This is a genomic window from Robertmurraya sp. FSL R5-0851, from assembly GCF_038002965.1.
Taxonomy (GTDB): domain Bacteria; phylum Bacillota; class Bacilli; order Bacillales; family Cytobacillaceae; genus Robertmurraya_A; species Robertmurraya_A beringensis.
Genome location: NZ_JBBOOE010000001.1, coordinates 4,203,814 through 4,261,484, shown reverse-complemented (window position 1 = coordinate 4,261,484; position 57,671 = coordinate 4,203,814). Strand labels below are relative to the sequence as shown.

At 40.0% G+C, this 57,671-nt stretch carries 50 protein-coding genes (1 of these 50 running past the window's edge); 43 read left to right on the top strand and 7 right to left on the bottom strand.

The window, feature by feature from the left end; all coding sequences use genetic code 11:
* Window positions 1–299 precede the first annotated feature (299 nt).
* The 6 genes from flaG (at window position 300) to MKX65_RS21810 (ending at window position 5,610) form a co-directional block, all read left to right on the top strand.
* Window positions 300–659 (top strand): flagellar protein FlaG, encoded by a 360-nt coding sequence (flaG, locus tag MKX65_RS21835; protein WP_340905568.1) that lies wholly within the window; start codon window positions 300–302, stop codon window positions 657–659.
* 12 nt (window positions 660–671) lie between these two features.
* Window positions 672–2,756, top strand: a complete 2,085-nt coding sequence (fliD, locus tag MKX65_RS21830; protein WP_340905567.1) for a flagellar filament capping protein FliD — start codon at window positions 672–674, stop codon at window positions 2,754–2,756.
* 18 nt (window positions 2,757–2,774) lie between these two features.
* The gene (gene fliS, locus MKX65_RS21825; protein ID WP_340905566.1) at window positions 2,775–3,176 is read left to right on the top strand and encodes a flagellar export chaperone FliS; all 402 of its coding nucleotides are present in this window, start codon (window positions 2,775–2,777) and stop codon (window positions 3,174–3,176) included.
* The gene (locus MKX65_RS21820; RefSeq protein WP_340905564.1) at window positions 3,176–3,517 is read left to right on the top strand and encodes a flagellar protein FliT; all 342 of its coding nucleotides are present in this window, start codon (window positions 3,176–3,178) and stop codon (window positions 3,515–3,517) included. The genes fliS and MKX65_RS21820 overlap by 1 nt, the downstream gene beginning before the upstream one ends.
* Window positions 3,518–3,785: 268 nt before the next feature.
* Window positions 3,786–4,346: a ribosome hibernation-promoting factor, HPF/YfiA family gene (gene hpf / locus MKX65_RS21815; protein WP_119710101.1), complete on the top strand. Its 561-nt coding sequence runs from the start codon at window positions 3,786–3,788 to the stop codon at window positions 4,344–4,346.
* Between the two features lie 184 nt (window positions 4,347–4,530).
* The gene (locus MKX65_RS21810; protein ID WP_340905563.1) at window positions 4,531–5,610 is read left to right on the top strand and encodes a Gfo/Idh/MocA family protein; all 1,080 of its coding nucleotides are present in this window, start codon (window positions 4,531–4,533) and stop codon (window positions 5,608–5,610) included.
* A gap of 43 nt (window positions 5,611–5,653) precedes the next feature.
* On the opposite strand, the gene MKX65_RS21805 is transcribed toward MKX65_RS21810, so the two are convergent.
* Window positions 5,654–7,309 carry a methyl-accepting chemotaxis protein gene (locus MKX65_RS21805; protein WP_340905562.1) on the bottom strand — a complete coding sequence of 552 codons (1,656 nt, stop codon included), beginning with the start codon at window positions 7,307–7,309 and terminating at the stop codon, window positions 5,654–5,656.
* A gap of 12 nt (window positions 7,310–7,321) precedes the next feature.
* A complete protein-coding gene (locus MKX65_RS21800; RefSeq protein WP_340905561.1) occupies window positions 7,322–8,296 on the bottom strand; it encodes a BMP family lipoprotein in 975 nt (324 codons plus the stop codon).
* Between the two features lie 176 nt (window positions 8,297–8,472).
* Here MKX65_RS21800 and MKX65_RS21795 point away from each other — a divergent pair, with 176 nt between their 5' ends.
* From MKX65_RS21795 to prfB, 6 genes are all read left to right on the top strand, one after another.
* Entirely contained in the window at window positions 8,473–9,042 is a 570-nt protein-coding gene (locus MKX65_RS21795; protein WP_340905560.1) for a chromate transporter, read from the top strand.
* Complete coding sequence (locus MKX65_RS21790; protein WP_160549595.1) at window positions 9,039–9,569, top strand: chromate transporter; 531 nt, start codon at window positions 9,039–9,041, stop codon at window positions 9,567–9,569. The genes MKX65_RS21795 and MKX65_RS21790 overlap by 4 nt, the downstream gene beginning before the upstream one ends.
* A gap of 101 nt (window positions 9,570–9,670) precedes the next feature.
* Window positions 9,671–10,507, top strand: a complete 837-nt coding sequence (locus MKX65_RS21785) for a DUF1028 domain-containing protein (RefSeq protein ID WP_340905559.1) — start codon at window positions 9,671–9,673, stop codon at window positions 10,505–10,507.
* A gap of 537 nt (window positions 10,508–11,044) precedes the next feature.
* Window positions 11,045–12,133 (top strand): SEC-C metal-binding domain-containing protein, encoded by a 1,089-nt coding sequence (locus MKX65_RS21780; protein WP_340905558.1) that lies wholly within the window; start codon window positions 11,045–11,047, stop codon window positions 12,131–12,133.
* A 189-nt stretch (window positions 12,134–12,322) separates the two neighbouring features.
* Window positions 12,323–14,839, top strand: coding sequence for a preprotein translocase subunit SecA (gene secA, locus MKX65_RS21775; RefSeq protein WP_340905557.1), 2,517 nt, complete (start codon window positions 12,323–12,325; stop codon window positions 14,837–14,839).
* A 486-nt stretch (window positions 14,840–15,325) separates the two neighbouring features.
* A protein-coding gene (prfB, locus tag MKX65_RS21770; protein WP_119710085.1) for a peptide chain release factor 2 occupies window positions 15,326–16,430 on the top strand; the annotation gives its coding sequence in 2 pieces (ribosomal slippage) (window positions 15,326–15,397 and window positions 15,399–16,430; 1,104 coding nt in all).
* A 44-nt stretch (window positions 16,431–16,474) separates the two neighbouring features.
* Here the strand turns inward: prfB and MKX65_RS21765 are convergent.
* Complete coding sequence (locus tag MKX65_RS21765; RefSeq protein ID WP_340905556.1) at window positions 16,475–18,028, bottom strand: glycine betaine uptake BCCT transporter; 1,554 nt, start codon at window positions 18,026–18,028, stop codon at window positions 16,475–16,477.
* 207 nt (window positions 18,029–18,235) lie between these two features.
* Here MKX65_RS21765 and MKX65_RS21760 point away from each other — a divergent pair, with 207 nt between their 5' ends.
* From MKX65_RS21760 to MKX65_RS21680, 17 genes are all read left to right on the top strand, one after another.
* Complete coding sequence (locus MKX65_RS21760; protein ID WP_340905555.1) at window positions 18,236–18,577, top strand: hypothetical protein; 342 nt, start codon at window positions 18,236–18,238, stop codon at window positions 18,575–18,577.
* A 361-nt stretch (window positions 18,578–18,938) separates the two neighbouring features.
* The gene (locus tag MKX65_RS21755; protein ID WP_340905554.1) at window positions 18,939–19,802 is read left to right on the top strand and encodes a YitT family protein; all 864 of its coding nucleotides are present in this window, start codon (window positions 18,939–18,941) and stop codon (window positions 19,800–19,802) included.
* A gap of 51 nt (window positions 19,803–19,853) precedes the next feature.
* Complete coding sequence (gene cccB, locus MKX65_RS21750; protein ID WP_160549588.1) at window positions 19,854–20,171, top strand: cytochrome c551; 318 nt, start codon at window positions 19,854–19,856, stop codon at window positions 20,169–20,171.
* A 516-nt stretch (window positions 20,172–20,687) separates the two neighbouring features.
* Complete coding sequence (gene ftsE, locus MKX65_RS21745; protein WP_160549587.1) at window positions 20,688–21,374, top strand: cell division ATP-binding protein FtsE; 687 nt, start codon at window positions 20,688–20,690, stop codon at window positions 21,372–21,374.
* Window positions 21,364–22,257 (top strand): permease-like cell division protein FtsX, encoded by an 894-nt coding sequence (gene ftsX, locus MKX65_RS21740; RefSeq protein ID WP_160549586.1) that lies wholly within the window; start codon window positions 21,364–21,366, stop codon window positions 22,255–22,257. Before ftsE ends, ftsX begins: the two co-directional genes overlap by 11 nt.
* 111 nt (window positions 22,258–22,368) lie before the next feature.
* Complete coding sequence (locus MKX65_RS21735) at window positions 22,369–23,673, top strand: murein hydrolase activator EnvC family protein (protein WP_340905553.1); 1,305 nt, start codon at window positions 22,369–22,371, stop codon at window positions 23,671–23,673.
* A gap of 155 nt (window positions 23,674–23,828) precedes the next feature.
* A complete protein-coding gene (locus tag MKX65_RS21730) occupies window positions 23,829–24,593 on the top strand; it encodes an alpha/beta hydrolase (protein ID WP_340905552.1) in 765 nt (254 codons plus the stop codon).
* 386 nt (window positions 24,594–24,979) lie between these two features.
* Window positions 24,980–25,990: a sodium-dependent bicarbonate transport family permease gene (locus tag MKX65_RS21725; protein ID WP_340905551.1), complete on the top strand. Its 1,011-nt coding sequence runs from the start codon at window positions 24,980–24,982 to the stop codon at window positions 25,988–25,990.
* A gap of 12 nt (window positions 25,991–26,002) precedes the next feature.
* The gene (locus tag MKX65_RS21720; RefSeq protein WP_160549803.1) at window positions 26,003–26,470 is read left to right on the top strand and encodes a hypothetical protein; all 468 of its coding nucleotides are present in this window, start codon (window positions 26,003–26,005) and stop codon (window positions 26,468–26,470) included.
* A gap of 166 nt (window positions 26,471–26,636) precedes the next feature.
* On the top strand, window positions 26,637–27,701 hold the full coding sequence (locus MKX65_RS21715; RefSeq protein WP_340905550.1) for an HD-GYP domain-containing protein: 1,065 nt from the start codon (window positions 26,637–26,639) through the stop codon (window positions 27,699–27,701).
* A 17-nt stretch (window positions 27,702–27,718) separates the two neighbouring features.
* Complete coding sequence (locus MKX65_RS21710; protein WP_340905549.1) at window positions 27,719–29,194, top strand: methyl-accepting chemotaxis protein; 1,476 nt, start codon at window positions 27,719–27,721, stop codon at window positions 29,192–29,194.
* A gap of 220 nt (window positions 29,195–29,414) precedes the next feature.
* Complete coding sequence (locus MKX65_RS21705) at window positions 29,415–30,869, top strand: S41 family peptidase (protein ID WP_340905548.1); 1,455 nt, start codon at window positions 29,415–29,417, stop codon at window positions 30,867–30,869.
* Window positions 30,870–31,526: 657 nt separating this feature from the next.
* Window positions 31,527–32,243 (top strand): PDZ domain-containing protein, encoded by a 717-nt coding sequence (locus MKX65_RS21700; protein WP_340905547.1) that lies wholly within the window; start codon window positions 31,527–31,529, stop codon window positions 32,241–32,243.
* A gap of 373 nt (window positions 32,244–32,616) precedes the next feature.
* Window positions 32,617–34,332 carry a methyl-accepting chemotaxis protein gene (locus MKX65_RS21695; RefSeq protein ID WP_340905546.1) on the top strand — a complete coding sequence of 572 codons (1,716 nt, stop codon included), beginning with the start codon at window positions 32,617–32,619 and terminating at the stop codon, window positions 34,330–34,332.
* A 193-nt stretch (window positions 34,333–34,525) separates the two neighbouring features.
* Window positions 34,526–36,928 (top strand): EAL domain-containing protein, encoded by a 2,403-nt coding sequence (locus MKX65_RS21690; protein WP_340905545.1) that lies wholly within the window; start codon window positions 34,526–34,528, stop codon window positions 36,926–36,928.
* A 105-nt stretch (window positions 36,929–37,033) separates the two neighbouring features.
* Complete coding sequence (locus MKX65_RS21685; protein ID WP_340905544.1) at window positions 37,034–37,291, top strand: hypothetical protein; 258 nt, start codon at window positions 37,034–37,036, stop codon at window positions 37,289–37,291.
* Window positions 37,288–37,461: a hypothetical protein gene (locus MKX65_RS21680; RefSeq protein WP_340905543.1), complete on the top strand. Its 174-nt coding sequence runs from the start codon at window positions 37,288–37,290 to the stop codon at window positions 37,459–37,461. Before MKX65_RS21685 ends, MKX65_RS21680 begins: the two co-directional genes overlap by 4 nt.
* A 193-nt stretch (window positions 37,462–37,654) precedes the next feature.
* On the opposite strand, the gene MKX65_RS21675 is transcribed toward MKX65_RS21680, so the two are convergent.
* The 3 genes from MKX65_RS21675 to MKX65_RS21665 all read right to left on the bottom strand — a co-directional run bounded on the left by MKX65_RS21675 (window position 37,655) and on the right by MKX65_RS21665 (window position 40,464).
* The gene (locus MKX65_RS21675; protein ID WP_340905542.1) at window positions 37,655–37,867 is read right to left on the bottom strand and encodes an alpha/beta-type small acid-soluble spore protein; all 213 of its coding nucleotides are present in this window, start codon (window positions 37,865–37,867) and stop codon (window positions 37,655–37,657) included.
* Between the two features lie 565 nt (window positions 37,868–38,432).
* Entirely contained in the window at window positions 38,433–39,629 is a 1,197-nt protein-coding gene (locus MKX65_RS21670) for an NAD(P)-dependent malic enzyme (protein WP_340905540.1), read from the bottom strand.
* 121 nt (window positions 39,630–39,750) lie between these two features.
* A complete protein-coding gene (locus tag MKX65_RS21665) occupies window positions 39,751–40,464 on the bottom strand; it encodes a response regulator (RefSeq protein ID WP_340905539.1) in 714 nt (237 codons plus the stop codon).
* Window positions 40,465–40,629: 165 nt separating this feature from the next.
* On the opposite strand from MKX65_RS21665, the gene MKX65_RS21660 reads away from it, so the two are divergent.
* Window positions 40,630–42,069, top strand: coding sequence for a DDE-type integrase/transposase/recombinase (locus MKX65_RS21660; protein WP_160549950.1), 1,440 nt, complete (start codon window positions 40,630–40,632; stop codon window positions 42,067–42,069).
* 53 nt (window positions 42,070–42,122) lie between these two features.
* Window positions 42,123–42,287 (top strand): hypothetical protein, encoded by a 165-nt coding sequence (locus MKX65_RS21655; RefSeq protein ID WP_340903365.1) that lies wholly within the window; start codon window positions 42,123–42,125, stop codon window positions 42,285–42,287.
* A 15-nt stretch (window positions 42,288–42,302) separates the two neighbouring features.
* On the opposite strand, the gene dcuS is transcribed toward MKX65_RS21655, so the two are convergent.
* Complete coding sequence (gene dcuS / locus MKX65_RS21650; protein ID WP_445677958.1) at window positions 42,303–43,907, bottom strand: DcuS/MalK family sensor histidine kinase; 1,605 nt, start codon at window positions 43,905–43,907, stop codon at window positions 42,303–42,305.
* Window positions 43,908–44,157: 250 nt separating this feature from the next.
* Here dcuS and MKX65_RS21645 point away from each other — a divergent pair, with 250 nt between their 5' ends.
* The 12 genes from MKX65_RS21645 to MKX65_RS21590 form a co-directional block, all read left to right on the top strand.
* On the top strand, window positions 44,158–45,420 hold the full coding sequence (locus tag MKX65_RS21645; protein ID WP_340905537.1) for a dicarboxylate/amino acid:cation symporter: 1,263 nt from the start codon (window positions 44,158–44,160) through the stop codon (window positions 45,418–45,420).
* Window positions 45,421–46,030: 610 nt separating this feature from the next.
* Window positions 46,031–46,693: a DNA-binding response regulator gene (locus tag MKX65_RS21640; RefSeq protein WP_340905536.1), complete on the top strand. Its 663-nt coding sequence runs from the start codon at window positions 46,031–46,033 to the stop codon at window positions 46,691–46,693.
* Between the two features lie 346 nt (window positions 46,694–47,039).
* Window positions 47,040–47,300 carry a hypothetical protein gene (locus tag MKX65_RS21635; RefSeq protein WP_340905535.1) on the top strand — a complete coding sequence of 87 codons (261 nt, stop codon included), beginning with the start codon at window positions 47,040–47,042 and terminating at the stop codon, window positions 47,298–47,300.
* A gap of 182 nt (window positions 47,301–47,482) precedes the next feature.
* Window positions 47,483–48,793 carry an MFS transporter gene (locus MKX65_RS21630; RefSeq protein ID WP_340905534.1) on the top strand — a complete coding sequence of 437 codons (1,311 nt, stop codon included), beginning with the start codon at window positions 47,483–47,485 and terminating at the stop codon, window positions 48,791–48,793.
* Window positions 48,794–49,118: 325 nt separating this feature from the next.
* Window positions 49,119–50,291, top strand: a complete 1,173-nt coding sequence (locus MKX65_RS21625) for a hypothetical protein (protein ID WP_340905533.1) — start codon at window positions 49,119–49,121, stop codon at window positions 50,289–50,291.
* A gap of 138 nt (window positions 50,292–50,429) precedes the next feature.
* On the top strand, window positions 50,430–51,377 hold the full coding sequence (locus MKX65_RS21620) for an NAD-dependent epimerase/dehydratase family protein (RefSeq protein WP_340905532.1): 948 nt from the start codon (window positions 50,430–50,432) through the stop codon (window positions 51,375–51,377).
* The gene (locus MKX65_RS21615) at window positions 51,361–52,302 is read left to right on the top strand and encodes a lysylphosphatidylglycerol synthase transmembrane domain-containing protein (protein ID WP_340905531.1); all 942 of its coding nucleotides are present in this window, start codon (window positions 51,361–51,363) and stop codon (window positions 52,300–52,302) included. Before MKX65_RS21620 ends, MKX65_RS21615 begins: the two co-directional genes overlap by 17 nt.
* Complete coding sequence (locus MKX65_RS21610; protein ID WP_340905530.1) at window positions 52,299–53,762, top strand: alkaline phosphatase family protein; 1,464 nt, start codon at window positions 52,299–52,301, stop codon at window positions 53,760–53,762. Before MKX65_RS21615 ends, MKX65_RS21610 begins: the two co-directional genes overlap by 4 nt.
* Entirely contained in the window at window positions 53,759–54,559 is an 801-nt protein-coding gene (locus MKX65_RS21605) for a glycosyltransferase family 2 protein (RefSeq protein WP_340905529.1), read from the top strand. Before MKX65_RS21610 ends, MKX65_RS21605 begins: the two co-directional genes overlap by 4 nt.
* A 63-nt stretch (window positions 54,560–54,622) precedes the next feature.
* Window positions 54,623–55,384 (top strand): hypothetical protein, encoded by a 762-nt coding sequence (locus MKX65_RS21600; protein ID WP_340905528.1) that lies wholly within the window; start codon window positions 54,623–54,625, stop codon window positions 55,382–55,384.
* A gap of 27 nt (window positions 55,385–55,411) precedes the next feature.
* Complete coding sequence (locus MKX65_RS21595) at window positions 55,412–56,323, top strand: FTR1 family iron permease (RefSeq protein WP_340905527.1); 912 nt, start codon at window positions 55,412–55,414, stop codon at window positions 56,321–56,323.
* A 73-nt stretch (window positions 56,324–56,396) separates the two neighbouring features.
* Window positions 56,397–57,671: the 5' portion of a hypothetical protein gene (locus MKX65_RS21590; protein ID WP_340905526.1), read on the top strand. The gene runs 213 nt beyond the window's last position; only the first 1,275 of its 1,488 coding nucleotides appear in the window; its start codon is at window positions 56,397–56,399; the stop codon falls past the right edge of the window.

Below are 57,671 nucleotides of genomic sequence, written 5' to 3'. Positions count from 1 at the left end.
TCAAACTCTCTAACTCCAAAATGCTCTATAACTATTGTTTTTTCGACGTGAGTTCTTGTAAATCTTTGTGATTTCTCCATCAGCTATTATACTAGCTAGAAGTACACATTGTTGCTCCATAGATAAAAGATTTGTTAATAGCATGAGTACCCTCCTTATTCTTCAATGGAAAGAACATACGTTCTGTATAATTACAACTCTTTAATAACAAATTGTCTCTTATAAATGCTTGAATTAACTAAAGAGATATTATTATTATCCGATATAAATAAAAAGAACATATCCGGGGGGAAGTATGCATGTTAGACGGCATAGCAACGATAAAAAATAATTCTCAGCATATTGGTTCTTCTAATAATTTAGGAAATGAAGTTAAAGGGGATAACGCTAAGACAAATCGTGAAGTGGAAGAGGTAATACCTCTAAACTCAAATGAAAAAGAGAAGGTAGCAAAAGTAGTTGATGGATTAAATGAATTTCTGACACCATCACAGACATCTCTTAAATTTGAGTATCATGAGAAATTAAATGAATACTATGTAACTCTGGTAAATGATCAAACAAAAGAAGTGGTTAAAGAAATTCCTTCAAAAAAGATGCTGGATTTCTATGCGACGATGACCGAAGCAATTGGTTTAATGATTGATAAAAAGATTTAGTGAGGTGGAAGCATGAGTATGCGTATTGGTGGATTAGCCAGTGGAATGGACATTGATACAATGGTAAAAGACCTTATGAAAGCAGAACGAATGCCTTTAGACAAATTGAAGCAAAGAAAGCAAGTGCTAGAGTGGCAGCGAGATGAATATCGTTCTATGAATACACTACTATTAAACTTTCGATCAGAACTGACAAATATGAGGCTATCTTCTTCTTATCGCTCAAGAGCAACTACATCTACTGATGATACGAGAGTTACAGCAACTGCTTCAAGTGCCGCTTCTTTGTCCTCTTATTCTATTTCAGAAGTTAAAAAGCTAGCAACTGCAGCAACAAAGGTAAACACGGGTAAATTATCAGGAGAAACTGCTTTGAAGGTGGATCCTTCAAAATCTTTAACTGATATAGAGGCCAATTTCAAGAATTCATTCACTTGGGGGAAAGGAACAGTTGAATCGCAAACTCTTGTAGCGCCTGAAGTTGGAGAGCCAATTAAGCTTTCTTTAAAGTCTGGAGTAGAAGTTAAAACCTCAGAAAAAATAAATGTAAAAGTAAATGGAATTTCATACGATGTAATTACTGAAGCAGATGCTATTCTAGATTCATCTAAGAATCAGGTGAAAATTGATAAGTCTGGCAACCTTGTATTTAGTAGTGAAGTAGCAAAATCAAGCACAATAAAAGTAGATTTTATTGCTAACCAACGTATGCAAGAGACTACTATGATTGAGTCCGGGAAAATAGTTAAGTTGTCTGATGATGCAAAGCACTCAGCTAGCTCTGTTACTTCAATTACTATTCAAAACGGAACTGAAGAACCTGTAACGTATACTTTTCCTAGGGATATAGATGGTAATCTGGCTACTGAAATTAAAGATACTGATGGTAATTTAATAGTAAAAGTGAATAAAACAACTGGAGAAGTAGAGTTTGGTTCAGATATTCCTAAGGATGCAAAAGTAGGGATCAATTATGAACAAAAGTATAGTATTTTTAATCTAGCGACTACGGGAACAGATGGACTGGAAAAGAAAGAAGATTTTTATGTATCTGGTACAGATTCATTAAACTCTGTAATAAGTAAGGTTAACTCTTCAATCCTTGGAGTTACAATGTTTTATGATTCAGTATCTGACCAAATGACGTTAACTCGAAAGGAAACAGGTAACTTTAATATAGATGGGGACGAAATCCGTTTTGAAGGGGCTTTTATTGAGAATGTACTCCAATTTAAGGATGCTACTGAAAAGGGCGGAGATAATGCAGTATTTACGATTAATGGTCTAGAAACTCAAAGAACATCAAATACGTTTGAAATAAGTGGTGTGACGTTTACTCTTAAGAAGGAATTTGCTCTTGAGACAAGTCCTACTCCTGTCAATATAAATATTACAAATAACTCAAATCAGACTTTTGATAACATCAAAGGCTTTGTGACTAAATATAACGAGCTTATTGCAAAAATTCAAGGTGAGGTTCAAGAGGAACGCTACAAAAGCTACACACCTTTAACGGATGAGCAGCGTGAAACACTTTCTGACAAGCAACAAGAACAGTGGGAAGAAAGAGCTAAGAGTGGTATGTTGAGACGTGACCCAACATTGTCTGCGTTACTTACTAAGATGCGTTCAAATTTCTCAACCCCAGTATCAAATACAGACATTAATCCACTTTATAAACAATTAGCAAGCATCGGAATTAAAACATCAGCTAATTATCTTGAAGGTGGGAAACTTGAAATCGATGAAGCTGCATTAAAAAAAGCAATTGAAACGGATCCAACGTCTGTTGAAAAGTTGTTTAGTGCAAGTGGAACAATTGATGGGGAAAAAGGAATTGCGCAACGTTTAACTGATACGGTAAATGCAAGTTTGGATAAATTACGTTCCAAGGCTGGGAATTCTTTTTCAACAAATAGTCAGTTTGAGATAGGAAAGTTATTAAATGATGTTGATACAAAGATCAATCGATTCGAAGATCGTCTGATTAAAGTAGAAGATCGTTACTGGGCACGCTTCACAGCAATGGAAAAAGCAATCCAACGATCAAATGAACAAATGAGCCAACTATTAAACTATACAGGTAGTTCGTACTAATTAAGGAGGGCTTAGATAATGGCAGTAAACAATCCTTACCAAGCTTATCAACAAAATTCTTTAAATACAGCATCACCCGGTGAGTTGACCCTAATGCTATACAATGGTTGCTTAAAATTTATTCATCTGGCTAAAGTAGCAATGCAAGCAAAAAATATTGAAGAAAAAAATACAAATTTAATTAAGGCTCAAAAAATTATTCAAGAGTTTATGGTGACACTAAATATGGACATTCCGGTGTCAAAAGACTTAATGGCTATGTATGATTATCTTAATCGTCGTTTAATGGAAGCCAATTTAAAGAATGATGTAGCTATTCTAGATGAAGTTTCTGGCTTTGTAACAGAATACCGTGACACTTGGAAGCAAGTGATCAAAATCAACCGTCAAAAGCAATTTGCACAAGGTGGCCAAGCATAGTGAATGGACTACAGCTGTTTTTTGACCTTACTGTTCAAATGATTAAGCTCTATCAGGCTAATGGTGACCGTGATGAGCGAATACAAGAAACAGAGAGGTTACTTGCTCTTCGTGATGAGGCAATGAGAAACGCAGTTCCTCCTTCTTCCAATGTGGAGCGAGAATTATTACAAAAAGCCAAGCAATTAAACGATCATTTGAATGGGTTAATGCTACGAGAAAAGCAAAATATACAAAAGGATATGAAAGAACTTAAAGTGAAAAAAGAATCAACAAACAAATACGCAAACCCGTATGAGAACATTAATCCAGATGGTATGTTTTACGACAAAAAGAAGTAAGGAGACTGGCACAAGCTAGTCTCTCTTCTTTTCGTAGAAATATGTCTAAATGGTTAACGTCACCAATTCGACACAATCTTCAAACCTTTTTAAAGTTTCAGCAGGAGTTTCCAAGGGTAAAATAGAAGTATAAATACATAGTCTTAATTCTCATATTAAGACGGTGGTTATTTTTAAGATATGCTTGGAAAAAGTGGCGTAGGACAAGCTGAACTAAGCATAACAGTAAGGTAACCAAATTTGTATAATGTGAAGGAGGAGTTCACTTATGAATTACAACGTTCGTGGTGAAAACATTGAGGTAACTCCAGCAATTAGAGAGTACGTGGAAAAGAAGATTGCCAAGTTGGAAAGATATTTTACTGAGACTCCTAATGCAAATGTTCATGTGAATTTGAAGTTGTACAATGACAAGCGATCCAAAGTAGAGGTAACGATTCCAATGGCGAATTTGGTGCTTCGTGCAGAGGAAGTTCATGATGATATGTATGCGGCGATTGATCTAATTACAGACAAGTTAGAGCGTCAAATCCGTAAGCATAAAACAAAAGTGAACCGCAAATTCCGTGAAAAAGGAAACCTAAATGAATTGTTTGCTTCTCCAGTCGAAAATCAAGGTGGCGGTGTAGCGGTAGAAGAGGATGAGACCGATTTAGAACTTGTTCGTCAAAAGAGCTTTGATCTAAAGCCGATGGACAGCGAAGAAGCGATCCTTCAAATGAACCTACTTGGTCACAGCTTCTACGTGTTTACCAATGCGGAAACAAATCGTACAAATGTTGTTTACAAACGTAAAGATGGCCGTTATGGTCTAATTGAAGCTCAATAAAAGTGAGGCCTTCTGGATATTCTAGAGGGCCTTTTGTTATCTTTTTAGTCAGAAAGTATGTACTTATGAATAAAAGATTGATGAAATAAAATAATAAGTTTATTATATGAATGGTGAAGGTATTACGCTTTCAAGAATTTTTTACATAGTTTACAACAAAAAACATTAAGAACAGGTGGTACTTATGAGTTTAAAATTTGCGTTAATCGGTTGTGGAAGAATTTCTCCAAATCATATTGCGGCTGCCATAGAAAATGAATTAGAAATTGTAGGATTATGCGATGTGAAGCAGGAGAATATGGAAGGAATCATTTCCACATTTAATCTCCCGACCTCTACTCCTCAATATACGGACTATAAGGAAATGATTAAAGTTGAAAAGCCTGATTTAGTAGCAATCTGTACGGAAAGTGGAAAACACGGTCAAATGGCATTGGATTGCATTGAAGAAGGTGTAAACTTAATTATTGAAAAGCCCATTACTCTTTCTCTTGAAGAAGCGGATCAGATTATCGCCTTAGCTAAGGAAAAGAATGTTAAAGTAAGTGCTTGTCACCAAAACCGTTTCAATAAGTCAATCCAAAAAATTAGAGAGTCTGTAGAGAAAGAACGTTTTGGCAGACTTCTTTATGGTACAGCTCATATACGTTGGAACCGTGGCGAAGATTACTACACGCAAGCTCCATGGCGTGGTACATGGGAGCAAGATGGTGGTGCATTAATGAACCAATGTATCCATAATATTGACCTTCTTCGTTGGATGATGGGTGATGAGATCACAGAAGTTGTTGGAATGACAGACAACCTAAAGCATGGTTTCATAGAGGCGGAAGACCTTGGTATTGCCCTTGTAAGGTTTGGTAATGGTAGTTATGGTGTGATCGAAGGTACTACAAATATCTATCCAAAGAACCTAGAAGAAACTCTTTATATTTTTGGTGATAAAGGAACGGTTAAAGCTGGAGGGAAATCAGTTAATCTGATTGAAGAATGGCATTTTGCTGATGGATTAGATGATCCAGAGCAAGTAAAAGAAGAGTACCAAGAAAACCCGCCGAATGTATATGGATTTGGTCACAAACCATTGTATACAGACGTAATCGATGCAATCAAAAATGATAGAGAGCCGTATGTAACTGCTGAGGATGGAAGAAGAGCGCTAGAACTAGTACTAGCTATCTATAAGTCAGCTGCAGAAGGGACAAGTGTTAAGTTACCTTTAACCAATGTAAGTAGCACGGACTTTACAGGTAGATTTAAATAATATATTAAAGGAGCGAGCAAACTAAGAGTTGCTCGCTTTTTTATTACAACCGAAACTTCGCCAATTCCTTCTTCATCTCAACAGTAAGTTCCTGCAGTTGCCCCATCTTCTCATTCACCTGCTCAAACGCCTGAAGCTGAGCATCCGTAGAAGCACTAATCTCCTCTGTCCCAGCCGCTGTTTCCTCCGTAACGGCCGAAATATTCTCAATCGCAGAAATAACCGAAGCACTCATGCTACTAGAAGTTTTCATCCCCTTAACCAACGCATCCAACTGCTCATTGATCGCCAGCACATTCAAAGAAATCACTTCAAACGAAGATTCTGTTTCCTTCATAGAAGATTGCTGTTGATGGGATAACTCATACCCAAGCTCCGTTGCTTCCACAATCGTCGCAATGCCTTTTTTCATATGGCTAACCATCGTTGTGATATGTTCCGTTGCCTTTGTGGAATCGTCCGCTAGCTTACGAACTTCGTCTGCGACAACAGCAAAGCCTTTTCCAGCCTCACCAGCTCGTGCTGCTTCAATCGCCGCATTTAAGGCTAATAAATTCGTTTGATCCGCGATTTCACGAACGGAACGTGCTGCTTCCTCGATTTGTCCTGCGAATTGCGTAAAGCCTTCAACTGAAGTTTTAATATGATCGGTTGACTCCGATAACTGTGAAGCCAGTTCAACTTGTTTTTCCAACGACACTCGACCGGTTTGAACCGAATCCAACGCTGCCGTACCAGCTTGTGAAGATTGCTCGGTTTTATCCTGAACATGAGAAAATTCCTCGTTCATCGCACCCATAGAGCCAGCTGTAGATTGAATGTCTTCTGAAACCGATTGACTTCCGCGAGCGAGCTCTTCTGTTGAAACAGCCACCTGGTTGCTGATTTCACGCAAATTCACCATATGTCCAGATACTTCAGCAGTAAAGCCCGTCACTCGTTCTCCGACTTGTTCAATCGATTGAACGGTTTGTTTTACATTCGAAATCATTAACGCAAAAGCAGATTTTAGCTGATCTAGCTCGTACGAACTATCTTCCTTCACTGCTTCCACTTCTACCGTGAGGTCTCCGTCCGCCACTTTAACCGCATGCTCCACAACTTCACGTAATGGTTTCGCAATACGTCTGGCCAAAAACCAAGTCGAAAGACTAGATAACACAATCAATAAAACTATCGCAATAATCGAGAATAAAACAACAAACTGAATCTTTTTCTCTGTTTGTTGAAGCATTTCGTCGTACCATTCTCCGGTCAGTTTATCCAACAGGTATACATCATTTAAGACACCAGAAATACGAATCGATTGTCTTTTAATCGCCGATGGGTCGTTACTTCCAAACCCCGCATCCACCTCAGAAGATAGGGCATTAAACTTCTCCTGAACTTTCCCTAGCGTTTCTTTCTGCTCATCCACTCTAATTACTTTTGTAAGTGCCGCTATTTGCTCATCAATGTTCTGTAATTGTGTCACAGCTTCTGATTTGTTTGCTTCACTTTGGTTGAATGTATAATTTGAGAGTGCTTGCTTGGCAACTACCAGTTCTCCTTGAATACCTTCCACCAATAATAAAACCTGTACATCATCCTTAGCTGAGCTTTGCATGCTCACTAGCTGAGAAATCATAAATCCAATAATTAAAGTTGATAATAAAAGTGGAATGATAGCGATGATAAGTAAGCGAGATCTAAGTATCATGTCATTCCCTCCTTATTCCATTTCGTCCGTAATGTCGCCTGAAATGATTTTCTCTTTTGCTTCCTCAAGCTGGCTTTTCTCAGCATCTGATAGTTGTACGACACGAATGTCTGCTAAACCAACGCCGTTTTCAGAAAGACCGAGCACATACGTGGAAGAACCAATTTTTCCTGTTTCCTTCAATTCTTTAGCGATATCGTACATGGCCACGTCAATATTTTTTAACATAGAAGTCGTAACGGCTTTTTCTGCTACGAAAAATTGGTCAGAATCCACGCCAGCAGCCAATTTACCAAGCTTTTGAGCGGTCTGAAGTGAACCGAAACCAGTGAATCCAGCTGCCGGGTAGATGAAGTCCGCGCCAGCTGCGATTTGTTTCTCGGCAATCGCTCCACCAAGTGTTGCGTCTCCAAAGGAATTTGCATACTCAACCAGTACTTCTACATTCGGATTGACATACTTGGCTCCTTGTATGTACCCTGCTTTAAAGTGATTCACGACAGGCACATCAAAGCCACCGATAAATCCAATCTTACCTGTGGTGCTCTTCATTGCAGCCACCATTCCTACTAAGAAGCTTCCTTCATACTCTTTAAAAGTAAGGGATACGACATTTTCAAGCTCGGAAACCTCATCAATAATCATGAATTGCTGATTTGGATGTTCCTTTGCCACTTTCTCCAACGCTTCCTTAACAGAGAAACCAAGACCGATAATTAGGTCATATTCTTCCTCGACAAGTTCGGTTAGTTTTTCTTCGAAGTCCCCGTCTGGAGCTTCTTTATAGTCAAATAATATTCCAAATTCGTCGCGAGCACGTTCTAGGCCGCGGAACGCCGAATCGTTAAAGGACTCGTCTCCAAGTCCACTATCTGATAAAAGAATCCCAATTTTGTATTCTTTTTCTGTCTTTGTTTTCTGTGCTCCGAGTGAACATGCGCTTAAAACGTTCACGACTAGGAACAATAAGAATATTCTTTTTAGCATGTTGCTGTCCTCCTCTAGGTTGTACATACCTCTTATGTATCGGACAAAATTCGACAAGTTTAAGTAAAATGTTTCGATTTTGTGAATATCTCGAATTCCGAAATAAACGGTTAACGAAAACACATAAATTTGGTATGATGAAACTATCTGAATTTTGATAATTTAGGAGGAATGTTATGAAGCACAGACAGTTATTTATCGCCTTCTTCCGCTCAGGAATTCTGGGCTACGGTGGGGGGCCATCATCAATTCCTCTTGTGAAAAAGGAAGTTGTCGATACATTCAAATGGATGGATTCGGATGAGTTTGGCGATATTTTGGCCCTGGCCAATGCCTTGCCAGGGCCAATTAATACGAAGATGGCTGGTTATATTGGGTATCGTGTATGTGGTGTGTTAGGACTTTTAAATGCCCTTTTTGCCTCGATTTTACCGAGTATTTTTTTCATGATTATTTTGCTAAATGTACTAAATACCTACAAAGACGAACCATGGGTGCGAGGGATGTCGATGGCCGTGGTGCCAGTCGTTGCGGTGATGCTCGCAACATTAACTTGGGATTTTGTAAAAAAATCATCGAGCTCTAGTCTCGGTTGGGGTTGGACTCTTCTTTTTGTTGTAGTGAGCCTTGTGCTGCTTCAATTTTTAAATGTACATCCTGCAATCATTATTTTTGCTTTATTACTCAGTGCATTATTGAAAAAAGATCCTGAGAAGTCTAAGGAAAAGGAGAAGACGTCCGCATGATTTATTGGCAATTGTTTTTGGCGTTTTTTATTCCGGGAATTCTCGGTTATGGTGGGGGACCAGCTTCGATTCCACTGGTTGAAAATGAAGTGGTCGATCGGTATGAATGGTTGTCTGTTAATGAATTTAGTGAGGTGCTCGCGTTAGGGAATGCACTGCCAGGACCGATTGCGACGAAAATGGCCGGGTATATTGGTTATGAAGTGGGTGGTATCTTCGGAGCCGTGGTTGCTGTATTTGCTACGGTGGCACCGTCGTTAATTTTGATGGTCACCTTACTCGGTTTATTGATGAAATATAAGGAATCACCAAAGGTAAAGCGACTTACCATATTGGTGCGACCAGTCATTGCTGTCCTCTTAGGGGTGATGACGTATGATTTCTTTTTCTCTTCTTATGAAGGAGTGGGTATTTGGCAAACCATTGGGATTGGTGTCATTGCCTTTGTGTTGATGGAAAGGCTGAAGGTTCATCCTGCCTATGTGATAGCGGGTGCGCTTGTTTATGGTGGGGTATTTTTGGGATAAGTCAGGATCAGTCGCACATTCCACAAGCTGGTGTTACTAGTGCAACAAAGGCTTGCTTCATGTGCTGACTGACCTTATTAGAAACGTAAGGAGGCAGACACATGACGTTTTCAATCGTAGGTTATGACCCAAAGGAGAAAGAATGGGGAATTGCGGTGCAGTCGAAGTTTTTAGGAGTGGGAGCCGTGGTTCCGTTCGCGAAGGCTGGGGTAGGTGCTGTTGCGACGCAGTCTTACGCGAATACGGCCTATGGTCCAGAGGCACTACAGTTGTTTTCAGAAGGGAAGTCAGCGGAAGAGGTGATCGAAATCATTACTTCACGTGATGAGGACAAGGATCTGCGTCAGGTTGGTGTGATCGATGCGAACGGGAATGCTGCTACTTTTACCGGTGAAAAATGCTATGACTGGGCCGGTGGAATCACTGGCGAGCATTTTGCTGCACAGGGCAATATTTTAGTCGACGAAAAGACCGTACAAGCGATGGCCAAAACGTTTCAAGAGACAAGTGGCACCCTGGCAGAACGCTTGCTTGCCGCATTAAATGCCGGGCAAGAGGCTGGCGGTGACAGTCGTGGTCAGCAATCTGCGGCCCTATTAGTAGTAAAGGAAGCGGGTGGTTATGGTGGATACAATGACCGCTTCATCGATCTTCGTGTCGACGATCATCCGGAACCAATTAAAGAGCTGATTCGCGTGTTTGGTTTGCAGCAGCTATACTTTGCTCCTCCTAGACTTGAGCGTATGGCTGCGATTGAAGGGCATGTGAAAGAAGAGCTGGTCGCATGTTTAAGACGTCACGGATATTTGGAATTGTATGTGGATGAGGAGAGCGTACATAAGGCTCTGACTCGTTATATACATACTGAGAACTTTGAAGCGCGTGAGTTAGAGCGTGGGAAAATTGATTTGGACGTGCTGGAGTATATGAAAAAGTAATAGTTTTAATAGTAGGCACTTCTTCCTAGCCAAGAAGTGCTTTTTATTTATAAGAGGCTGTTTTCGTAAAGTTTGTTGTTTTGGAAAAATCCCAAAAGCCGGATTTTTCCCCGCATAACGCTGGGTTTATTGGACAATGTGGAGAGTAGCTCTTTTCTAAGGATGAAAATATTCTGATTGGCTGTTGAAACATATTTGTTACTTTCCTAAAAAGTGTGTTATAGAAACAATGTTTTAGAAAAGAGCCTTAGAAAAACACGACCCATTTTCTCCACAATCCCTTTTGTATTCCTCCATAATCGTTTACACTAAAGGGTAAGAGATTTGGATAAAGGCTATGTTCACATAGATTGTTGTTAAAATCTAAAAGCCGATTTTAACGTGGAAACAAGCTATTTTGTGCTTGAAATTAAGAATGCAAGCTCTTTTCTTACCATTGGAGTATAGTGTGCTATGTATTGTAGCTCAGGTTAAGCGTTTTTTATCTCCAAAACAACAAAGTTTAAGAAAAGAGCCTTGATAAAGAAGGAGAACCGAATGGCAGCTTCATATAATAGAAATGCACCATGTACATGTGGGAGCGGGAAAAAATATAAAAAATGTTGTGGCTTAAAAGAAGCCATTTCGATTAACTCATTAATAGAACGGGAGATTGAGCAAATCCAAGCAAAGGTCATCAGTGATGTGGATTATATGTACGGTGATGAAATTGACGAGGATTTTGATCGGTATGTCCTTCCTGCACTTGTTGATGATGAAAAGGAAATTGAGTTTTTTGGCTTTATTCATACCGTATGGTTCGCCCTTTTCAAACAAGTGGACCAAAACATGACGTTTTTACAGGACTTCATCCATCATCGTGATAAAACAGTCACAAGAGCAAGTTTACGAGACATCGTCGCTTCTTGGCACAGCCCTCGTCCGGTTGCAGGGAGAATGCTTGAGCTGACGCCAACTAGTGTAACAATGAAGGATACGCTGACCGATGAGCATCTACAAATTAAGCTTCTTCAGCCATCAGCTGCTGAGCCAAACTCCTTCATCTTCGGATTTATCGTTCCATATCGTGAGGAGTGGATCTTTTTCCCGACATTCTTTGACCTTGAAGGGGAATCAGATCAAAGGGATGAAGAATTTATTAAGCAGGAGTTTGCTGAAAGCAAATACGATGACCCCATCGAGTTTTTGAAAAATCAGCTCCTTTATGTGATGAACGAAATTCAATTTTTATCAGCCGAAGTGAACATCGACAACTTCAATTGGCCACTCCCTGTTCACAAGGTGATTGCCGAGTTGTTGGTCCAAGAGTTTAAGAGCTATGGTTCACCACCAGAACTAACCGGAACGGGAATCGCGCTTTGGAATCGTTATTGTCAAATCAAGCCAAAGCAGGTGAAAAGCAAGTCTGTGTACGTGGCGGCAGTTCAGTATGTGGCGATGGAGGTTCATCCATTAGTTGATTTGACGATTAATGAGTTTGCCTTAGAGACGAACGTTTCTGCGGCTAGTCTTGGAAGAATTGTCAGGGACTTAAAGACCACGCTCACTCCTGAATTACGAGAACTCCGTGCGATGATTTTAGAAGACTTGCAGATTGAACTAGAAGAGGATGAGTATTTAAAGTAGGTTGTTCTTTTCTGCGGAAACTCTGTTCCATAGATTAAGAAAAGAGCATTAGTATCACATTCTCGCTCTTATTGGCACTGATTACCCAAAAGTGATAAAATAATAGGTAAACATTTGAATGACGAAGGGTTCGCCAAGCAATCTGGCGAATTTATACATAATAGCCATAACCAAAAAGGAGCGTTCTAAATGCTTGGAATGTTAAATAAAGTGTTTGATCCAAATAAAAGAGAATTAAAACGCCTAACCAAACTGAGTGAAGAGATTGAAAAATTGGCACCAAGAATGGAAGCGTTGAGCGATGACGAGCTTCGTGCTAAAACGGACGAGTTCAAGTCTCGCTATCAAGGTGGCGAATCACTGGATGATTTGCTTGTTGAAGCGTTTGCCGTTGTGCGCGAAGGAGCCAAGCGTGTACTTGGGCTTTACCCGTATCCTGTTCAGCTCATGGGGGGCGCGTCTCTTCATGAAGGAAACATTTCCGAGATGAAGACAGGGGAAGGGAAAACGTTAACGTCTACCATGCCTGTATACTTAAACGCCCTATCTGGTAGAGGCGTTCACGTCGTAACGGTGAACGAATACTTGGCAAGCCGTGACGCGACAGAAATGGGTCAGCTTTATACGTTCTTAGGCTTAACAGTAGGTTTAAACACAAACGGCCTTTCAAAAGAAGAAAAGCAAGCTGCGTATGCTTGTGATATAACATATTCTACGAACAATGAACTTGGCTTCGATTATCTTCGCGATAACATGGTTCTGTACAAAGAGCAAAAAGTACAGCGTCCGCTTTACTACGCGGTTATTGACGAAGTGGATTCGATCTTAATTGACGAAGCACGTACACCATTGATCATTTCTGGTTCAGCTCAAAAGTCGACGGCTCTTTATATCCAAGCGAATGCATTCGTTCGTACGCTGAAAAAAGAAGAAGACTTCACGTACGACGAAAAGACCAAGGGTGTTCAGCTGACGGAAGACGGAATCAATAGAGCAGAGCGCGCGTTTGGCATCGAGAACTTATTCGACATTCGTCACGTAGCGTTGAACCATCATATCGGACAAGCGCTGAAGGCACACGCAAGTATGCATTTAGATGTGGACTATGTGGTGCAGGACGGCGAAATCGTGATTGTTGACCAGTTTACAGGTCGTCTGATGAAGGGACGTCGTTATAGCGATGGTCTTCACCAAGCGATTGAAGCGAAGGAAGGTCTTGAGGTTCAAAACGAGAGCATGACGCTCGCAACGATTACGTTCCAGAACTATTTCCGTATGTATGAAAAATTGTCAGGAATGACGGGTACAGCGAAAACAGAGGAAGAGGAATTCCGTAATATTTATAATATGAATGTTATTGTGATTCCAACAAATCGTCCGATTGCTCGTGATGACCGTGCCGATTTAATCTACGCAACGATGGACGGGAAATTCCGTGCGGTTGTAGAAGATATTGCTGAGCGTAACAGCAAGGGCCAACCCGTTCTAGTGGGTACCGTTGCGATTGAAACATCTGAATTAATCTCCAAATACCTAACGAAAAAAGGTATTCGCCATAATGTGTTAAACGCGAAGAACCACGGGCGCGAGGCAGAAATCATTGCTGAAGCAGGTCATAAGGGTGCGGTAACGATCGCTACCAACATGGCTGGTCGTGGTACGGATATCAAGCTTGGTGAAGGGGTAAAAGAGGTTGGCGGATTAGCCGTTATTGGTACGGAGCGCCATGAGAGCCGTCGGATTGATAACCAGCTTCGTGGACGTTCGGGTCGTCAAGGAGATCCAGGGGTCACACAGTTCTATCTTTCTATGGAAGACGAGCTGATGCGCCGATTCGGTTCTGACAATATGAAGGCGATGATGACACGTCTTGGCATGGACGATTCACAGCCGATCCAAAGTAAAATGGTATCCAGAGCTGTTGAATCGGCACAAAAACGTGTAGAAGGAAACAACTTCGATGCACGTAAGCAGCTTCTATCTTATGACGATGTTCTTCGTCAGCAACGTGAAATTTTATACACGCAAAGAAATGAAGTACTTGAGTCTGAGAATCTGCGTGGAATCGTGGAGAGAATGATCGAAACGGTTGTTAGCCGTAGCGTTGAAGTTCATACACCAAGCTTTGAGGATCGTGATAAGTGGAACCTGCAAGGCATCATTGACTACGTGAACGGAAATCTTCTTCACGAAGGTGACGTAACGGTGGAAGACCTACGAGGCAAAGAGCCAGAGGCTATGACAGAATTAATTCTTGCAAAAGTGAAGGAGCGCTACGACGAAAAAGAAGAGCAGCTTTCATTCGAGCAAATGCGTGAATTCGAAAAAGTGGTTGTGCTTCGTGCCGTTGACTCGAAGTGGATTGACCATATCGATGCCATGGATCAGCTTCGTCAAGGAATTCACTTACGTGCGTACGGTCAGATCGACCCACTTCGCGAATACAACCACGAAGGCTTTGCGATGTTCGAAAGCATGATCGCAGCCATCGAAGAGGATGTAGCGAAGTACGTTATGAAGGCAGAAATCCGAAACAACCTAGAGCGTCAAGAGGTTGCCAAGGGCCAAGCAGTAAACCCGAAGGAAGACGGCGAAAAAGCAGTCAAGAAAAAGCCCGTAACCAAGGCAATGGATGTCGGCCGTAACGACCCATGTATCTGTGGAAGCGGCAAAAAGTATAAAAACTGCTGCGGAAGCTTAGACTAGAGGCATTAAAAGTGGCTGGAATTTTGGCATTAAGGTGATTTTAGGATAAAAATGGGCGCCTTTTAGTGAGTTTGCAGTAATTTTGGGGAGAGAAAGTTTCGATTCTGAAGATTTGTTTGCAATTCTCCAAAATTACTTGCGATTATCACAAAATATGTGTCAACTAAGTAGGCTTAAGAACACTGATTTCCAGAAACTAGTGGAATCCATGAACTAAGTTGACCTTTAGGACATCTGATTTCCAAAAACTAGTGGAATGAGTGAACTAAGTTAGCCTTTAGGACATGTGATTCCCAGAAACTAGTAGAATGAGTGAACTAAGTCGATCTTTAGACATCCGATTTCCAAAAAACACAGATATACAACACAAATCACAATCCAATCCCAACAAACATAATAAAATAGAGGGTCGGTAGCAACTGAATCTACCGTCCTCTTTTTATGGAAAACGACCATATTAAAATTCTTATAGAGGTGGCAACAATCATGGAATTAGCGGATATCCGTAACGAGCTTGAAAAAACAGCTAAGAAATTAGCGGACTTTAGGGGGTCTCTTTGACTTAGAAAACAAAGAAGCACGAATCGCGGAGCTTGATGATGTCATGCTTCAACCCGAATTTTGGAATGACCAGCAAGCCGCACAGGCGGTTATTTCTGAATCCAATGCATTAAAGGATCAGGTACATGAATTTCATGACCTGTACGAAGTGTACGAAAACTTAGATCTTACGTATGAACTTGTTCGTGAAGAAGCAGATGAAGAAATGCAAAACGACCTGGCAACCGAATTGAAGGAATTCTCGGAGCGCCTTGCTCAATTCGAACTTCAACTTTTATTAAGCGAAGAATACGACAAAAACAACGCCATCCTTGAGTTACATCCAGGTGCAGGTGGAACCGAGTCTCAAGACTGGGGTTCGATGCTACTTCGTATGTATACTCGCTGGGCTGAGAAGAAGGGCTTCAAGGTGGAGACGCTTGATTATCTACCAGGTGACGAAGCCGGAATTAAAAGTGTGACTCTTGCGATCAAAGGCCATAATGCCTACGGTTACTTAAAAGCAGAAAAAGGGGTACACCGTCTAGTGCGTATTTCGCCGTTTGATTCATCGGGTCGCCGTCATACTTCCTTCGTTTCTTGTGAAGTGATGCCAGAATTCAATGATGAAATCGAAATCGACATCCGTACAGAAGATCTGAAAATCGATACGTACCGTGCGAGTGGTGCTGGTGGTCAGCATATTAATACGACGGACTCTGCCGTTCGTATTACCCACCTTCCGACCAATGTTGTAGTGACGTGTCAAACTGAGCGTTCGCAGATTAAAAACCGTGAACGAGCGATGAAGATGCTTCAAGCGAAGTTGTATCAGAAAAAGATTGAAGAGCAAGAAGCTGAGCTTCTAGAAATCCGTGGCGAGCAAAAGGAAATTGGTTGGGGTTCACAAATTCGTTCCTACGTGTTCCACCCGTACTCCATGGTAAAAGATCACCGTACGAGCACGGAGACAGGCAATGTGCAAGCGGTAATGGACGGAGATCTCGACATTTTCATCAATGCGTATTTGCGATCAAAATTAAGTTTATAAAATAGGAGAGCCTTCTAAGTATCAACGCTTAGAAGGCTTTTTCTCTACAAATCACTTTCTTTTAAAAGCTGGTCTAATTTTTTATTTCGACGCTTTTCAATCTTCTTCTGCTCTTTTACTTCCTCATTTAATGACATACTCAAAGATACGACCATCAACACCATAATCACGGCAAATGGTAGAGCGGCCACGATCGAAGCCGTTTGAAGTCCATTCAATCCGCCACTCCATAATAGCACCGCAGCAATGCTTGATTGCAGTACACCCCAGATGATTTTAGTTGAATTCGCGGGATTCAACACCCCTTTGGATGTCAGCATTCCGAGCACTAATGTTGCGGAATCAGCAGAGGTAATGAAGAACGTAATAATTAACAATGTCCCTAAGCCTGCTAAAATGGTTCCAAGTGGGAACTGCTCTAGCGTGATAAAAAGGGCAGTTGTTACGTCATTGCTCACCGCATCAACGATTCCTCTATTTTCAAAAAGCTCAAAGAAAAGAGCGGAGCCTCCAAAAGCTGAAAACCAAATCGTACCGAATAAGGTTGGAACAAGCAAGACTCCTAGGACAAACTCCTTAATGGTTCTACCTTTAGACACACGAGCGATAAAGGTTCCAACAAATGGTGCCCATGAAATCCACCATGCCCAGTAAAACAGGGTCCATGCGCCAACCCATGTTCCTTGTGTAAAGGGGGATAAACGGAAGCTCATTTGAACGAGATTTCCTAAATAGCCACCAATCGTCGTGGTTAAGGCATCAAAGATAAACGAGGTTGGTCCAGTCACAATGACAAATAGTAAGAGTCCGACTGCCAATCCTAGGTTCAAATTGCTCAAGTAACGAATTCCTTTATCAAGCCCTGTGGTAGCAGAAACCATATAAAGGATGGTAACAATAAGGATAATTAATAGTTGAACCCCAATGGTGTTTGGAATTCCAATCACATGGGAAAGACCGCTGTTAATTTGCAATGTCCCTAATCCTAGTGAAGTCGCAACACCAAATGTGGTTGCGATTGTAGCAAATGTATCAATTCCTTTTCCAATCGGTCCCTCGACCCTTTTTCCAAGCAAAGGACGAAAGGTTGAACTGATTAGGCCAGATTCTCCTTTTCTAAACTGTGAATAGGCAAGTCCAAGGGCAATGACGCAATAAATCGCCCAGGGATGGAGCCCCCAGTGGAAAAATGAGTATCGTAATGAATAGCGAGCTGCTTCTGGTGTTTGACCTTCAGCCAAATCAAGCGGGGGATCGATATAATGAGTGATGGGTTCAGCTACTCCCCAAAATACTAATCCAATTCCCATACCTGCAGAAAAAAGCATTGCGAACCATGAAAAGTACGAGAATTCGGGCTCATCATCATCCTTCCCGAGCTTGATTTTTCCATAAGGTCCAAATGCTAAGTACGTTGCAAAGACTAAAAAGATAAAGGCGGCTAATAGATAAAACCATCCAAAAGTCCCCGTTGTAAAGGCGAGGGCGGCATTTGCTGACTCTGCTAAGTTTTCTGGCGCGAATAATCCCCATAAAACAAATAAACTTATAATAACAACCGATATGTAAAATACCGAACCGAGTTTTTTCTCTTTCACAAAATCATCCTTCCCTTGGTTCATTCACATTTAGTATACAATCTTTCTATTAATTCATGCGTTTGTCAAGGAATTAGGAATGGCTGGAAAAAAAGCAGTGAAATTAATACGAAATGCCCTTGAAGGATAAAGGGTTTTCAAAAATAATAGAGAAAGTATAAGAATTTTTTGCACAACGCTAGTTTTTTGTTTATCATTATGTAGGGAATGCGAACGTGCTGGACAGAGGTGAAAGAAATAGTTATGATTAGCGAGCAATCAATGCTCTATCTTACCGAAAAACTCCGCAAAGAGGATGAACTGGTGGAGCTGAAATATGAATATTACAAACGACTTTTACGTGATGAACTACGTACATATAAACAAATCAAAGTACCGACTGAAAACTATACCATCTCCAATGAGGAATTCGTGGAGTGGTCGATTGAACTTTTAACTCCACAAGAACTTCACGACGTGATTATGATGATTCGATATGCCAAAAATCGATCCACGAACGTTCGTCCGTTTCTTGAAACGATCGCGGTTGGAATCGTAAATAAACAGTAATAAGACCGAGCATTTGTGAATGCCCGGTCTTATTTTGTTTCATATTAAATAAGAAGGGCTTTTAACCCTTTAACACGTTGGTACAGTGGCATTTACAACCTTTTTCCTCCATGCTATACTCGCCTAGTTATTTATAAGGTTGTTTTCGTAAAGTTTGTTGTTTTGGAAAAAACCCAAATGCCGGATTTTTCCTGCATAACGCTGGGCTTATTGGTCTATTTGGAGAGTAGCTCTTTTCTAAGGATGTAATATACTGATTGGCTGTTTAAACAAATAGTTAATTTCCTAAAAAGTGTGTATATAGCAACAATGTTTTAGAAAAGAGCCTTTGAAAAAGAGGTTGGTAAAGGAGACGCGGTTAATGAATCGAAAAAAGACATCTGGAGTTCATCCGAAGATAGAAGTATTTTTAGAATACATATATGTACTCATCGGATCAGCTATTGTGGCAATTGCCTTTAACTTATTTTTATTACCCAATCAAATCGCCTCTGGTGGTGTAAGTGGGATATCCACCATTCTGTATTCTCTATTTGGATTTGAACCAGCTATTGTACAGTGGACTTTTAATATTCCTTTATTTATTGCTGGTGTTCTTTTACTAGGGAAGAATTTTGGTGTAAAAACGCTCGTAGGAACGATCTTTCTGCCATTGGTTGTGTTTTTTACGAATGAATATGAACCGTGGACGAATGATCCTCTTCTTGGAGCCCTGTTTGGAGGAATTGGAGTGGGTCTCGGCTTAGGAATTGTGTTCCGCGGAAAGGCTTCAACAGGAGGAACGGATTTGGCCGCTCAGATTATTAACAAATACACAGGGTTAACACTTGGCACATGTGTGGCGATTATCGATGGATTAATTGTTCTATCAGCTGCAATTGTGTTCGATATTGAACGCGGCTTGTATGCATTGATTGCTTTGTATGTGACAACGAAAACGATTGACTTGGTGCAAATAGGTCTTGGCCGTTCTAAGATGGCGATGATTATAACGAACCAGCAGGCGGAAGTGCGTGAAGGCATTTTGAATAAAATTGACCGCGGTGTGACAAAACTATCAGCATACGGAGGCTATACCGATCACGAGCGACCAATCCTTATGTGCGTCGTTGACCAAACAGAGTTCACGAAATTGAAACAACTAGTGAAAACCATTGACCCATCTGCATTTGTCATCGTTATGGATGCTTCCGAGGTGCTTGGTGAGGGTTTCAAACGTGCCTAGTCTTGGTATAATATTACCGACTATGTATTTTTTACCTTAGGGGGATTTTGGATGAAAAAGAAGCTTCTTGCACTATTGATGGGAACATTATTTGTACTAGCTGCGTGTGGCGGTGGAGAGGAAGCAACAGATGACAGTGCAACAGCTAGTGGCGGAGACGCTGAAAAGCTTTACGGGCAAAAATGCTCAAGCTGTCACGGCGGAAACCTCGAAGGTGGAGTAGGACCGAAGCTTGATGCCATCGGTGCTAGTCTATCAAAAGAAGATATTGAGCATGTTATTGCAAATGGCCAGGGCGCCATGCCGAAGGGACTTCTACAAGGCGAGGATGCTTCCACGGTGGCCGAATGGTTAGCTGGAAAGAAATAATGGCTGATGAAAAACGTCCTGGTGGGCGTTTTTTGTGTTTTAAGGTGTAAATAGGGAGGTCGCTGATAATAAAATAGAGAGACTCGCTGATATATTTAAAAAGTCGCTGATAAAGTAGTGAAAGTCGCCGATATAATTGAAATGTCGCTTATATATGCCTGATGAGCATATTGCCCTATCTAAAACCCGCCACAAAAATACAAAATTCCACAACAAATCCCCCTCCATGAATAGAGGAAATTCACCAATCATGTCGAATCATTTAGATGTCTATTACCAAGTCTCACCATAATATGACAATACTTGAAAAGAAAATGTAATATTTTTATAGAACTTTTTGTATTAGGATAGTGCTATAATGTTTCTTGTATGTGATTTATGAAGAATACTGTCTAATGTAGCGGTCAACTTTTGTCGAATTTCGGCGATAATTCATTTGACCATCATCCATGTAATGTAACCAACATCCAATGGCTAGTTGAAAGATATGACAAAAACAATTTAGGTGATAGTTAAATGATAGAAATGAAAGAAGTATATAAAAAGTATTCAAACGGTGTTACTGCCGCTAATGGAATAGATGTAAATATACAGCAAGGTGAGTTTGTGTACGTGGTTGGACCGAGTGGTGCGGGAAAGTCTACTTTTATTAAAATGATGTACCGCGAGGAAAAGCCCACAAAAGGTTCGATTATGATTAATGGAATCAATCTTGCCACACTTAGACCCTCGAAAGTTCCTTTATTACGAAGAAATATTGGCGTGGTTTTCCAGGACTTTAAGTTACTTCCAACGTTAAATGTATATGAAAATGTTGCGTTTGCACTTGAAGTTATCGAAGAACAGCCGAAATATATTAAGAAGCGAGTAATGGAGACGTTGGATCTCGTTGGCTTAAAGCATAAAGCGAGAATGCTTCCAACCGAGCTTTCAGGTGGAGAGCAGCAACGTGTATCGATTGCCCGTTCGATTGTAAATGCACCTAAGCTTGTGATTGCGGATGAGCCCACAGGTAACCTTGACCCTGAAACTTCATGGGAAATTATGAACATCTTTGAAGAGATTAACACGAGAGGGACAACCATCGTGATGGCGACTCATAATAAAGAGATTGTTAACACCATTAAGCATCGCGTAATTGCGATTGAAAGTGGAAAAATTGTTCGAGATCAAATGCGAGGTGACTACGGCTATGAAAGCTAGAACGATCCGTCGTCACATGAAAGAAAGCGTCAAAAATCTTGGTCGTAACGGCTGGATGACCTTTGCGTCTGTTAGTGCCGTAACGGTAACCTTGATTCTTGTTGGCGTGTTTTTAGTGATTATGATGAACCTGAATAAGGTAGCCGATTCGATTGAAGAAGACGTGGAAATCCGCGTTCACATAGATATAGCAGCAACGAAAGAAGACCAAGCCGTACTTGAAGAGCAGATAAAAAGTCTCTCGAAAGTGGAAAGTGTCACCTTCTCTGCAAAAGAGGAAGAACTTGATAGTTTGATTGCAAGTCTTGGAGAAGAAGGGGAAGTGTTTAACCTTTTTGAGCAAGACAATCCATTAAATGATGTCTTTATCGTAAAGGCAAAGAATCCTACTGATACGATGAATGTAGCGAAACAAATTGATGAATTTGAATACACAACAAAAGTTAAATATGGACAAGGCTCTGTTGAAAAGCTATTTAGCTTTTTATCCGTCAGCCGTAACGTGGGTCTTGTGCTCATCGTTGGGTTGCTTTTTACAGCGATGTTCCTTATTTCAAATACGATTAAGATCACCATTATTGCTCGTAGACGTGAAATTGAAATTATGCGCTTAGTGGGAGCAACGAACTCGTTTATTCGTTGGCCGTTCTTCCTAGAAGGGCTTATGCTCGGTATACTGGGCTCGGTTATTCCCATCGCGATGATTTCGGTGTTATATTCAAAAGCACATGATTATATTGCGCCACGATTAGAGGGCAATTTTATTCAAATATTAGATGTGAATCCATTTATTTTCCAAGTGGCTGGAATCCTTGTGATTATGGGAGCCTTCATTGGAATTTGGGGAAGCTTAATGTCCGTACGTAAATTCTTGAAAATATAAGGAAAAGGAATGTTCTTTTTTCCTTTTCTACATAAAAAATGACTAGATTAATAGACTAGAATCTATCTGTCTATCGAACGACTAACTTAGCATTTGGAAGGAGAAATCGGAGTGAAAAAACAGATAACATATGTCACACTTGCTGCTGCAATAGGTTTCGGAAGTGTTCTTGTCTCTCCAGTAAAGGCGAACACACTTCAGGACCTTCAAGAAGAAAAGAGTCAAATTCAAGAGGAAAAATCAGAAGTAGAAACGAAGATTGATGAAGCAGAACAAAAGCTATCTGAAAATCAAGCCCAACAGTCTTCTATTCAAGCTCAAATTAAAGAGATTGATATGAAAGTAACCGATACGGAAAATAAGATTGCTGAAAAGAACGTGGAAATCGAGAACACAAAGGCTGAAATTGAAACATTAAAAGCAGAAATCGTTGTTCTTGAAGAGCGTATTGCAAAGAGAAATGAATTGCTAAAGGACCGTGCTCGTAACTTCCAGGAAAACGGAAGTATGGTTAGTTATATCGATGTATTGATGGGGGCAAAGAGCTTTTCAGACTTTATCGACCGCATGAGTGCGGTAGCAACCATTGTAGAAGCCGACCAAGATATTTTAAGAGAGCATCAAGCAGATAAAGAAGAACTTGAAGCTAAGAAAAAAGAAGTAGAGGACAAGCTTGCTGGATTAGAAACAATGCTTGCTGACCTTGAAGGAATGAAGAAGAGCCTTGAATCACAAAAGGCTGAAAAGGACAAGTTAATGGCGACTCTTCAACAAGAAGAGACCGAACTTCATGACCATAAAATGGCGCTAGCAGAAGAGCAGTCGATTTTAGCTAATCAAGCTGCTGCGATGCAAAAAGCCATTCAAATGGAGCAAGAACGTCAGGCCAAAGCAGCTGCTGAAGCTGCAGCAGCGGCAGCGGCGGCCGCAGCAGCAGCCGCAAACAATTCGTCAGGTGGTGGCGGAAGTACAGAAAGTAGCGGCGGAGGCAGTACCGTTTCAGCTCCAGCTGTATCCGGTGGATCTTTCACAAGACCATCAGCGGGTTACCTGTCTTCAGGATTTGGTGTTCGTTGGGGTAAATTGCATGCAGGGGTTGACCTTGCTGCAAAAGGAACGGTTCCTGTTGTATCAGCAGCAGATGGGGTAGTTATTCGTTCGTACTACTCATCTAGTTACGGAAATGCGATCTTTATTGCACACAGCATTAACGGTCAAACCTATACAACGGTCTATGCTCACTTAAGCAGCCGTGCCGTGGGTGAAGGACAAGTTGTATCTAAAGGTCAATTTATTGGAAACATGGGTAACACAGGTGATTCCTATGGCCAGCATTTACACTTCGAGCTTCACCGTGGTGGATGGAATGCATCGAAGTCTAATGCGATTAATCCGTCTGGAATTGTACCACTATAAGAACAAACTAAGCGCAGCTTTTGCCTACTCTCTGAGTAGATACAAGTTGCGCTTTTTAAATTATTTTTTAATTCCTAGTTTACAGATAGGTATAATATGAATTATAGTATAGTAACAGATAAAAATTAAACTGCTTACTAATGGAGGCGAAACAGATGGCAGAAACATATCCGGTTATCGAGGGAGCGGAAGAATTTTTCTTCAAGGGAAGTGAAGTAGGAGTACTAATATCTCATGGATTTCTTGGGACACCTCAAAGTGTACGGTATATTGGGGAAGAGTTTGCAAGATTAGGGTATTCGGTGTTAGCTCCTAGATTAAAAGGACACGGAACTCATTATAAAGATATGGAAGTGTGCTCTTATCAAGACTGGTTCGCTTCATTAGAAAAAGCGTATGTACAACTAAAACAACATTGTTCACATATTTTTGTGATCGGGCAGTCCATGGGTGGAACACTATCACTGCGTTTAGCTCATCGTCACAAAGAGATCAAGGGACTCCTTTTAATAAATGCGGCTTTGGAAGTACCAGCCTACGATTATTTAAAAGATCAGGTTGAACCACGGTTCTTGAATGAGTCAGAACCAGATATCAAGGCAAGTGGTGTTCATGAAATTACTTATTCAAAGGTACCATTAAAAGCAATTCATGAACTACAAAAGGTCATGGAGGACACGATAAGCATTCTTCCTGAGATCGATAGCCCGGTTTTAGGTATGCGCTCAAGTGTGGACCATGTGGTTCCACCTGAAAATACCGATTATATTCTTCAAACGGTACGATCTACTAATACGGAAAGACTCAAGTTGCCTAATTCCTTCCATGTGGCTTCTATGGATTATGACAAGGACCAAATTGTGAAAAGTGGGCATCAGTTCATTCAACAGTTAGTAGCGAAGGAACTCGTGTTAAGATAATAGAAGTGAATATTTAAAATTTTTTTAAATTACTATTGAATTTTTTCCCTCACACGGATATAATGATTTCAAATCAATTTTAAACAAACGAGAGATCATTGCTTTATACTTCTAAAAGAATAGGTATATTTAGCATCTAGCTAATACTTTTATTGGCTATATGAAAAATAGATCCTAATAAAGATGAAGGAAAAGGAATATAAATCGGTATATTTTCTGGAGTAGTGCAGTCTTGGGAAATATACCTTTTTTTGTTGGAAGGAATAAGGAGAATCAAACAAAATAAAGGGAGATTCTCGGAAGGCTTTTTAGCTAGCCAAGAGTAAAAAGGTGGAAGGTCATTTTCCATTGTTATCGTTTTTTTTATTAAAAATAGGGGGATTTATATGAAGGAAATCATAATTCAAAATTTGCTTTCGCCAGTGGTGTTATTTTTCCTATTAGGTTTACTTGCAGCAATAGTAAAATCTGATCTGAAAATTCCTAATGGTCTAAGCGAAGCATTAAGTATTTATTTATTAATCGCGATTGGTTTAAAAGGGGGAATAGAACTCTCCCATTATTCTATAGAGACGGTTGTCGGTCCTATTCTAGGAGCTCTATTTATCGGGGGTATCATCCCTTTTCTTACACTATTTATTCTAAGATTCATTCAGATGGATGTGAAAAATTCCATTGGGTTGGCAGCTACATATGGCTCTATAAGCATAGTTACCTACGGTGCTGCACTTACCTTTTTAGACAAAAATGGAACCTCTTATGAAGGCTTTATGAATGCGATTGTTGTACTTATGGAAAGCCCGGCTATATTAGTGTCATTGCTTTTATATAAAATATTAGAGGCTAATAAGGGAACTGGAGCATTTTCTACCCGGACTCTTGGGTTCCTTCCTCCATCATCAGCAGGCTTGCTTAATAGAGAAGTGTTAAGAGAAAGTATTTTTGGAAAAAGTATTATCCTTTTAGTAGGGAGCTTATTCATTGGTCTATTTCTCGGTGAACGTGCTGTTTCAACAGTCAAACCTCTTTTTATTGATTTATACGGCAGTATTTTAATCCTTTTTCTGTTAAATATGGGTTTAGTTGCAGGGAAACGGTTACCGGAAGTAAAAAAACATGGTATGAAATTACTATTATTTGGATTGCTCACTCCGCTTCTATTCGGAATTTTGGGCATCTTTATAGGGAACTTCGTAGGTCTCTCCTTAGGAGGAACTACCTTAATGGGAGTTTTGGCAGGAAGTGCATCTTATATCGCAGCTCCAGCAGCTTTAAAAACTTCAGTTCCTGAAGCAAACCCGTCGATATATCTTGGTTTATCTTTAGGAGTAACGTTCCCATTTAATCTTGTTCTCGGCATACCTGTATATTATGAAATAGCCAAATGGATGCAATAGGGGGAAGTGTTTATGATAAAAAAGACATTAATCATAACAGGTTTCAATGAGAAAATGCTACAATTCATTCCAAAAATTACACAAAGAGACACGGAAGAACTACTAATCTTCACTAGTTTAGGGGAAGTAATATCCCAACCGTATGGGTGCTTAGTTAGGGATATTATTTTAGCGATAAACACTGAAAATGTAGTAGAGATTTATGTGATAGGAGACGAAAATAAATCAAGCATTTCTGAGGAGGACCTTATGGTTAGGTTAGAAAAATCAGGTGTTACTAAACAAGTAATCGAAACACTTGATTATATCCACTTTGGTGGAGGTAGTACAATCAACTGGTTAAAAGGGCCACAGATTACTAGGGACAAAATAAAGAGCAGTGTAGAATTAATAAAAAAGCATCCACTAATTCCAAGATCCATACTGGTCCAAGGGTTTATTGTTAATACAGAGACAAACGAAATCAAAGTGGTTTCTTAAAGTAGAAGAGGAACTCCCTCTTCTTTTTTTATGTCAACGTCGAATTTTGTAGAAATATTTTGAGGATTACAAAATAAAACCTCCTCCATTCCTATACTCAAATCTAGAATTTGGTACTATAATGGTAATAATTGCATGGGGAATTCGAACTATAGGGGTGAATATAATGTCAACAGAGGGGAGTCTTTCCTTAGAATTTGTAGGATCGGTGCTAGCGGAAGATGTGTTTGCAAAGAACAAATCTATTCCACTACTACGAAAAGGAACAATATTAAACGAAAGACATATCTTTGTTTTACAAAGTCACTTGCATCATAACAATTTACGCTTGGAGACGTGTTTCATTAACCAACCGTCTATTAGTGTAGAAAAATTAGAGCAGAACTATAAGGAATCTCTTGGACAGTTAAAAATGATTTTCGAAGATTTAGAGGCAACTATTAATGGTAGCGCTTCCAATCAACCATTACAAAAGCTCGAGCATATGTATACACCGATGTTGAATACGATTGTAGCGGAAGATGAGCATTTCGAACTACTCAAGCTCCTTAGGAAAGATGATGAATTTACGTATGTTCATTCGTTAAATGTGGCGGTTGTCTCTTCCATTATTGGAAAGCTACTAAAAATGGATAAAGCAGAAATTCTGCTTCTTGGAGAAACAGGGATACTGCATGATATCGGAAAGCTTGCGATCCCACTTTCGGTGTTAAAAAAGAACGGAAAACTAGATCCGGAAGAATGGGAGCTGATCCGAAACCATACCGTTGAAGGGGTACAAATTCTGAAAAAAATGGGTGAGACTCGCTCGAAGGTGATTATGGGTACACTTATGCACCATGAGAGAATAGATGGTTCAGGGTATCCGTATAGAGTTCGTGAAGATGTTATCCCTTTACATGCCCAAATCATATCAGTTGCTGATACATATGACGCCATCACAGCGGTCCGTCCGTATAAGGGAGAACAGTCACCGATCGTTGCTGTCATGATTTTAATGGAAGAAACCGCAAAGCGAAAGTTTGATTCAGCCATTACGGTCCCGTTTACGAAATACTTAATGGACCAATTTGTTGGAAAAAGAGTCGTGTTAAATACAGGGGAGCAAGGGACAATCATAACGGTTTACGAAGATAGGCCACATTGTCCACTTGTACATTTAGGCGATAATCATTATGTGGATCTACGTTATGACGGTACGCGCTCCTTAAAGGATGTTGTTTCATATTAACAATGGGGGGAAATGATATGGACAGAATTCAATATATGCAGGAAAGAAACAAGCTGGTTACCATCCTACTATGGATCTGCTTTGCCTTAGGGCTTGCTAGTAACTTTGCTGCAAACGTTAGCACAAAGGGAATTGTTACGTTTGCTATTGTTGGTTTGTCAGTGGTCACACTAATTACCATATTTACCGTAACCAAAAAGTTTACACTACATATTCATTACATTGTCGCTGTAGGAATCGCGATTCTTATATTCTTTATGGTTTCTAGTTCTCCGAAGCTATCAAGCTACTTAATGATCTATTTTGCTCTGGCGGTGGTTATGATTTATAACCAAGTGAGGTCGATGGCCATAACGGGTGTGATTGGACTAGCTCTCAGCAATTATTTCTTTATCAAGTTTAATGAGCAAATGTTTTACGGAGCGGACGTGTCTATCTTAATTTCATTAAATGTCATCAATATTGTGACGTTACTCATGTTCCTCACACAGGCGCGACTCACATCGAAGTTAACGCAAAAGATGGAAGCTGACGGAATTGAGTTAAAACACGGAAAAGAACAGGTGGATGAATTACTAGAAAAAGTAAAAGAGTCGGTAGGCGTGCTACAGAACTTCAGTCATTCTTTTAAAAGAAACATCGAGAAAACGAATCAAATTTCTTCCGAGCTGACCTCAGCATTCTCCGAAATATCTAAAGGAATCGAGACTCAAGCAAGCTCCGTGACTGGGATGAATGAAACGATGCAATTGTCAGGAGATATGATTCGTAGCGTCGTGACATCTGCTCAAACGCTTCATCAAATCTCGCTAGAAACCGAGAACACGTCGAAGGTTGGGACAGGGAAGATTCACACTCTCGAAACAGAAATGAAGGATGTATATGACTCAGTCGAAAATACAAGTCAATTGATGAAAGAGCTCAACGATCAAACCCAAAAAATTGGGGCGATTGTTTTAAAAATTAGAGAGGTCACCGATCAAACGAATCTACTTGCTCTAAACGCAGCGATCGAAGCAGCACGCGCGGGTGAAGCGGGTAAAGGCTTTGCCGTGGTAGCTGGGGAAGTTCGTAAACTCGCAGAAACTTCTCAGGCATCGACACATGAAATTGAAGCCATCCTAGATGGAATCCAAAGAAAGACCGTACAAGTAACGGGCCAAGTACAAGGCGGCCAGCTGGCAGTTGAAAAAGGACTAGAAATGACCAAGCAAACAAGCCAAACGTTCCAGTCCATGCTCGCCTCGTCTAAGCAAGGACTACAGCAAGCAGAAGAAGTAGAAAAAAGCCTTGTTCATTTTTCTAAAAACTCTGAAGTGGTTTTAGAGGAAATCTCCTCGCTATCCAGTGTGTCTGAACAGTCCAGTGCGGCAGTAGAAGAAGTACTAGCAAGCGTCGAAGAACAATCCAACCAAATCACCCAAGTAGTTGAATCTTTCAAAGAGTTAGAAGCCTTAACCGAACAACTAGCCACCCTAGTTGTCCGGAATTAATTCATAACTAGTCCATCTCGCACATATAGTGGTTATACAAAGACATCTCACAACTTTGTGAGGTGTTTTTTGTATAACTATTAAATATAGGGGCTGTTTCTCCTGTAGCGAGCCTTTGTTGCAAAGCAACAACAGCTCGTGGAAGGAGAAATAGACCCTTAAACCGACAAAAGCTAATGCAGAAAAAAATTAGTGCTTTTCTTTTAGGGAGGATTTTTGCATGAATCGAAAATGGGTTGCCTTGCTAATGACAGGGTCATTGCTAACAGGTGCTGGAGGAACATATGGATATTTGCACTTTACCGGTGCGTTAGCGGCAGAGTCCAAGGTGGAGTTACATACCAAAAGCAGCGACGAGGGAAGCCCTCAGTCTATCAATCTAGAAGAATTGGACAAAGTCGAAAAAGCCTACGAGTTAATTTTAACCAGTTATGTAGAAAGTGTGGATCAAGAAAAGCTCATCGAGGGTGCGATTCAAGGCATGCTCACGACACTCGACGATCCGTACTCGGTATACATGGACAAAGAAACGGCCAAGCAGTTCAGCAGCACACTTGAATCCTCGTTTGAAGGAATCGGGGCAGAAGTAGGCCTGGTTGATGGCAAAATCGTCATCGTGTCCCCATTTAAAGACTCGCCAGCCGAAAAAGCAGGCTTGCGCCCTAATGACCAAATCTTATCGGTGGATGGAGAAAGCTTGGACGGGGTAGACCTTTATCAAGCAACCCTTAAAATCCGCGGAGAAAAAGGAACAAAGGTGAAGCTAGAAATCGCACGTAGTGGCTTAACCAAGCCTCTCGTTGTCGACGTGAAGCGCGATGAAATTCCGCAAATCACGGTCCATAGTGATGTGAAAAAGCAAAACGGTAAGGAGATCGGGTATCTGGAGATTACCACGTTCTCAGAGGATACTGCAAAAGAGTTTAAAAAGGAATTAACGGCGCTTGAAGATCAAGGGATCGATGGATTACTGATTGATGTGCGTGGCAATCCAGGTGGACTGTTATCAAGCGTGGAGGAAATCCTAAAAGAATTCGTGTCAAAGGAAAAACCATTCGTTCAAATCGAAAAACGAGATGGTGAAAAGATGCGCTATTTTTCAAACCTAACGGAGGATAAAGACTATCCTGTTGCCGTGTTGATTGATAAAGGTAGTGCCTCAGCTTCGGAAATTCTTGCTGGTGCATTAAAGGAAGCGGAAGGGTTCCAACTGATCGGGGAAACCACGTTCGGAAAAGGAACCGTTCAGCAGGCTGTGCCGATGGGAGATGGCAGCAATATTAAGCTGACGCTGTTTAAGTGGTTAACTCCTGATGGAAATTGGATCCATAAAAAGGGAATTGAACCCGATGTGAAGGTGGTTCAATCGGAGCTCTATCACACGCATCCGCTCCAGCTCACCGAGGCATTAGAAAAGGATATGAACAACGAGCAAATCAAAAACGCCCAGCAAATGCTGAAGGCACTTGGACTTGACCCAGGTCGAGAGGACGGCTACTTTAACGACCGTACCGAAACGAGCGTCATGGCCTTCCAGCGTCAACACGATTTAGAGATGACGGGGAAAATTGACAGCAAAACAGCCAGTGCTCTCCAGAGTGCGGTGGTTGAAGAAATGAAGAAGGATAGCAATGACACGCAACTGCAGACTGGACTCAGATTGTTGGCGAAATAAGATTGACCCTCTTATCCTCATGGGTAAGAGGGTATTTTTGTTATGGAAATTCCGTGAATATTCCCCTAAATCCCTTTATCCACTATTATCCAAAATATTTCTAATATCGAATTCTCCTTTCATTTGGTAAAATAAAGATTAATAGGAAAGTTCGGAAATAGATTGATAAGGTTGGTGGCTAGTTTGGTTCTAGAGTGGCTATTAGAAATGGCTTGGGGATTCGCAAAACTATTAATACATCCAGTGTTTTACTTCACATTCCTACTCGCGGCATTTTTAGGAGTTTCTCGAGTAAAGAGAGAGCGAAGTCATTTTCACGTTCGCGCCGAAAATGCCTACTATGAGCTTCGTCAGTTACTACCGCTCGGACTATTGCTCGGATCCATACTGTCGATCATCATGATCGCCGCAGGAGTGGTCATTCCACTAGCGGCCATCCTGTTTATTGCCGCAATCACGATCATCCTGAGCATTCGTGTACGCCTGCTATCATCGGTATACACCGTGGGTCTCACTTTCTTCGCCCTCTTTTTTACAGCAGGCAAGGACTGGAGTATCCCGCTTTTCCCTGATCTCTTCAGCAGCCTAGAAGACAAGCTCTACCCGTCCATCACGGTCCTGCTAGCTCTACTAGTCATCGCAGAAGGCATTCTTATTTTGAAAAATGGAAAGAAGGGGACCTCGCCTAAGCTCATGACGAGCAAACGCGGCCAACGAGTAGGCGTTCACGAACTCAAGCGAGTGTGGATGTTGCCGCTTCTTCTGTTGGTCCCTGGAGATGCCCTCCAGCAGCTTCCGTTTGAATGGTGGCCGGTGTTTAATGTAGCTGGAGAAGGCTACGGACTATTATTAGTTCCGTTTGCACTCGGACATTATCAACACATCCAAGGAGCCCTGCCAACTCAGGCAGTCTCACATGTTGGAAAGCAAATCATGGCCCATGGCTTCGTGCTAACAGCCATCGCCATTGCTTCGTATTGGCTGCCGATTTTATCATTAGCAGTCGTTGCTATCGGAATCCTTGGACGCGAAGTGATCTATTTTAGTCAAAAAACGAAGGAAGAAAGTGGTCCTTTCTATTTTTCCAAGCGCAATCAAGGAGTTATGATTTTAGGAGTGCTACCACATTCTCCTGCACAAAAAATGAAGCTTTCCGTTGGAGAAATTGTTTCTAAGGTAAACGGAACAATTGTACATAACGAAGCAGAGGTCTATGAGGCGCTGCAGCGAAATCGTGCTCACTGTAAGCTCGAGGTGTTAGACGTCAATGGACAGGTTCGCTTTGTTCAGCGAGCCCTCTACGAAGGCGATCATCATGAGTTAGGTATTCTGTTTGTTCAGGATGAGAAGAAGTGGGGAACAGAAGCGGTATAAGTTGTTCAGTAATAACTGATTGATTGCAGAGTTCACTATGTATGAAAAATAAACGGAAGAATTCCGCCTAACTTGGGAAATACTCATATTTCCTTAAAGATAAGGGGAGTTTTTTCGTTTATTTTATCCAAATCCTTGGATTTTGCCTTATTTAGAGCATGTAACCGGAATATCTCCGCTTAAATCCACCTTTTAGCCCTCCCCTATATACATTAGCAGGAAATTCTCCGCCTATGAATTCTTATACCTACACGAAACCGATACAGTGAAGACCGAAAGTGAAAGTCGTTATTTGTCGAACAATAAAGAATTAAGTTATAACCTCTTTTTTAGTATAATAGTCCTATTATTTGTATTAAAGAGGGAGACGTCTATGAACAAGAGTTTAAAATTGAAAATGATCGTTATTTTCTCAAGTTTAATATTGATTTCGGGAGTGGTAACTAGCTTTATTTCTTTTCAAACGTCCAAAAATGTGATTACAAGTTCATTAGGAGACCAAGCGCTATCCATTACTGAAAATGCTGTTAAAGTGATTGATTTGGATCTATATGAGGAAATCTCACTAGATTCAGGGGAAACGGATTATTATTATGAATTGAAAGAACGTCTAAACGAAATACGAGAAACCAATGGGTTGGTCTATTTATATACGATGGGTCGACAAGAGAAAGATGGAGAATTTGAATATTATTATATGGTTGATGGTATGCTACAAGATGCCTCAGAATTAGGCGATGTCGAAGAGGGCGTTGATGATTACCCCTTGCTAGTGAAGGCTTTTGAAACGGGTAAGTCACAAGTTGGGGAATTGACTTATTCAGAAGAGTATGGTGGCTTAGTTTCAGCCTATATACCGATCAAATCGGATTCTGGAGAATTAATCGGGATATTAGGCGCTGATTTAGATGCTAGTTTGGTGTATTCGTCTCTACAGGCGAGTAAGATAAAGTTAATGTGGATGACCGTTGGAATCGTATTATTGAGTATATTATTGATTTCCATAGCCACAGTGTCACTAGTGAATCCGCTAAAACATTTAGCCAAGAAGGTCGAATTAGTTGGAAAAGGTGATTTAACGGTTACGATTGAGTCTGATAGGAAAGATGAAATTGGAAGTTTAACAGCTTCATTTAATCATATGCTTCAAGAATTAAAGAGGATGATTGGGGTAATCAACGAAAGCTCGGTAACAATGAGTGGAACAACGTCGCAATTGTTAGTAAGTGCGAACGAAACCAAAGGGGCAAGTAATGAGATATCAGTCATCATGGAGCAAATGGCCTCTCAAGTGGACACTCAATATAAAAGCTTGGTTGATAGTGCAAAAATCATAGAAGAAGTGTCAGAGAATATCAACGATATTGCCGTCAACTCTTCTGTTGTTACGGAACTTTCTGCCAAGACACAGGGCGAAATAGAGGTAGGTAACCAAAAAGTGAATGATTTAGTGGAACAGATGAATACCATTAGTCGTTCAGTTAATGAATCGTCAAGTTCCATCATGACATTACAAGCCCATTCAAAGGATATTGAGTCCATTGTAGAAATTATTCAAGGGATTGCTTCTCAAACGAATTTACTTGCGTTAAATGCAGCGATTGAAGCAGCGCGCGCAGGAGAAGCGGGTAAAGGATTTGCGGTGGTTGCTGATGAAGTGCGTAAACTAGCTGAGCAATCCGAAAGTTCAACGGTTAATATACGGAACATTATTGAGAAAATCAATAGTGATACGAATATAACAGCAGAGAATATGAAGATTGTTTTAGATGATGTAAAAGAGGGTATCCATTCGGTTGGAGAAACGGGAATGGTTTTTAAAAACATTCTAGGAGCCATACAGGAAGTAAACGTGAAAATCCAAGAAGTGACTGCAACTTCTGAAGAAATGTCTGCAGCCACGGAAGAAATCACAGCATCAGCTAAAGAGACAGCTAATATTGCGGAGCAAGCCTCAACTGAAGTGAGAAAAACCGTAGATATTACATTAGAACAAGAACGCTTAGTTTTACATATGACGGAGTCAATCGAAGAGCTGGTTACGATGTCAACCACGATGAAGGAATTGACAGGAAAGTTTAAATTATAAGAGATTAAAAGGCTGTGTATTTCGTCAAACACGGCCTTTTTATTTTCTAACATACAATTTAATATTTACCAAAAGCTTTTTCGACAAAATCCTACTTATCTTCTGTTGTTGTCATGGTAAAATAGTAATAGGTATATTTTCGTATTTTTATTGATTATCTAGCATAAATGAGTAACAGAAAGAGGAATTCACCATGGGAGATTGGGCATCAATTTTAGAAAAACGCTCAAAGTATTTTATTGGCATTTATATACTAAGTTATTACGCATTAATTATCTGCTTTAAAGATGAGAAAGAACTAATTTTGCTCGGTGGGAATGGATTTCAAGTCATTGCGCCATTCGTGAGCGGTATTTTTATAATTAAGCAATTTTTCCATCTGAAAAATGAGAAGATAAGATATTACTGGTTATTAACGGCGGTTGCTACCTTTAGCTATGGTGTGGGAATGGTTATATTTAGATATAACTTTACCTTTTTTCCAAATACTCATAGTACTAATTTATCCGATTTATTTTGGTACATAAGTATCATTCTTTATATTTTCGCTTTAGTGTTTGTTCAGTCATTAACAAAAAACATTTCTAAAACCGTTCAATATATTTTCGATATTATTATTGTCATGATTGTCGTTTCATCCATTAGTTGGCATTTTGTCATTGCGCCCATTCTAGACTCGGCTATAGAGTTTGGGTTTATGTATACAGTTGTTTCTGTTAGTTATCCAATTGCTATTCTAGTCATGTTATTTGCCTTGCTAAGCTTATATTATATGTCACAGAGTGTTTTGCCAAAAAAGGTATTCATCATTAATGTTATCGCTTTTTCAATCTTACTTTTTGCTAATATGGATTATTTATATTTGACGATGAACAATTTATATTTATCAGGGAGTTATATGGATCCTCTTTGGCCACTATCCATGTTATTGTTTGGGTTGGCGAGTGTATATAATAAAAAAGATGGTAAAGTTCTAGTGGAATCGGAAACAGAACAGAAAAGAAACAGTGGAAAAATTATTGACTTTCTAACAATAAAATTAATGCTTCCGTACCTCTCAGTTATCACCATTTTTATTTTCATGATATTTCAAGGGAATTTAGCGATTAACAGTCTTGTTATTGGCTCAATCGCTTCTACATTATTAATTATCATCAGACAGATTCTTACCCTGGTTCAAAATAGTGAATTAATTTTTGAAACGAAAGAGTTAAATAGGGAACTAGAAATAAAAGTTCAACAACGAACAAAAGAAATCATTGAAAAGAATCAAGAACTAGAAGAGTCCATTAGAAAAATAGAGTATATTGCTTATCACGATAGTTTAACTTCCTTAACGAATCGCAGGTACTTTGAAGAAAAAATAGAGAGCGCTATTCAAGAAACTAATCAGTTAAATAGTAGATTTGCCATCATGTTCATTGACTTGGACCGCTTTAAATTCATCAATGACACATTAGGCCACCACACGGGCGATTTGTTATTAGTTTCTGTTTCTAACCTACTTAAAAATATAGTAGGCAAGGATAATGTAGTGTCCCGCCAAGGTGGGGACGAATTTATGATCTTGGTCAGAAACACATCAAAGGAAGAAGCTGAAAGATTAGCTGAACAAATTATCAATGAGCTCCAGAAACCTATATCAATAAATGGAAATGAGCTATTTATTACTTCAAGTATCGGTATTTCTCTATATCCGGATCACGGATCGAGCTTAAATAGTCTAATTAAAAGAGCAGATACCTCCATGTACAGTGCAAAGGAGCAAGGGAAGAACCGCTACCAGACTTTCAATGTAAGCATGGATGATCATATTACTTTAAAAGTGAATCTAGAAAATGGCTTGCGAAAAGCGATTGAACTTAATGAATTGAGTATCGCGTATCAACCTAAGCTGGAACTGCTAAGTAATGAAATTATTGGAGTGGAAGCTTTGCTTCGATGGAAACATAGTGAATATGGGAACATTTCACCGTCTACATTTATCCCGCTTGCTGAGGAAACCGGATTAATCTTAAAGCTAGGTGAATGGGTCCTTCGTGAAGCTTGTTTACAGCTAAAAAAGTGGGAAGATGAGGGAGTTGAACATCTCGGGGTTTCCGTTAATGTATCCACCATACAATTTATTCAAAAGGACTTTGTTGAAAAAGTAGAAGCCATATTAAAAGACACGTTAGCCGACCCGGTATATTTGGAATTAGAAATAACGGAAAGTTCAACAATGGATACGGAACTAGTCATTAGTAAGTTAAACAAACTGAAACAATTAGGCATTAAAATTTCCATAGATGATTTTGGTTCAGGCTATTCTTCGCTGAGTCATATAAAAAATTTACCGATTGATATCTTAAAAATTGATAAAAGCTTTATCAATGATATCGAAAACGATCAAAGCAACCAGGCAATTGTTTCAACCATTTTAGCATTAGCAACAAACCTTAACTTAAAAACGATTGCTGAAGGTGTTGAAAATGAAAGACAGTACCAAATACTTAAAGAAAAAGGCTGCGACCAAATTCAAGGTTATTATATAAGTAAACCAGTTCCTGTCGCAGAGGTTAGTAAGCTGATGCATTTTAAGGTTACTAATGTATAGTTTTAAGAGATTAAAAAATGTGTTTTCATGTAAAGAGATATTGTTTACTGGGGAGTCCTTTAAGATAATGTTCTTAAAGGACTTTTTTGCAAAAAGGAGGTATCTATGAAAACAGTATTACAAGCTTTTATGGCTTCAATCATTCTACATATCCTTTATTTATTAAGTACCATAGGAATAGGTTATATAAAAACCATCTACTATACACCGGACATGCAAGGGGAGGTATACTTGCTCCAAAATGAAGTGGCTTTTGGTACGGTGATTTCCCCGTATGTTTATCTTATTTCCTTGCTAGGAGTTTTTATTGTTTGTGCAAGTATTATAACTTCATATAAGAAAATAAAAAGGAGAGATCTATGAACTTTATCCATAAACATTCAACGGTCATAATAGTTTCTGCCATTGCTTTAATGATACTAAAAAACGTCCTGCCGATTCCTCAACTTTTGCAAGAAGTGTTAAGTATCGTCTCGTTCTTAGTAGTCGTGTCGGTAGTAATAATTAAGAAAAGATATAAGAGAACGTCTTAAAAGGAAAGAATAAGAAGATTATTGAACCTCAAATATTTCCCCCGCATAAGAATCATGTCGAATATTTCCAAGGAAATTACGACTTATTTCCTCAATTATTTACAAGATGATGGGGGATGTAACAAAATAATTGGGAGAGGTAAGTTAGAATACCTCTCCCCATGCTACCATCTAAGGATAAATTATTACAAAATTAGCGGAAGCTACCGCCCATTGATTGTTCTGCCATTTGCACCAGGCGCTTCGTGATTTCTCCACCTACAGATCCGTTTGCACGTGCAGATGTTTCAGGTCCTAAATTAACACCAAATTCACTAGCAATTTCGTACTTCATTTGTTCAAGTGCTTGCTCAGCCCCAGGTACTACTAATTGATTAGAGTTATTTCCACGGTTGTTTCTGTCCATTTCAATCTCTCCTTTTCGTTGGTGTAGCTATATATTTTGCACCTTTTTAAAAAATATACATTCATATAAAAAAATCATATTGTAAAAGAAAAAACACCCAGAAAAGTAAAGGGTTCCGTTTCCTATCACAACCATTAACAATTTGTATAGGGAAATGCACCCTACAATTTGATATACCATTTATCTCAAATAAGCGGAGGTTTTCCGGTTAGACTGCAGAGTAGAGCTCTGTTCAGGGTATATAAGCGGAGGTTTTCCGTTTAATCAAAGAAAAATCACCCATTTTCATGTTTTTCGAGCCAATAGTCGGAATATCTCCGTCTAATTAAGCGATTTTGAGTGCAATTTCCTAATTAAGAGAAATTTCTCCGCTTAATTACCAAACTCTGCTGATTCCCTCATCTGGGTACGCTCTATTATGGTTTTGGAGAGGGAGCTTGGTTCAACAGGCCTCAAAAATGGCTCAGTATGTGAACTGAGCCATTTAATATAATTTGTCCTACATATTTGATTGTATGTTCCGATTTTGGGACAGGTTATGGAACCTATTACCAGAAAGGGTGTTTTACGATACGGATAACGAACTTTTGCTTTTGTTCTGTTGAATGGTAGCAACCGAAACGGCATTGGCCACCATTTTTGCCACTCTCTCATCCAATGCGCTCGGAATCACATAGTCTGCTTTTAAATCTTTTTCTGAAACAGCTTCCGCAATCGCGTAAGCAGCCGCTAGCTTCATCTCTGTTGTAATGTCTTTTGCACCTGCATCCAAGGCACCTCGGAAAATGCCGGGAAAGGCAAGTAAGTTATTTACTTGGTTTGGATAATCGGATCGACCGGTGCCTACGACAGCGGCACCTGCAGCAAGAGCTTCTTCCGGGTAAATCTCTGGGATCGGGTTGGCCATCGCAAAAACGATTGGATCTTTCGCCATGGATTGAATATGTTCTGGCTTCATGGCACCGGGACCTGATACACCAATAAACACATCTGCGCCATGGACGGCATCCGCTAATGTACCACGAACTCTTTTCAAATTGGTCACTTCCGCCATCTCTTTTTGAGCTGAATTCATCCATCTTTCGCCTTTGCTGACCACACCTTCAAGGCTTACAAGGGTGATGTCTTGAAATCCTGCCTGCATGAGCAACTTGGCAATCGCAATTCCGGCTGCTCCTGCACCGTTAATGACAATTTTGATACTGCGATGCTGCTTATCCACTACTTTAACCGCATTGATTAACGCAGCAAGAACAACAATGGCTGTCCCGTGCTGATCATCATGAAAAACGGGGATATCCAGTTCTTGCTTTAAACGTTCTTCAATTTCAAAGCAACGGGGAGCGGAAATATCTTCAAGATTCACTCCTCCAAAACTAGGAGATAGTGCCTTAATGATTCCGACGATCTCATCCACGTTTTTTGTATCTAAGCAAAGTGGAAAGGCATCCACATTGGCAAACTTTTTAAAAAGAAGTGCTTTTCCTTCCATAACAGGGAGGGCTGCCTTTGGTCCGATATCACCAAGGCCTAAAACGGCTGTGCCATCTGTCACGATAGCCACCATATGTCCTCTGGATGTTAACACATCGACTTGTTCTGGATTCTCTACAATCGCTTTACAAACGTCTGCGACTCCAGGTGTATATACGAGACTTAGTTGTTCCGCTGTGTTTACATCAATCTTGCTGACAATCTCAATTTTTCCACTATATTCTTTATGAAGTTTGAGTGCTTCCTCTTTTAGATTGTTTTTTATCAATGATATCTACCCCTTTGGTAATCGCTTTCAATCTTTCTACATCGTAAAGAAAATGACCAAGGTTTGATAGATTTTGTAACTATACAACTTTATTAAATTAAAAAAAGTGGAAATGCACCTTTTATAGATACATGTCCACTTGGTTTAGTTTTTCTACTTGTAGTGTATATAGATATACCGGTCTACCAATTCCGTAGGTTAATGATTCCTTTAATACACCTAGCTGAGTTAAGAACTTTAAATATTTCCTTACTGACACCCGGGAGATATACGTATTTTCCGAAATATCATCAGTAGAGAACGGGTTCGTGCCTTTTGCTTTCAACACCTCGACTACCACTTGTAGAGTGCTGCTCGTTAACCCCTTAGGCAAATCAATGATCGGCTCTTCCATCTGAGTTTGCTCTGTACTGAGGATTCGATCGTCAAGATCTTCTTGTTTGAGCACGGGATGATTAGCAAAAAATAGATATTTATCTTGAAACCTCAGCAATGCTTGTTGAAATCGATCAAACTCAAACGGTTTGATTAAGTAATCAACGGCACCAAGCCTAAGAGCCGTTTGGATTTTATCCTTTTCACCAGCAGCGGTAATAAGGATTACATCTATTTCTAGATGGTGTTCCCTTATATATTTGAGTAATACGAGTCCATTTTCACCTGGCATATATACATCTAGTAATATAAGCTCTACCGTTTCCTTTTGAAGAAAGTCAATTGCATCTTTTACCGTTTGAACCATGCCAGTAAGGCGGAATCCTTTCATATCCTGGAGATAACGTTTATTAATTTCGGCAACCATTGGGTCATCTTCAACAATTAGAACCTTAATCATGATTCCACCCCTTTGCTTTTATACGTATTGTCAAAACTTTTACATTAAATAGGCTATAAAATACCTTGATAGAGGGCTTTTTGAGCAAAAAAATTGCCACCCCCTGAATTTTAGGAAATAGTGAGGTTACCACACCAAACACCAACCTAAAAAGGAAGTGACAAGTTGTACCCTCAAATTATAACCTATTTATTAACTTTTATTAAGTACCAAGAACAAATCATTCGAACATTGCTTACCCTACTTATCGGAAAAAACATGTTTGAAAAACCAACAGAGCAACCTGTGAATAAACCCTATCGAAAACTCCAGGTAGATGATCTTCCGATAATCGAACCACTGGAAAAACTTGATTACAAAACTCTTTTGAAGGAGTATTTCAACGAACACGGTAAGTCACTAAAACCTGTTCAAAGGCGATCTAATTCCAAGACTGTTGTACCTAAATCAATGAATTGTCCTAAGTGTGGTGCTCCGTCGGACTATCTTTATGCCAATAACGGAGATAAAGGTCAATTTCAGTGTAAGGTGTGTTCGTGTCTTTTCAGTGATAAAAATCGTTTTTCAAAAGAGGCCATTTTAAAGTGTCCTCATTGTTCAAAATCACTCGATAAAATTAAGGATAGAAAAGACTTTTTCGTCTACAAATGCAAAAACAACAACTGTTCTTTTTACCAAAGAAACCTTAAAGCGATGTCCTCCAAAGAGAAGACACGATTTAAGAAAGATCCTCAAGCATTTAAAATAAGATATATCTTTCGGCAGTTTCATATTGATTTTCTACCTTTGGCCAAGCAAACGCCTGAACTACCAGCAGTAGATTTGTCTAGGATTTATGCTTCACCACATACATTAGGTTTGATATTAACCTACCATGTTAACTACGGCCTTTCGGCCCGTAGGACAGCTGCCATTATGCAGGATGTTCATGGTGTGGCTATTTCCCACCAAACGATATTGAACTACGAAAATAGCGTGGCTCTTATGCTTAAGCCATATGTGGATTACTATCCGTATGAGCTTTCCGACCAATTCTGTGGTGACGAAACTTATATTCGAGTCGGTGGACGCTGGCATTATTTATTTTTCTTTTTTGATGCGGTTAAAAAGATCATTCTTTCCTATCCGGTGTCTCCTAATCGAGATACAGCGTCAGCCATTCGTGCGATAGATGAAGTGTTAGTAAAGATGAAGGAGATCCCGAAAGACCTAACTTTCGTAGTAGATGGAAATCCAATCTACCTACTAGCTCAACACTTTTTCGCACAACATGACATTTCGTTTGATGTGAAGCAAGTAATCGGGCTTACAAATGATGACCCAGTTTCAACTGAATATAGACCTTTAAAACAGGTAATCGAGAGACTGAATCGAACATTTAAAGGCAATTATCGCTCCACTCATGGCTTTGGCTCGCAACAAGGGTCGGTTTCTTTTGTCACCTTATTTGTGGCTTACTTTAACTTTTTAAGGCCGCACGCCACCTTGGAAGGTAAGGTACCTGTCGTGAACCCAGAATTATCAGGGCTTCCGACAATGCCAGCACGTTGGACAAAACTGATTGAGTTAGCACAAAACTGGATTATCGAGCAGCAAACCGCCTAACTTTTTGTTTAGCTGAGCCCCTTGGGCTATTCAGTAATCGGCGAAGCGAACTCTTGACAAACCGAATGGAGAAAAAGGTTAAAATTGGTAATGGTCAAGGGTTATTTGTCATGCCTACTTTTGTTCCCATCGCCCTTGATACTTTTATCGCAACCTTTTTCGACTGTTTGTCAAGAGCGATTGCGGGGCCTCACGTCCCCCCAATGGAAGTGATCTAATACTTTACATAGTTTTCATAGAACTTTTGACACTACCCTTTTATAAGGTATTTTTATATAAACATTGGTTCCTAACATCCACTTTGAGTCCATTTGGAGTTCGCCGCCGAGCACATGGACGCTTTTTTCCACTAAGTGTAGTCCGTAGCCGCGGTTGTCTCCTTTTGTGGAGTAGCCTTTTTCAAAGATTCTTTTTTGTGTATCATCAGGTATTCCCGGTCCAGAGTCCATCACTTCGATCTCTAGCCACTCATCATCATAGGTAAAGCTCACTACTAGCGTTTTTTCTACGCTATCCGTCATTGCCTCGATCGCATTATCGATCACATTGCCGAGAATCGTAATCAGCTCATGTGTAGTTGTTTGATTGGCAGGTTCAGGAATGGCGGTCCCGGTTTCAATCGTGAGATCAACGTTTTGTTCCCTCGCATAACTCAATTTTCCCATAATAAATCCTCCGAGGGCAGGGTCCTTGAAATGTTCGGTGATATTTCCGAATTCTTGGTTTCGGTAATTGACCAGTGTACGAATAAAGTCAGTGAGTTCACTGTAAGACTTTAACTCGATCATTCCCCGAATCACATGTAGACGATTCATAAATTCATGTGATTGGGCACGAAGCGCATCGGTATAGGCTCTAACCCCAGTTAATTGCTCGGCGAGCTGATTGATCTCTGTTTTATCACGGAAAGTCGAAATGGCTCCGACTACTTGTCCATTGACTAACAGTGGGACGCGATTGACGAGAATTGAGACACCATTAATGTTCTGTTCCTCATCTAGCTCAGGCTCACCCGTTTGTAACACTCGATCCAATCCAGTGGAAGGCATATAGTCATGAATGTTCATTCCCACTGGATTGGTGTATAGGCCAGCTTTTTGAAAAATTTGAAGTGCCGACTTGTTGACGAGTGTGATGGTTGATTGATGATCCACGGCAATAATCCCTTCATGAACGGATTGCAGCATCGTGCTTCTTTCCTCTGTGATCTTTGCTATGGCAAAGGGCTCAAGCCCAAGTAGCGTCCTTTTTATATATCTCGCTAGTAAAATAGCTCCGATCACACCGACAATTAGTCCGAAAAACGTAACAATCAGTATGCTCCGGTGGCTTCGTCCGAGTGCTGTCTCTACACTTTTTAACGAAATTCCCACAGCCACTACTCCGATTTGTTCGTTATTTTTATTGTAAATAGGTGTAAATGCACGCACCGATTCGCCTAACGTACCTTTTGAGATAGAAACATACTCTTTTCCTTTTAGAGCCTGCTTTTCATCTCCACCCACAAAGGGCTTTCCAATTTCCTCAGGGGTTGGATGTGTTCTCCGTATTCCGTTCATATCCATCACAACAACGAACAGCATATCTGTGGCTGTTTGAATATCATTTGTATAATCTTGAATGGAGTTGGAGTAGGTCCTGTTTTCTAACGCGTCTATCACTATATGAGACTTTGAAACGGTCCTCGCGACGATCTGCGCTTTTTCCTCTGTGTGAGCTTGTATATTTTTACTAACGGAATGGCTTATTAATAGGTCTGTGATCATCAGTGAAATGAGAACGACCAGGCAGACAAGAAAAATGATCACCGTGCTAAGTTTAAAACGAAACTGCCGTATACGCACTACGTAACCTCCCAACACGTTTATTTTTCCACTATAAATTGAAAACGCTCTAAAATAAAGAATTTGTTTTTGTAATGAGGGGGAGTATTCACTCAAAAACATCATTACTATGTTACTTACTTTAATTACAAAAAGATTTTATAAGTTTTATTAACTATTCTTATTTTTCGCAAAATTGTAACATGTGTTTAACAGAGTGAATGAAATCGTTTTCAAAATAATGATGTTTTAAGGAGGAGACCATATGAGAATTAATTTTAAGAGTCTTACCACCCAAGTAATACTAGGTATTATTTTGGGTATCGGAGTCGGGTTTGTGTTTCCGGAAATTGGATCACAGTTAAAGGTGATCGCTGATATATTTATTAAGCTAGTAAAAATGGTCATTGCGCCAATTATTTTCCTAACGATTGTCATCGGAATTGCGGGAATGGGAGATTTAAAGAAGGTTGGTAAAATTGGGGGGAAAGCCTTACTTTATTTTGAAATTGTCTCAACGATTGCGTTAGCGATTGGAATTATCGTTGCGAATGTGGTTAAAGCGGGAAAGGGAATTGATGCCGAGGCAGGAAAGGGCGATATTTCTCAATATACAAAGGCCGCTGAAGAAACGAGTCACGGATTTATGGATTTTGTCGTTTCGATCATTCCTGATAGCTTTATCGGTGCGTTTGCTAATGGTGAACTGCTTCCTGTTCTTTTGTTGGCGTGTTTGTTTGGAATTTCTCTTGCTCATTTAGGACAGAAAGGCAAACCGGTTATTGAGTTTTTTGAAAAAATCACAGAAGTGTTCTTCGGAATTGTTAATATCATCATGAAGGTTTCTCCGTTCGCAGCGTTTGGTGCGATGGCTTATACGATTGGTGAATTTGGAATTGGCTCCCTTGTTTATCTTGGAAAGCTGATGGGATCGGTTTATATTACCATGGCTCTATTTATTGTTCTTGTTCTTGGTGGAATTGCGAAAATGTTCGGTTTCAGCATCTTTAAGTTTATTGCTTACATTAAAGAAGAAATTCTTCTAGTGATCGGGACTTCCTCTTCTGAAGCGGCTCTTCCGAAAATGATGGAAAAGCTTGAGAAGTATGGTTGTTCAAAGCCAGTTGTAGGGCTTGTTCTTCCAACGGGATATTCCTTTAACCTAGATGGAACTTCGATTTACCTGTCGATGGCGGCATTATTCATCGCTCAGGCCTATGGGGTAGACTTAAGCATTTGGCAACAGCTGACCCTTTTAGGGGTATTGATGCTCACGTCTAAAGGAGCCGCCGGTGTTACGGGTTCAGGCTTTGTTACGCTAGCTGCCACACTAGCTGTTTTCCCTTCGATTCCAGTCGAAGGAATGGCTCTTATTCTTGGGGTTGACCGTTTCATGTCAGAAGCACGTGCTATCACCAATCTGATCGGTAACGGTGTCGCAACAGTGGTTGTTTCGAAGACGGAAGGGGAATTTAACCCACTTCAAGAGGTAGAAGCTCAGGTGGATAACAAAGAAATTAGTGCCTAAGTATTGTTTTCGGGAGCTTTCTTCAGAAAAGATGTATGGATTTTGTCATACGTCTTTTCTTTATTTATTAACAGGTCCGTGGAATTATCGGTTGGCGGGTCAGGTTAAAAACACCCGAGCTGATAAATACACGGAGAAATTCCGCTTAATTAGAAATATTTATAAAAAAAGGCTTAAATAAACGGAGAGATTCCGCCTATTGGCTCAAAAACTTCGAAAATTGGAGATTTTGATTTGCATAAGCGGAAAACCTTCCCTTATTTATCCTAAAATGAGGCTCCATTCTGCATCTAACCGGAAATTCTCCGCCTATTTTTCTTTTGCTTGTAGAAAGATAAAAAAATCGATTGACAAATGTAAGAATTCTATTAATCTAAAAATAGGTCTATCCCCAAGTTATACTCTCTTAGCTACTCCACAAGTCTTTATTTATCGTTTACAATTCTCCCATTCTAGCCACATTAAATCTCTATTTCACAATCATTTCATTGGTAAAAATCTGTCCGAAGTTTAATTGAATAAATAATAGTTTGCTATTAAATCCCCATGTTATGGATGTTCTACATCAGTATATAAATAGATATGACCATTAGATAGGAGGAGGGCTTCTATGGGATTTGAAGAAGAATACCAGGCCTTTTTGAATGCTCACTTGCAAGAAAGAACCGGTGAACGGTTACGGCGTTTACAAGAAGGTCACAATCAGGCTGAAATGTTGTTTTTGAAGCAAGTGTGGTGGCCTTTATATCACCATTTCAAGTATCTTCATCCAGAATATGAAGTAGATGATTTCAAGGATGGCAAAAGGTATTTGGATTTTGCTTATATTCGTCCCGCCATCCGGATTTGCCTGGAAGTCGACGGGTATGGCCCTCACCTAAAGAGCATAAGCAGATGGCAATTTTCTGACAACCTGGAGCGTCAAAATCAGCTGGTGATTGATGGATGGACAGTGATCCGCTTTTCCTATGACCAAGTGAAAGAGCAGCCTCGTCGATGCCAACAGATTGTTCAGCAAGTGATTGGTCGATGGCTGGGTGATGAACTGGACCAGTCATCTCTGTCCTTTCTAGAAAAGGAAGTGCTTCGGTTATCGATTCGAAAAGGAGAGGCCATATCCCCTATGGAAGTGGAGAAGTATTTGAAACTAAGTGACAAGACGGTAAAAAAAATACTTTCTCAATTGGTCGATAAAAAAATGCTGATTCCCGCATCAGGGACCATGAGGATCCGCTCCTATCGGTTGGGAGATCAGGTTAAGCAACCTTTCTGATAAATAGACGGAGAAATTTCCCTTAAGTAGAAAATATAATAAAAAATAGACCTAATAGACGGAGAAATTCCGCCTATCGGCTTGAAAAACGTAAAAATAGGTGGTTTTGCGTTGCATAGCCGGAAAATCTCCCCTTATATGCCTCGAAATGAGCTTCATTCTGTATTTAACCGGAAAATCTCCGCTTATTATACCTTTGCTAGATCCCTCAATTAAGGATGAGTCAACTTTTATGATGTACATTCAGGCCTAACAAAATCTTCTGAACAAAGGCGTTCACCCATACCGAATAGGCTGGCGTCGCATATCCTTTAATGTATTTAAATACATTAGAGGAGGAATTACCTTGAATAATGGACATCAAATGGTCACACATGACGTAAGAATTCGACCTGGATTTGGGTTCGGTAGACCTGGCTTTGGATTCGGAAGACCAGGGTTCGGATTTGGAAGACCTGGATTCGGCCTCGGTTTAGGGTTTTTAGGTGGTTTGGCAGCAGGTGCATTATTAGCTCCAGGCCCTGGCTTTGGATATGCGTACCCTTATCCTTATCTATACCCATACCCATACCCTTATTATCCGCCTTATCCTTATCCTTATTATTAATAAAATAAAAGGTTCTTGTAGTACGGCTGTTTTATAAACAGCCGTTTGTTTATTTCTAAAAAATACATATTTTGTAGAAAATGGTAGTCATATATAATAGGGAGATGATGAAGGAAATATGATTTTATACCCCTAATGGTATAATAGGAAAAAAGTTCAATGGGAGAAGGGGGATAAGGAATATGTTAACGGAAACAGATAACCACCCATCCTGGGTACAGCCATACATTGATTCCAAAGAAAAGCAACAAGCATTATACAAACGCACACTTCTTATTGTGGTGTTATCTCAAATCTTTGGAGGAGCAGGGCTTGCTTCGGGGATCACTGTGGGGGCGCTTCTTGCAAAAGATATGCTTGGTACGGATAGCTTCTCAGGTCTTCCGGTAGCACTGCTGACATTAGGATCTGCGGGTTCGGCATTGCTTGTTGGTCACCTGTCTGACCGATATGGACGGCGCTTTGGTTTAGCGGCCGGATTTTTAGCGGGAGGACTTGGAGCAATCGGTGTGGTTTTGGCGGCGGTTACGAGCAATATCATTCTCCTTTTTGCTTCCCTATTAATCTATGGGGCAGGAACGGCAACGAATTTACAAGCGCGCTATGCAGGTACAGATTTAGCCAATACGAAGCAACGAGCTACAGCTATAAGTATTGCGCTAGTATCTACGACCTTTGGAGCGGTTGCGGGTCCGAACTTGGTTGGTCCTATGGGGGAGTTTGCTGAATCTATTGGGGTGCCGACGTTAGCAGGTCCCTTCCTATTAGGTGCGGCTGCCTTCATCGTGGCGGGGGCCATTGTATTTATTTTTCTACAACACGATCCTCTTATTGTAGCGAAGGCCATTGCTAAGACAGAAAGTCATGATAATCGTGATAACAAGGAGACTAGCGTAACAGCCATTAATAAAAAAGGAATCATTGCCGCAGCAACGATCATGGTGCTTACTCAGTTGGTCATGGTTGCCATCATGACGATGACTCCCATCCATATGGGTCACCACGGCCATGGATTACATGAAGTTGGATTAATTATCGGTTTTCATATCGGGGCGATGTATCTGCCATCCCTTGTAACAGGGTTTCTCGTTGACAAGGTCGGACGGACGACGATGGCCATTGCAGCCGGTAGCATTTTACTTGCAGCAGGGTTGATGGCGGCATTTGCTCCAACGGACAGTATGCTCGTACTAACGCTCGCTCTTATCCTTCTTGGGCTCGGCTGGAATATTGGGTTGATTAGTGGGACGACGATTTTAGTGGATGCGACCAGTCTTTCCAGTCGTGCGAAGACACAAGGAAGGATTGATGTTCTTGTCGCGTTATCAGGTGCATCAGGTGGGGTGCTTTCTGGGGTAGTGGTTGCGTATTCTAGCTATGCCGCACTATCAATTGCAGGAGGAATTCTTTCGTTACTGCTTATTCCAGTGGTGATGTGGTCTCTGAAAAGACCAATGGTCGAAGAACCACTAACTAAAACGGTTGGAAGTTAAGTGAAGAGATCTTCTTAAGGGGCTGAACGATGGTGGTGAGCTTAGAGGAGATTTGCAGAGTTATAGTTGGTATTTGAGGGAAAAATAAATTATATAGAGAAAAATATTAATTGTTAATAGGTAGCAGTAGATTCGCGAAGGATCTACTGCTTTTTTATGGCTTTTCCCCTATATGTATGTCGAAACTATGAAAAATGACCTAATTTATAAAATTATCTAAAAAATAGTATTGACGATGAGAATCATTCTCTATTATAATCACAATTGTGAATGAAAATCATTATCAATAAACTAAACATAAAAATGATAAACGGGGGATTATTTCATGAAAAAGAGAGAGCTAAAGAAAATTTTTGCAGGTTTCCTACTAGCTAGTTCAGTTTTAACCGCATGTAGTTCAACTACTTCTACAGAAAAGACAGAAGAAAAGATACAAGAAGAAGTGATAGAGGAAGAAGTACAAACGGAAGAAGTAAGCTATGGACAGGCATTCCAGGAAGCAGTAACAGAGTTAGAAAAAGCGAAAGAAGACAAAGAAGTAGATTTCGATAAAGTGACTGAACTTTATACGACAAACCTTCAAGGTCTTGTAAAAGAAAGAGATGCAGAATTTGAAGATACGATTGACCAACATATTACTACGGCATTAGCGGCTGGTAAAGATGGCTCCATGGACAAAGTAGTGGTAAAACAACTTTTTGATAAATTAATGCAAAAGGTTTTCTATACAACGATTAAGCATGAGTTTACGGAAGTAACGGAAAACTGGGCTGATAAGGAAGCCGTAAAAGAAGAAGTTGAAGAAGCAAAAGAATTCTACTCTATTATTCAATCGACTGTTGAAAAGCGTGATGCTGCTTACGGTACAAACATGGTGGATGCGATCGCAGGTGGATTTGATGAAATTGAGAAAGCAGTAGAAGCTGATGATCAATTAGGCTTCAACCTTGGGAAGCAAGTAGTGGACAAAACATTGATGAAGACTTTCTACTTTGCAACAGGCGCAGTTCCGAACGGTTATGCAACAAAAGCGGCTGCTGCAGCAAAGGAAAATGCGGAAGAAGCTAAAATTGAGCAAGCTGAAGGATGGGCATTTTATCAATCAATTTTCACTTATCTAGATAAGCACGCACAAGAAGATGCTGCATTCATTCTAAGTCAGTTTGATCTTCAAACAGACGTAACAACACTTGATCCTGCAGCTGTAAACAAAGCGTTTGTACGAGGGTTCTCAAAAATTGCATTACATGAGTATGAAGAGAGTGTGGAAACTTGGGGTGAAGACAAATCAGTTATCACTGCACTAGAAGGTGCTCTATTTATTGATGTTATTGGTGAAGATATTAAGACAATGATCGGTGAAGCGGAGTATACAGCTTTAACTGAAAAGGCGCAAAAATATTTAGAAGCAGCAAAAGCACAAGATAAAGCGACTGCAGATGCTACGCTAGCTGAAATTCAAGCGACTCTAAATACAGTCATTAACAACGCGAAATAATGCAAACAAATAGTAGGGAGAAAACCTTGTCATGATCAAGGTTTTCTCCTTTTCATTCATCCTCTCCTAGCAAAACTGCTTTCCATTCTTACTTAAGATATAATGTTTGGTAAAGTGTAAAACTAGAGGTGTTGTTTTATGAAGATTATTGTAACCGGTGGAGCAGGATTTATCGGAAGCCATCTTTCTAGAAGATTATTATTAGAGCAACATGAAGTGTTTATCATTGATTGTCTTCATTCCTATTATTCTCCAGATAGAAAAAGAACGCATCTGGATGAAATAAAAAAACTGGGTGCCTTTCATTTTTATAATCTAGACCTCCTTGATCGAGAGGGGACGAATCGGCTTTTCAAGGAAATCTCTCCTGATGTCGTGATTCATCTTGCAGCTCTTCCAGGTGTTGCATACTCCATAGATCAACCACTCGAATACGTGGATTATGACATCAAGGCAACGATTAATGTGTTAGAAGGAGCAGGAAAAGCGGGAACAAGACAAGTGATCTTTGCTTCTTCGTCCTCGGTTTATGGAAATCAAGAAGGGCCCTTCCTTGAAGAAATGGCGATCGGAAAAGTTATATCTCCATACGCGGCTGCCAAATACTCTGCTGAATCCTTCTGCTATGTGTATGAACAACTATATGGATACCAAATGAATATACTGAGGTTTTTTACGGTATATGGCCCATGGGGAAGACCAGATATGGCGATTGGTCATTTTATTAAAAAGCTTATGAACGGTGAAAGTATTCAGGTGTTTGGATCAGGGAGTGCGCGTGACTATACGTACATTGAAGATATTGTTGAAGGAATCAACTTGACGATGATGAAAAGCAAAGAAAGCGAAACGTTTAATATTGGCTCAGGAAGACCGATTACGATGGAACAATTGTTATCTGAGTTACGCATCCATTTTCCTAACATGGTCGTAAGAAGGGAAGGCAATCGAGTAGGGGATGTTCATCAAACATGGGCAGACATCTCAAAAGCTGCCAATCAGTTAGGCTATCAACCAAAGGTAGAGTTTTCATTAGGTCTAGAGGAAACGGTGAAATGGGCGAAAGAGTATGAGAGTTCTCTCTAAGAAATTCGTTAAGAATGGCATATCATGGATTATCATTTTGATCTTTATTGTGCTAACCATCATGTTTTTTGATGGTAGCCATGTATGGAATGCGGGGAAACTACTTGCTCAACATCCTTTTTGGCTTCTTTTCATGTTTGGTCTTTATTTTCTTTCCTTTTGTTTAAAAGCGGTGGCTTGGAAGCTGTACCTCAAAGGGAAAGCAAGCATGTTCTCTTGCTTATTAGGGATTCTTTACAGCTTATTTATTAATCACCTTCTTCCTATTAAGGTCGGTGATTTGGTTCGAGCGGAAGTGTTGAAAAACAGAGAAAAGCTAGTAAATAGAGAAGAAGCGTATCATTCTGTTATCGTCCTAAGGGCGATGGATATGGTCTGTTTAATCGGTATCACTTTTGTTGGGTTACTTGCTTTAGACATCATCTACCGTATCCCAACTTGGCTGATTCTCGGAGGGCTATTGCTTGTTTTGCTAGCTTTAATCATTAGTAGACAATTTTTCAGCAGCTTTTTACAAAGGCAATTTGTTTTAATGAAGAGTGCGTTATTAGGATGGAACGGATTCGTTATTATTTTTGCCACATTGATTAGTTGGATATTAGAAGCAGGGGTATTGTACGGTACGGTATATATTCTTACAGAAAAGGCGAGCTTACTAGAGTTAGCTTTTGTAAACAGCTTGACGATTGCTGGGCAAGTATTTCAAGTGACCCCTGGAGGAATCGCGAACTACGAAAGTGTCATGACCTTTGGTTTAGGTATCATAGGAATTTCGTTGAAAGTGGGATACACAATTGCGGTCTTTAATCATGCCATTAAGTTCTTTTTTTCCTATATCGTTGGAGCATTTTGTTTTTGGATTCATTCAATCAAATTAGACACCATTAAGAGTTTGGCAAAATTGAGAGGAGTTAGTAGAAAGTGAAAAGTGCTTCAAAGTTTGAAAAAGTGGCAGCCCGATGTTGGAACTTACTTAACGAAGGCAAGCCCTTTACACCTATTTTTGTATTGGGAACGTTTCTTTTGTTTCATTTTAGGGATATGGCTTCGGTCGCGAATCTATCGTCCATCTTCTTATCATTACTGGTGATTATCCCGATTTTAGCCCTGTATTTTATCTTTGATTTTCCTTTATTTTTAAGAAATTATTTATGGATTCCTTTTATTGCTTATTTGATTGTATGGAATGATGTTCATCTTCCATTATTACTGTTTGCGATTGGTCTTTATTTCTTTTTTACCGTCTTTTTCTGGGGTACTTTTTATTATCATTTAAGAATTGGAACATCGTGGTTGAATTTCACCCGTTTTTGGAAGCTGGTTATGAAAAATAGTGATTCAACCAGCGGAAATGCGCAGGAACAATTGCCGAAGTTTTTACTCGTGTTATCTATTTGGCAGCTAGTTTATGAAAATCATCGTTTAGGTGAGACTGTTGAGTATCTTTCCATCTTCGTGTTCTATGGTTTTATTTTCATTTTTGCTTGGATATTACACCGTTACTTGTTTGATTGGAAGCCGACGATGTATGCGGAATATACAAAGGATTCTACGGAGCCACCAATGAAAGCTCTTTCTGATAAAGTCGTTGTCATCGTGATTGATGGAATGAGAAAGGAACGATTTTACGAGGCTAATACGCCTTTCCTCGACTACTTGAAGGAAAACGGGACAGAGTATACGAATATGGAGACGGTGTACCCAGCAAGAACAGTCGTTTGTTTTACATCGATGTTTACAGGAACGTATCCCTTTGAGCATGGAATTACGTCCAACATGGTTTGGAAGCTTGGGATCAAGGTAGAGAGCATTTTTGACTCGTTACGTAAGATAGGGAAAAAAGGCAGGCTTCTAGGAATTGCCCATTTGGTTGATTCGATGGGAGATGATGTCGAAACCGTTACAGCTGTTATGCATAATGATGAAGCAGATCCGAACATTATGAAAAGAGCAAAAAAAATCATGAAGGAACAGGATCCCGACTTATTCATTGTACAAATGATTGCAACGGATCAAACAGGTCACTCAAGAGGAGTCCTATATGACGAGTACATTCAAAAAATCGAAGAAGCAGACGCTTTGGTTAAGGACTTTGTTGAGTGGCTTGAAGCAGAAGGGAAAATGGAAAATACGACATTATTTATTTGCGCGGACCATGGACAGGCAGACGGAATTGGCGGACACGGTCACCTCGATGAAGGGGAGCGATTCGTTCCATTTTTCATACACGGCCCACATATTGAAAGAGGCAAGAAAGTAGAGCAAAAGCATAGTCTCGTTTCTATGGCTCCAACATTAGCACATCTTTTAGGGGCACCATTCCCTAGTCACAGCCGTGGAAAAGTACTAATCGAAGCGATTAAGGAAAGTAGAGAGAAAAAATGAATAGACAAAAGGTAACCGTATTTTTACCCGCCTATAATGAGGAAGAATCGATTGGGGAAGTCATAAAAGGCATTCCCCGCGACTTCCATCATGCGGTCGAGGTTCGTGTATTAGTGATAGACGATGGTTCTACGGATGATACTGTTCAAGTAGCGAAAGAAGCGGGTGCTGATTATATCGTTAGCTTTGAAAAAAATCAGGGTCTTGGAGCCGCGGTTCGAGCTGGGATCAAGGAATGCTATAAGCATGGTGCTGATGTTGGAGTCATGATTGACGCAGATGGAGAGTATCCAGCAAAGCAAATTCCTGAATTGTTACAACCGATTTTTTCAGGAGAAGCGGATTATACGATGGGCTCACGCTTTTTAGGAACGATTAAAGGGATGAAAATCCATCGTCGACTTGGCAATTATTGTTTCACTTTCATTCAAAGTCTGTTATTGAAAAAGTGGATATACGATGGTCAATCAGGAATGAGAGCCTTCTCCCGACAAGCTCTTAAGCATGCAGAGATCATTCATGATTATAATTATGCACAAGTGATTACGTTGAATTTAGTGAGAAAGGGATTTCGCGTCCAAGAAGTACCTATTCAATATCAAGTACGAACAACAGGAGAGTCATTCATCACCTTCAGAGGGTATCTTTCAACAGTACTTCCAGCAATTATAAAGGAAATAAGGAGACCCGTTCAAAAAGTAGAGCTCGATTACTCAGCTCATATAATCAGTCCATCATCAAAGGTTGGAAATCCATTTATTCAGGGGATTTATCCATCGAATGTACACACAAAATAGACATAAAGTTTAAATTGACACTTGTAATGATAATCATTATCATTGAGAAAAGGAGGCAGATAGATGTTTAAGAAGCTTTTGTTTTTTAGCTTGTTCGTAATCCTTATTTTTACAAATATGTTTACAACATCAGTTAGTGCCTATACGTACGGAGATCCAAACAAAGAAGAGGTGGCAGAAGCCTATAAAGAAATTCTTATAAAGTTGGATCAAGATCCACCAAATTTTGCTGAGTCGAGAGAGATTTATGAGTCAGTAAAAGAAGAAGTAGATATGCATATGGGAGCAGAGCCTTCGGAGTTTATTCTTGCTGGAATGGATACCGAGGACAAAGAAGCTACCATTGAAAATATGGAAAAACTTTTAGTACTGAACATTGCAAGAAGAATGGAAGGTATCGAGGGCAAATTTACCGAGTATGACACAAGTAAAAAGTTATTAGCGAAGGCATTTGCTACATATGAAGCATTGTCACCTAAAGTAGAAGCGGAAAATCCAGAATTAGACGAGAAATTAAAGGCGAGCTTTGACGAAGCATTGAATGCACTTGGTAATCCGGGACTATTCGGGGTTGGAAAGAAGGAATCAGACCTAGAGGCCTTTAAGACAAATAAGGAAGAAATCCTAACCAATTTGCAGAAGGAATTTCAATTAGTAAGCTTGGAAGTAGGTCATTTTTCTGAAAGTGCAACAGAAACAGAGTCTGCTGGAAAGAAGGAATGGACGGACATCTCTAATATCCGAAATTGGATCCCGTTAATTCTGATAACTGCAGCGATTGTAGGAGTTATTGTCTTTACGATTCGAAAAAGAAACCGTAAATAAAAGTCATCATGGGGAAGGTGAAAAACAGTGGAAATTCAAGCATTGTTGATTACATTTCGAGAAGTACTTGAAGCACTTCTCATAATTGGAATCATCACAACTTATCTGAAAAGAATGGATCACGCGCAATACAATAAATATGTTTGGCTTGGTGGAGGTCTAGCGGTTCTAGCGAGTGTTGGAGTTGCTATGCTGTTTCAAGTGGTGTTTACAGGTTTTGCAGCGATGGGGAATGAAATCTATTTAAAAATAGGCATTATGCTTGTGTCCACAATTCTCTTGACCCAGATGGTTTTTTGGATGGCGGAACATAGTAAAGATATCAAAGGAAACATGGAAGGAAAAATGAACAAATTTATTTCGACGGGTAATATTGTTGGGATGGTCATTCATTCCTTTTTAGTTGTCCTCCGTGAAGGGGTAGAAACCGTCTTCTTTTTTGCAGCTATTACAGGTGGAAATATTGGTGCAGCCCTACAAGGATGGGGTGCTCTTACGGGAGTCATTATCGCGGCTGTTGTGTCGTATTTCTTCTTTAAAGGTACGATGCGCATTTCGTTAAAAACCTTCTTTAAAGTAACGGGAGCTTTTATTATTTTAATTGCGGCTGGATTACTCGTCCAAGCAATATCTATGATGCAGGATGTTGGAATCATCGGCAGTGTCATTCCACATGTATACGATATTACATGGTTGTTGCCGGAGCACTCCATCGATCATGCCCATTATGTTAGAGACCATGGGGTTGAACCAATTCTGTCTGGTGATATAGGAATCTTCCTAAAAGCATTATTCGGGTATTCATCCATGCCTTCAATAGAAGAAGTGATTGCTTATATTGGTTACTTTGTTGTGATCTATCTCTTAACAGGATATCAACCAAAAGAGAAGACTAAAAGTGCTGCGGAAGTAACTACTTTCAACGCACAGGTAAAATAATTTTGTAAGGGTACAAGGCACATGTCTTGTACTTTTTCTTTATAAGTTGTTTGAAATAAAGGTGTGATTACTGTTGAAAAATGTGAAGCCAAGTATCATTATTTCTCTGAGTCTTATGTTCATCATTTGGATGTTTCTATCACAGGTGACAAATCTAAATTCATTTGCTTCCACCTATGATCAAGTCGATTTTGCTTTAGCACTTGAGCGTTATGATCTTTTAGCTATGCAGCCTCATTTTCCTGGATATCCATATTTTATTCTAGGGGGCTATTTCGTACACCTTTGGGTACAAGATAAAGCGGCATCCTTGACGGTATTTAATATTCTTCTATACACCAGTGCGATTATCCCGATGTATAAAATATCTCGAGCTCATTTTTCCGGAGCGATAAGTCTTTTAGTTGCAACCTTAACTTATTGTTCGGGGTTTGTTGTTCTTATGGTTAATCAACCGATGTCGGAAGGGGCAGCGATTGCGGTACTATGGTGGTATGTTTGGAGTATTTCTGTTGCATGGAAAAAACAAAGCTTTTGGTCTCAGGTTAATCCGCTATTCTTGTTAAGCTTATTGCTAGGGATTCGATTATCCTACCTTCCGTTTTCTATTGGTGTACTCTTTCTTTTATTTAAGTTATGGAACATAAAACAATTGCCACTGAAGGATATGGTGCCCCTAGGACTTCTAGCTGTTCTTTTTCAGTTGCTTTGGGTTAGTGGAGTCGCACTTACGGAGGGCGGTTTCGTCGGCTTTATGAAACTCGCTCTTTCTTTTACAAGCGGTCATTTCAATGAGTGGGGTGGTGCAGCAACCTCGGTCGACCAATCATTTTTTAGCCGAATGTATCAACTAATCATCGAAAATATAGGCTGGACAGGAATTGGGATAAGGTCCTTTTTTCTAATGAGTATGTTTGCGGTAATGTTTCTTTATTTTATTTGGTCTATCAGTTGGAAAAGAATCAACTCAAGCTATTTATTCCAACTTTTTACCTTACTGATCGTTGTTTATTTCTTATGGGTGTTATTTGCACAGAATGTAGAAAAGCCAAGGCATATTATTCCTCTAATTAGTCTAGGGACATTTTGTTTATTTTCAATGGTTTTTTCGAAATGGAAAACCACCTTTATGATCTCCTTCTCATTTTTACTATTGTCTGTTCAAGCTTACCAAACTACTCTTTTATTAAAAGAGCAGGCAAGCGAGCTTCCAGCGACCTATCAACTGGGAGCTTATTTGGAGAATTACAAAGGACCTTTTGTTATTTATGCCTGGGAGGAATCAAGGGTTTTTACGTATTTAGATACTTCGTTTCCTCATAAGGAAATTAACACTTACTCCAAATTT

Bases quoted from the DNA above. Each gene is read 5' to 3' on its own strand.
- flaG (WP_340905568.1), top strand. From the start codon at position 300: ATGTTAGACGGCATAGCAACGATAAAAAATAATTCTCAGCATATTGGT.
- fliD (WP_340905567.1), top strand. From the start codon at position 672: ATGAGTATGCGTATTGGTGGATTAGCCAGTGGAATGGACATTGATACA.
- fliS (WP_340905566.1), top strand. From the start codon at position 2,775: ATGGCAGTAAACAATCCTTACCAAGCTTATCAACAAAATTCTTTAAAT.
- hpf (WP_119710101.1), top strand. From the start codon at position 3,786: ATGAATTACAACGTTCGTGGTGAAAACATTGAGGTAACTCCAGCAATT.
- MKX65_RS21810 (WP_340905563.1), top strand. From the start codon at position 4,531: ATGAGTTTAAAATTTGCGTTAATCGGTTGTGGAAGAATTTCTCCAAAT.
- MKX65_RS21805 (WP_340905562.1), bottom strand. From the start codon at position 7,309: ATGATACTTAGATCTCGCTTACTTATCATCGCTATCATTCCACTTTTA.
- MKX65_RS21800 (WP_340905561.1), bottom strand. From the start codon at position 8,296: ATGCTAAAAAGAATATTCTTATTGTTCCTAGTCGTGAACGTTTTAAGC.
- MKX65_RS21795 (WP_340905560.1), top strand. From the start codon at position 8,473: ATGAAGCACAGACAGTTATTTATCGCCTTCTTCCGCTCAGGAATTCTG.
- MKX65_RS21790 (WP_160549595.1), top strand. From the start codon at position 9,039: ATGATTTATTGGCAATTGTTTTTGGCGTTTTTTATTCCGGGAATTCTC.
- MKX65_RS21785 (WP_340905559.1), top strand. From the start codon at position 9,671: ATGACGTTTTCAATCGTAGGTTATGACCCAAAGGAGAAAGAATGGGGA.
- MKX65_RS21780 (WP_340905558.1), top strand. From the start codon at position 11,045: ATGGCAGCTTCATATAATAGAAATGCACCATGTACATGTGGGAGCGGG.
- secA (WP_340905557.1), top strand. From the start codon at position 12,323: ATGCTTGGAATGTTAAATAAAGTGTTTGATCCAAATAAAAGAGAATTA.
- MKX65_RS21760 (WP_340905555.1), top strand. From the start codon at position 18,236: ATGCGAACGTGCTGGACAGAGGTGAAAGAAATAGTTATGATTAGCGAG.
- MKX65_RS21755 (WP_340905554.1), top strand. From the start codon at position 18,939: ATGAATCGAAAAAAGACATCTGGAGTTCATCCGAAGATAGAAGTATTT.
- cccB (WP_160549588.1), top strand. From the start codon at position 19,854: ATGAAAAAGAAGCTTCTTGCACTATTGATGGGAACATTATTTGTACTA.
- ftsE (WP_160549587.1), top strand. From the start codon at position 20,688: ATGATAGAAATGAAAGAAGTATATAAAAAGTATTCAAACGGTGTTACT.
- ftsX (WP_160549586.1), top strand. From the start codon at position 21,364: ATGAAAGCTAGAACGATCCGTCGTCACATGAAAGAAAGCGTCAAAAAT.
- MKX65_RS21730 (WP_340905552.1), top strand. From the start codon at position 23,829: ATGGCAGAAACATATCCGGTTATCGAGGGAGCGGAAGAATTTTTCTTC.
- MKX65_RS21725 (WP_340905551.1), top strand. From the start codon at position 24,980: ATGAAGGAAATCATAATTCAAAATTTGCTTTCGCCAGTGGTGTTATTT.
- MKX65_RS21720 (WP_160549803.1), top strand. From the start codon at position 26,003: ATGATAAAAAAGACATTAATCATAACAGGTTTCAATGAGAAAATGCTA.
- MKX65_RS21715 (WP_340905550.1), top strand. From the start codon at position 26,637: ATGTCAACAGAGGGGAGTCTTTCCTTAGAATTTGTAGGATCGGTGCTA.
- MKX65_RS21710 (WP_340905549.1), top strand. From the start codon at position 27,719: ATGGACAGAATTCAATATATGCAGGAAAGAAACAAGCTGGTTACCATC.
- MKX65_RS21705 (WP_340905548.1), top strand. From the start codon at position 29,415: ATGAATCGAAAATGGGTTGCCTTGCTAATGACAGGGTCATTGCTAACA.
- MKX65_RS21695 (WP_340905546.1), top strand. From the start codon at position 32,617: ATGAACAAGAGTTTAAAATTGAAAATGATCGTTATTTTCTCAAGTTTA.
- MKX65_RS21690 (WP_340905545.1), top strand. From the start codon at position 34,526: ATGGGAGATTGGGCATCAATTTTAGAAAAACGCTCAAAGTATTTTATT.
- MKX65_RS21685 (WP_340905544.1), top strand. From the start codon at position 37,034: ATGAAAACAGTATTACAAGCTTTTATGGCTTCAATCATTCTACATATC.
- MKX65_RS21680 (WP_340905543.1), top strand. From the start codon at position 37,288: ATGAACTTTATCCATAAACATTCAACGGTCATAATAGTTTCTGCCATT.
- MKX65_RS21675 (WP_340905542.1), bottom strand. From the start codon at position 37,867: ATGGACAGAAACAACCGTGGAAATAACTCTAATCAATTAGTAGTACCT.
- MKX65_RS21665 (WP_340905539.1), bottom strand. From the start codon at position 40,464: ATGATTAAGGTTCTAATTGTTGAAGATGACCCAATGGTTGCCGAAATT.
- MKX65_RS21645 (WP_340905537.1), top strand. From the start codon at position 44,158: ATGAGAATTAATTTTAAGAGTCTTACCACCCAAGTAATACTAGGTATT.
- MKX65_RS21640 (WP_340905536.1), top strand. From the start codon at position 46,031: ATGGGATTTGAAGAAGAATACCAGGCCTTTTTGAATGCTCACTTGCAA.
- MKX65_RS21630 (WP_340905534.1), top strand. From the start codon at position 47,483: ATGTTAACGGAAACAGATAACCACCCATCCTGGGTACAGCCATACATT.
- MKX65_RS21625 (WP_340905533.1), top strand. From the start codon at position 49,119: ATGAAAAAGAGAGAGCTAAAGAAAATTTTTGCAGGTTTCCTACTAGCT.
- MKX65_RS21620 (WP_340905532.1), top strand. From the start codon at position 50,430: ATGAAGATTATTGTAACCGGTGGAGCAGGATTTATCGGAAGCCATCTT.
- MKX65_RS21615 (WP_340905531.1), top strand. From the start codon at position 51,361: ATGAGAGTTCTCTCTAAGAAATTCGTTAAGAATGGCATATCATGGATT.
- MKX65_RS21605 (WP_340905529.1), top strand. From the start codon at position 53,759: ATGAATAGACAAAAGGTAACCGTATTTTTACCCGCCTATAATGAGGAA.
- MKX65_RS21600 (WP_340905528.1), top strand. From the start codon at position 54,623: ATGTTTAAGAAGCTTTTGTTTTTTAGCTTGTTCGTAATCCTTATTTTT.